This window comes from Nostoc sp. FACHB-888, from assembly GCF_014696655.1.
In the GTDB taxonomy this organism is placed as follows: Bacteria; Cyanobacteriota; Cyanobacteriia; order Cyanobacteriales; family Nostocaceae; genus Nostoc.
The window spans coordinates 1-57,671 of sequence record NZ_JACJQM010000005.1; the positions used below are offsets into that span (position 1 = coordinate 1).

The window sequence follows — 57,671 nt, forward strand, 5'->3', positions numbered from 1 at the left end:
TTCTGACAATACTATTGATTATCTACGCTATTTATTAGACCAGTCCCCGAACCAACGATTACTTCTTTTTTGGGATGGTGCTTCTTACCATCGTTCTCATGCCGTTCAAGGCTTTTTAGGCGAGGTAAATGAAGGTTTGCCACCAGAGCAATGGAAAATTCACTGCGTCCGTTTTGCTCCTAATTGCCCATCACAAAATCCAATTGAGGATATTTGGTTACAAGCTAAAACATGGGTGCGGCGTTTCTGTGCTTTGATTCCTTCCTTCTCTCGTGTGAAGTGGATGTTTGAGTGGTTTATCCGACACACTACCTTTGATTTTACCACTCTTCAAATGTACGGAGCTTTTTCAGAAATCAAATATTAGTCCTATAGTTCCCGTTCACGTTGGTGTTCGCGTTAGCGTCTCTGAAAGAGAAGCCTCTCGTAGAGAAGCGTAGAAAGAAATTTAATGTTACTGGTAGTGATCCAGGTAAGCTCACTAAGTTACAACAAGTTATCGAATTTGAATATCAAGCATCTTCACTGAATGAGAAACCTTGCACGGGGCAAATTGGGTCAGGTCAGTTGCCTTTAGTCCCGACGGTCAAACCCTGATTTGTGGTAGCCAAGATGAGACAATTAAGCTTTGGGATGTATTGACAGGTGAGTGTCGAAAAACACTGCGTAGGCGTAGTCCGTCGTAGACATCGCTACGACCCTATGAAGGAATGAATATCACCGGGGTAACAGGGTTAACCGTAGCGCAGTTAGTGACGCTGAAAGCTTTAGGTGCAGTGGAAAATGCAGAGTAAAAATAAAAGGTAAAAGGATAAACTTTACCTTTGTTTCACCCTTTTACCTTTTTTATATACCTGATGCTTATTTCATGTTAGCCCTTGCGTCCTTCACTGCGGCAAAGAAAAATAATCCTGTGAGTGGAATGCTCAATGCCAGGATAATCGCAGTGGCTGTGAAACCAAAATCTGGTCGTCCGTAGCTGAGTTCAAAAATCGAACCGACAGCTGCGATCGCACTTACACAAGAACCACCCAGAAATAAACCGCTTTTTGGAGTTAAATACACTACTAATCCCCTATGCTATTGGTTTCACCGCTTGATACGAGAAGCCATTCTTAGATAGCTCCTGGGCTAAAGTCAAGGAGTTTTCTACACGGTCTACAAATACCACGCCGTTAAGGTGATCCATCTCGTGCTGAATGCAGCGTCCTAGCAAGTCATTAGCCTTTAATGTCCGGGGACGACCATACTCGTCTTTATAGGCGATTTCCACGACTTCGGGGCGCTTTACGTTTAGATATACGTTGGGAATGCTCAAGCATCCTTCTTCGGCAACAGAGATGTCGCGGCTTACCTGTTTGATAGTGGGGTTAATCAACACCAAGGGCTGATTAGCTGCATTTTCTGGTTCCAGATCGATGACAATTAGTTGTTTGTGAATTCCTACTTGGGGTGCAGCCAAACCAATGCCATCTTTGCTGTACATGGTTTGCAGCATTTCGCGCACCATCTGGCGAAGTTCGTCATCTACTTTGGGAACTCGCTTTGCAGCTTGACGCAGCACGCGATCGCCTAAATAATGAAGCTCCAAAGGTGGATTTTTTAACTTTTTTTTCTCTACAGCAATTTCAGAGGGCATGAGTCTTGATGGCTATTGGTGAAAATTCTTACTACTCTAATTCTATCAAGCTGGGAATTGGGAATTAGGAATTGGGAATTATTAATTACGAATTACGAATTACGAATTATGTTTAAGTCTTTCACCAAACTTGACTACCTGCTCAAAGAAACTTTCCTCGGTTTATTGCGGGGAGGTTGGATGAATTGGGCAGCTGTAAGTACTGTTACGGTGTTACTGTTTTTATTTGGCTTGAGTTTGCAAACCTCTTGGCAAGTTGAAAAACTCCTCTATCAGTTCGGTAGCCAGCTAGAAGTTTCAGTTTATCTCGAACCAGATAGGCAAGCCGAAACCATTGAGCCACTGATCGCAAAAATGCCAGAGGTAGCGACGATGCAAACCATTACCAAAGAGCAGGCTTGGACTAAGTTAGTTAAGGAAATGAAAATTTCTGATATTGAAGGTGCTACCGAGCAGCTAGGTGAGAATCCTTTGGTTGATGAGATTAAGGTGAAAGCGCGTAATTCTCAAGTTGTACCAACTTTGGCAACGCAACTGGCCAAGTTAAGAGGAGTTGAAACGGTGCAGTATGTGGATGAAGCAGTCAAACGCATTGCTCAATTACACCAAGGTCTGAACTGGATTACTTTAACAATTACGATTATTCTGACTTTAACAGCGATCGCAGTGACTACTACGACAATTCGGCTGATTGTCATGGCGCGACGGCAAGAAATTGAAATTATGCAACTAGTGGGAGCAACCTCCGTTTGGATTTACCTGCCGTTTATTTTACAAGGAATTGCTTTTGGTTTAGTTGGTGGTGCGATCGCTTGGAGTTTTATTTCTGTAATTCAACAGTTTATCGGTAAGTTGCTAGCTAATCAACCTGAGTTTATTCAAGCTATCACCAACGGAGTGCAACTCACTCCAAGAGAAATATTACTATTGCCCCTGATTCTCTTAAGCTTTGGTGCAGCTGTAGGATTAATAGGAAGCTTATTCGCTGTCCGACGTTTTGCCAAGGGTTAATCGTTAATCATTGGGCATTGCAAAGGACAAATGACAAATGACAAAACCTTATGAAATCGCAATGGGAATGTTTTCTGCAAAATCTCGGTGTCTGGGAAGGTTCATTTACCAATTTTTCTCCTGAAGGTACACTTCTGAACGATACTCCTAGCCATCTTTCCCTAGAAGGTTTGAACAATAACCAAACAGTGCGCTTAACTTTGTGTCGTTCGGGACGAGATGATTTAGTCAAAGAATATAGTTCTGTGGGAGGGGGTCTACTGTTTTTTGAAAATGGTTCATTTTCTGAAGGTTTAATTCAACTAGGGCCATTTTCAGAATTCGGTGCAGAACTCGCTTTTGTTCATGGAAATCACCGCTTACGCCTGGTGCAACTGTTTGATAAGACTGGTAATCTAAGTAGACTAGTTTTGATTCGAGAACATCTAGCCAGAACCGCAGCAGCAAAACGTCCACCCTTGCAAGTAAATGACTTGTTGGGAGAATGGCTTGGCGAAGCAGTGACAATATATCGAGATTTGCGATCGCCTGATATTTACTCTACAACTTTGAAAATACAACTTGATGATACTGGGCGATTAATTCAAAGTACCTCTTTTGGGGAACGTACAATTACCTCAACTGCTACTATCAAAGGTTCCATCATTCTTTTTGACCAAGATCCCGAAAAGCAAGTACAAGTATTATTGTTACCTGATGGCGCTTCTGCAACTTCTCCCCTCAAGGTGCAATTACGTCAACCATTATTTTTGGAAGCGGGTTGGTTAATCCAGCCAAATATGCGTCAGAGGATGATTCGCAGCTATAACGATAAAGGCGAATGGGTTAGTCTGACATTAGTTACTGAAGAAAAAGTGTAAGGGATTTGAGAGTGCGATCGCTGTATCCTTCTTAGAAAGATTATATTGCTTACTCAACCTTCATTTACCATATCTAAAATCTGATTGTATAAGGCTGGAGAGACTCTAAACTCTGATGTAGTAATCAAGGTATCCATCAACGGTTTGACAGCAACGATAAGATTTTGGTGTTTCGCCTCATCAAAATACCCAGCAATCCAGTAATCCTCAACCCCAGGCGATTGGCTTCTGCTCGGCCTCGACGCTCATCAATCAATAGCAAATCAGCACTCAATTCTAAGGCGAGGGCGATCGCCTCACACTCTCCAGGATCTAATCTCACCTTATCTCGAAGGCGTTCAACAATCTCACGGCTTGCAACTTGTAGAACTTCCAGCCAAGAAGCAGTTTTAACTTCAGAGGTTCCCGGAACGGGAGGATCAATATCGGTAAGCTCACAATATACTGCTTCGGGAATGGTGACTTGAGTGTAGAGTTGAGGCAGAAGTTGCAAGTGTTGAATTGCTGCCAAATTTGTGATTGCCGACGTATCGCTGATAACAATCAAAGCCTTCCAAGCTCTCGCAGATTTTTCAAATCCAATTCAAAGTCTTCAACATCGTAGGAGTAGAGAGGGATGTTTCGCTGCTTGAGGAGTTGGCGAAAGGTATTAGGTTGCATATCCGCTAGCTGACTGGCATAGCCTATCGTTAAGCGTCCTGTCTGGAATAGGAACAGTGCAATTTCTTGACAAAACTCGCTTGGGGTAAGCTGAGATGCTTGTAGAATTTCGTCTGAGATTACAACACTCATAGCAAGGCTAGTTTACCGATTATATCTTTAGGGTAGCCCAAGAAACCTCAACACAACAGATTGACTACATTCCGGTGCAATGTATTTGTTAGACTGCGATCGCTTTTATTAGCCTGCACCGTTAATCCCCTCTGATTTCAACTAACGCTTCACCAGCTTGCAAAAGCTCTAATGCTTCTGGCAATGTTAAATTCAGAATCTCTTTCAATCGGGCATTTGAAGTATTACCACACGTCAACCAGATAACTTGTGGTGGACTTCCAAAACGATCAACTAAGTCAGCAAAGTCACTGTCTTTGGTGATGAATATGACTCCTCTAGCCCTCGCTACCTCGAAAATCTCTGGATCTTCGGCATCTCTCAGGCCAACATCACGCAAAGCTAATGCCGTTATGCCAAATGTGATGGTGATCCAACTTGCAATTGTCGGTGACAGATGTGCATCTACCCAGATTGTCATGCAACCAAAACGGGATGATTGAGCTTACGTGAAGCGTACACAAGTGCTGCTTTAAGATCATCCGCTTCTAAATCGGGCATTTCTTCTAAGATTTGTTCGGCACTCAGTCCAGCCGCAAACAAGTCGAGTACATCTGATACCCGAATTCTCATGCCCCGGATACAGGGACGACCACCACATTGTTTGGGATTAACTGTAATTCTTCCAAGTAAGTCTGACATACGGTTTCACTCGGAAATAGTCTTTAACTCACTATATGTGATGCTTCTTTGCATTATGAGCATAAAATTTGTTGGTTTTAGCTAGTAAATCTAACCTACAATATCTGTTATAAAATGGTGATCGCCCTCTCCAGAAAAGAATTAAGATATTGATTACGCGGCTGTATGCTCATCTAGCTCGTCGTCTTCTGTAGTGTGCTTTGACAGGTGATCCATTTCGATAATGTGCTTTTACGGGTATATAGTCATCCTTGTTATAGATTTTATCATACTCTTCGGGAGTTATTTTTTCCCTAGTTTCCTTAATAGGCTGTTGTAGTGTTCTATTGGTAGGGCTAGAGGATTCAGAACGACTAATTTGAGAAAGATTTTTTATCTGCTCCTTCAATTTAGCTATCTCATTTTGTTGCTGTTGATAGTTTTGATATAATACTTGGTATTGGTGTTGTAACTCTGATTTCTGAGAACTTAGCTGAGACTTTTCAATTTGCAAGTTTTCAACTTCGGATTTTTTACTTTGGCCATAGTCATTAATATCTTGAATTCTTTTCTCTAAATCTGATTTCTGTTGATTTAGTTGGGACAATTTGTTTTCTAAATAATTAATTTCTCTTTGTTTTATTTGCTCAATATCTGCTGAATTTTGAATATCTTTTTGTAACTTAGATATTAATTTTTCTAAGCTATCTATTTGAGATTGTTTTTTTAGATAACTCTATTATATGCCTTCTCCAAAGCGCCATCTGTAACCTTATCAATTGTATAAATCACAATATTTACTGTTTGTAAAGCCAGTACAGATAAATCCATGTCGGTAGTGATCCTGATATAATCTTTGATATTTATAACACATATATATTACTATGCTTCAAGTGTTACCCTATACCCTACAGACAGCATAAAAGTAACTTGACTTATCTTTATACACCTACACTAAGTTACAAGTACGTTGCAACGCTTGCTTAAGTAAAGTTTGATATTCTTCATCCTCAACCTGATAAGCCCCAAACCTCTCCAAATGCGGATTCATCATTTGGGCATCAAAAAACACAAATTTCCTCTGACGCAATCTTTCCACCAACTTTACCATCGCCACCTTAGAACCTTCGGGAATGCGGTAAAACATCGACTCGCCAATGAAAGCACCGCCAATAACAATCCCTAAAATTCCTCCAGCTAGCTCATCACCCTGCCAAGTTTCAAAACTAAAAGCATAACCACTCTGGTAAAGTAGCCAGTAAATCTTTTGCAATTCCGGTGAAATCCAAGTTGTCTCTCTGTCAGCACACCCAGCCACCACAGCTTGAAAGTCCCGATTAATCGCCACACTAAAACGCTCTTGATTCAGGACACGCTGCAAAGACTTAGGGTAACGAAACCGTTCATCCAAAGGAATAAAAGTCCGATCGCAACTTCCGTACCAACTCAGGCGATCGCACTCATCAGCCATGAGAAAATAGCCTTGTGCATAACCCTCAACAATAGCCGCGATATCATATTCCATAAATAAATATAAAAAAAAACACCAGAGAAACGCCATTTGATCCTATCAATCATCCTCCGCGTTCCTCTGCGTTTCCCTCCGCGTCCCTCTGCGTTTAAAATAAAAAAGATGACTCAACCAATTCCACCCATTACCTTACCACCGCCTGAAAACCCTCTACTCGAAGGTGAATGGTTACGAGAACGCTTACAACGATGGCTAGATACAGAATTTATCCCCGAAGCAGTCAACCAAAATATTGCCCAACGAGCAGCACAGATTTTTGTGCGTCAACGGATGGAAGGAGAAAATGACCTTGGTTCTCTGGTAATTGCCATTGTCACAGAGATGCAGTCGTATGATTTTTCCAATAGCTTCTATGGAGAGTTTGCGATCGCTAACGCCGTCAGCGATCTACTCTTAGAGAGTCTGGGAATTGATAAATGTTGTGGTCAATAATTTTTGTTATTTGTCATTAGTCCTTTGTTATTTACCAATGACTAATGACTCTTAACTACCAACTAGACTTAACAACTCCAGGCAAAAGACCTTCATGTGCCCATTCGCGCAGCACGTTCCGAGACAACCCAAAATCGCGGTAAACACCTCTAGAACGACCAGTCAACCAACAACGGTTGCGGTGGCGGGTGGGCGCACTATTCCGGGGTAGCTGTTGAATCTTGCGGTGGATTTCCAACTTATCTAGGGGAGATGCTGCACTTTTGAACTCTTCCAAAAGAGCTTCCCGCTTGTCAGCATACTTTTCTATCAACCTAGTGCGCTTTTTCTCGCGCTCAATCATGCTCTTTTTTGCCATTATTCTCGAACTTATTTAAAGACACCGTTCTCTATTCTACAGTTTCTCCATCAATTCTGGGGTTACTTGTGTCGCTTACCCTACAACCACTGGCTTATTAGCAGCAGGACATAAATCGGCAAGCTCACAAGCAATACAGACGGGAGAGCGTGCTTTACAAATAGCACGACCATGATAAATCAGCCGAATTGACCAATTTTCCCAATCAGGCTGCGGCAGTAAAACCATTAAATCTTGCTCAATCCGAACAGGGTCTTTATGCTCAGTTAAACCTAAGCGTTCGCATAGACGCTTGACATGAGTATCTACCGTTACGCCAACATTAATGCCGTAACCATGACCCAGAACTACATTTGCTGTCTTTCGCGCCACACCTGGAAGCTTTAACAACTGTTCCATTTGGTTGGGAACAACAGAGTCAAACTCGTTAACAATCATCCGACAGGCGGCTTGAATGTTCTTGGCTTTATTGCGATAAAACCCTATTGAACGCACCAAGTTTTCTAATTCTACCAAGTCAGCGATCGCTAAACTAGCAGCATCAGGAAACCGCTCAAATAAAGCTGGTGTAACTTTATTCACCCGCTCATCAGTACACTGAGCAGATAGAATAGTTGCCACCAACAATTGTACTGGCGTTGAGTAGTTCAAAGAGCAAGTAGCATCCGGATAAAGACGCTTCAGGCGAGCTAAAATTTCTATCGCCCGTTGCTTTTTAGATAACGATTTGCGGGTAATGCTCACTGGAACAATTTTTGTACCCACTCCAATTGGCTAGTTAATTGAGTAGTTTCTTTAACTATCAGAAAAATTCCTAACCCTAAGAGTAACACTAAACCAGTTTGCATTACACCTTCTTGAATGCGAGCCGGAACAGGCTTACCGCCGCGCAGACCTTCAATCAGCAGGAAAGCCAGTTGTCCGCCATCCAAGGCTGGTAAAGGCAAAATATTGATAATAGCCAAGTTAATGCTGATAATTGCGCCAAAAGACAACAGATTTACAGTATTGTCCTCAGCTAATTTTGCACCAATTTTGACAATATTAACTGGCCCAGAAACTTGTCCAGCAGTTTGTTGAAAGTTGGTAATCAACTGTCCAAAACCGCTCAGTGTCCCAACAAATAATTGTTGAAACCTGTTAGCAGCAAGACCGAAAATTTCAAAAGGGCTATTAGGACGGCGATAAATTGCTGTAGCATTGGGACTAAGCGCCACACCAACTACACCTTTGCCATCGGCTCCCTCTTTTGGCGTTAATTTTATGGATTGTTGTTGGTTTTCACGCTGAATTTTCAGTTCGATTTGCTGATTTGGATGAGTTTGAATTTCTTTTGTCAACAAAGGAGTTGACTTGTCAGAAGCCGGGAGTTCTTGACCGTTAACAGCCAGAATAATATCTCCTTCCCGAATTCCTGCTTGGTAGGCAACAGATTCTTGATTAACAGGCTGGACAACGACACCAGCTTTATAGTTGAATTCCTTGGGAATGCCAACGATACCTAATTGCAGAACCAGCACCAAATAGGCAAATATTAAATTTGCTATCACTCCAGCACTGATAACGATCGCTCGGTCTAAAATTGGACGATTACGCAGCAGATTTGGGTCATTGGGTGGAACATCGCTATCGGGGTCATCATCGGGAAAGCCCACAAAGCCGCCCAAGGGAAAGGCGCGGACAGCATATTCGGTTTGTGAACCTTGATACTTCAAAAGAACTGGGCCAAAACCCAAAGAAAAGCGGTTAACGAGAATGCCTTGAGAACGGGCTGCAACAAAATGTCCCAACTCGTGTACCAAGATTAAAACAGCCAAAACTGCGATCGCTGCTAAAACTGACATAGAGTAAATTAGTGAAAATATTAAGCTGTAGTTATCTCCATTCTAATTGGGCATTGGGCATTGGGCATTGGGCATTGGGCATGGGGCATTAATAAAAGACTAATGACCAATCATAATACTTCACGCCCCAAGTAAGGTTGCAACACTTCTGGTATCCTCACCGTCCCATCAGCCTGCTGATAATTCTCCAAAATTGCTGCCATTGTCCGTCCCACAGCTAAACCCGAACCATTCAGGGTATGTACAAACTGAGTGCCTTTCTTCCCTGTTTCTTTGAAGCGAATATCAGCTCGTCGCGCCTGGAAATCTATAGTATTGGAACAGCTAGAAATTTCGCGGTATTTGCCAGAAGAGGGCAACCAAACCTCTAAATCATAAGTTTTGGTAGAAGCAAATCCCAAATCCCCACTACTTAAATTTACTACTCGGTAAGGCAACTTCAACGCCTGTAAGATTGCTTCTGCATTCCCTACCAATTTCTCCAGTTCATCAAAAGATGTACTGGGTTCGACAAATTTCACCATTTCCACTTTATTGAATTGATGGAGGCGAATTAATCCCCGCATATCACGTCCATAGCTACCAGCTTCGCGGCGAAAACAGGGAGTAAAAGCACAGTGGTAGATAGGCAAGTTTTCAGCAGCGAGAATTTCGCCCCGATAAAGATTTGTAACTGGGACTTCAGCCGTAGGAATCAGCCACAAGTCATCATCAGCGCATTTAAAGCTTTCTTCAGCAAACTTGGGTAACTGACCGGTCGCCGTCAAAGACTCGGTATTCACTAACAACGGTGGACTGACTTCCACATAACCCGCTTGAGTATGGAGAGACAGCATAAATTGAATTAATGCCCTCTCTAATGCTGCACCAGCGCCTATCAATGTCACAAAGCGACTTTGGGCAACTTTAACAGCCCGTTCAATATTGAGAATACCTAGCTTTTCGCCGATTTCCCAGTGAGGGAGAATATTCGGATTTTGGGGAATGTATTCATCACCCCAACGGCGCACCTCTACGTTATCTTCCTCATTTTTACCAAGGGGTGTAGAGTCGCTTGGTAAATTGGGAAGTGCCAACACAAGTTGGGCAATTTCAGCTTTGAGGTCTTTTTCTTGGGGTTCCAGTTCGCTCAATGTAGCCTTGACAGAGTTACCTTCATCCCGCAAAGCTTGAATTTCTGGGTCTTGAGGATTAATTCCAGATTTAATCTTTTGCCCAACAATTTTACCAATTTCGTTGCTCCGAGCTTGAAGTTGACTGCGTGTCCCCTCTAGTTCTCGTTGCTGCCGATCTAACTGTAAAATCGGTTCAATGTCGTATTTACCATTACGACTATTCAGTCGTTCTTGAACTAATTGCGGATTTTCCCGTATTTGCTTAATATCCAGCACAGATTTTTCTCAGTTTTTAGCCTAAAATCTTCCTGTCAATACAGTTAACACATAAGCATTTAGCATATAGTAATTTTGGTTGGCTGTGACTGGAAAAACAAAGTTTATTAGAAAAATTCAGTCTTAATCTCTTAATCAAGATTTTACCCTAGCATCACTGCCAGGGCTAAGAAACCATATAATAATCTATTTAGCTAATCATAAACTCTTATTTTGAGTCACTGTCGTTTCAGAAAACTGACCAAGACTCTGACCATTACCATTACCATTATTATCAGTGGCTGCAAACGTCCTTTGAGTGATATTCGGTGGTTCCTTATCGTCTCTGGTTTGTCCAGGTGAAGGCAACCAGTAGGCAAGCACACCTGATAAACCACCCCAGTAGAGCGCAATATTTTTATCATCTGCTGGTGAGCCAAGCTTGAAAATGCACAGTCCCAATACGATGCTACTAAAGAAAACCTGTACGCCAAATCTCCATACGTCTTGATTAAATTTCTGTGCTGATTGATTTCTCATAGTGTCATACTTCCCAAAAAGGTACATATTATCCCAGTGCTAGTTTTGGCATCACCAATACAACTTGGCGGAATTCGTAATTATGCTCGTACCCTTACAGGTATCGTGCTTGACGCAGCGTGCCGCTTTTTTGACTCGCTAACGTAATTCGTAACTCCTATACCGCAAGCGTTCCATTGATTTGAATTACGCAGTGCTGTACTAGCAGTATGTTTTTCAAGGATTATGTAGTAGTCTTCACACCCAGTTTTGCCCGTTTCGGAAAAATATGATCAACTTCAGCACTTAATATTAGGGCCGGTTAATCCGATTCAGTAGCCATAATGATGCAATAAGCCCTGCAAAATGTGCTGAAACGGTGTTGGTGTTTGCCTGCACCACAAGCATATCTAGACCGCTAATAATCCGGGTAGGGTCAAAAAATTGGGTAGTTATGGCTTGGGGAGATATGGATCTTGCTACCAGTGTACCAACGATCGCTTGCGCCCCCAAAAGAGTTACCAGTGTTCCCCCTAAATTCAGCCACAGCCCTAAGCGTAATACTTGCACAGTCTCGCTTTTGCGAGGGCGGTTACTGGGATTGGAGGATTCCAATTGCTTGCCAATTCTAGTGTAACGGTAAGCTAAATAAATGCCCCCACCTAAAACAACCAGTCCACAAATTGCTAAAAATACACCAAAGCCAGTCCCAGGATTATTACTAGAACTGCCACTTCTTTGATTAAAGATGGCAAACAGCAACACAATTATGCTAGAAACAACGCCTAGCACTAGCTGAATCCAGAAGCTAATCCAACCTGTAAGGCGAAAAGTTTGGGCAATTGCCCGGAGAGTTGAGGAAGATGATGGAGCATCGGGAGTCTGTGACATACTGATCACTAATGTGCTGGGCGCTTGATTAAAGGACACGGGGACAAGGAGAACTTTGTTGAGAGGTATCACACTCCGCGTCTCTGGCTCTCCTAGAGCACCAATTCAGTAATCCTGGAAGAACCTCAGCTAGGGGGTTACGTTTTTGATTCCTGAATAGATGCTCTAGTCTTTGCGTCTTCTTTGATCAATTTACTATCACATATACCAAATAGGACAAGAGATTATCTTGTCCAGCAAATCAGCAATGGTTACTACTTAAATAAATATGTCCACAGGCATAGTGACTTTAACTCAGACATATTCCTTAGCTTAAGCTTTTGGAATCTGCATTGAGAAAATCACTCTAAAACAAAGTGTTTATTAAGTTCTACAGACAAAATAGCATTTTACCTGTAAAATTTCTTCGATGGCATTTTATTGCTTAAGCAGTTCTAACTAGCTCGGCATCACTTAACACCAAGACAGTGACTTTGCCACTGTCTGTTCGCTCCTCACCACACCGTATCGAGCTTAAGTAGGAGTACATTATTCTGTGCCCCTAAAACTCGCAAACTCGTCCCACAACTTCACAGGCGTGGGTAATTATTTCGTATTTACGCTTTGGAAATCTATTGTAAGTAGTTTTATATACATTGCTTACTTAGCGGTAGCACTGTATACTGACTACAAGGATTGTAGACCGACCCTAAGGCATTTTTTTAGCCATTCACTAACCATGAAACTTGAGGATATATATCAATTCTTTGAGAATCCTCCGCCAACTTACCTTTGTCAGGAAGTAGCAGTTTGTTACATACTGTCTGTTTTGTTACAAGGTGAATCCTACGGAACCGAGTTGATTGAGCAATTAGAAACTGAATATCCAACCTATAGGCTTTCGGATACCGTACTTTATAGTGCAATCAAATTTCTGGAAGACCAAAGGGCAATCACTGGATATTGGAAGAAACTGGAAGGACGAGGACGCCCTAGGCGGATGTACCAAGTTTCTCCAGAATGGCAAGTTCAAGCGCAAGAGTTAGCTTTTCAATGGCTTGACTACATCAACAGGAAGACAAAGTAACGAATGATTGATAATGAATAAGTCTCCTCCAGTCAAACAGTAACAATTTAGTTATGGATACTGCTATTCTGCCATCTACGTTCCTGCTAACCTTGTTGTTATCGGTTGGGCTGTTTTTCTTTATTCGTGCCTCGACTAAAGACCGCATAGAAACAGCGCAACTGGTATCTGAGCAAGACGAAGCTGCTTTAATGTCTCAATTACAAGAGTATTTTCGCTCACGGTCTTACCGAGTGGCAGAGGTAGACCGAGAACAAAACAAAGTGACTTTTGAAGGTAATGTTCGCCCCAGTTGGTTCTTAGCTATATTTTTAACTCTGCTGGCAGCGACTGGTATTGTTTGTCTATCACTAGTCGTGTATCTGCTTTTTCCTAACCTAAGTACCTTTGTTCTGGCTATGGTACTGCTGTCGCCTTTAAGTGGCCTATTTTATTGGAAAAAATCTGGGAGACTTGAGAAGGTGTCGCTCAAAGTAGAAACAACTCAGAGCAAACAAACCCCCTCAAGTAAAATCACTGTAGTTGCCCATCGAGATGAACTGGGCGAGTTACAGAGAACTCTACAGCTCAAGGCTGGGGAATAATTTTTGGTTTTTATGACGATCTATTAACTATGATATGCAGACTTCTGACCTGACCTACTCTTTAGGCAATGGAAAGTAGGAAGGAGGAAATCAAGACTTCTGCTTTGTCAGTTTTCCCCACGACAAAAGTTGTGGGGAAAAATTTAAATTCATTAACTTAAATTTGTTGACAGAGCTTGGTTAACAATTCACGGCATAAGAGCACAACTTCACTAGCGCTTTTGGACGCGCTTGGCTTTATACCCACTCCCTTCTGCTTCGTCAAAATAGCATCAATCCATGCAATATAGCGTGGTTTGAGATAAATTAACTTTCCAACTACCTGGACTAGCCTTAAAAAGCAAATCAACTCCAAACTAAAAAAAGATTAAATTCTGCATAAACTTAGCAATTTTGCCAGTTAATGATAGTCAGGAGCCATATTCAATGCGTAAGATGACCGTTTATGGTTCACCGACTAGCTAAAGCAAGAGGTTCTTGACCTGGCGAGGGTTCTAATACCCTTAAGCTAGGAAACAAGAAATGGTTCTCCTCTACGTATTGAGCACCAAACAGTCCTTTTTCTGCCCAGAAATAACGATCTGTAGTGTGTTCGTTTCGCTTTACGAGTAGCAACGCAGGTGGCAAAATACCTTCAGCTTGAATAAATCTTCTCGCTGCTGTCACAGGTTTTTCTTCGCCACTTTCGATGCTATATTGAGGCACATGTTCCAAAATTCGCCGTCCTTCCTGACGACGACGACTTTTCCTTTTGCGTCTCCTTGCCAATCTATTGTCCTCCTCTTTCAAGCTATAGATTGTAGTGATAGCTACAAAATCCGTCGCCATTATATAAGTTCTAGTTCAAAATATCAATAGGTTTTAGCCTTTTAATGTAAAAAAATTAATACCTTTGAAGATAGATAAAAAAATCCCCCAAGAATATAATCCCTTGGTACAAACCTTTCATGTAGAAGATTTTAGTTAAGCTTTATTAAATGAGTGAGGTAAACACTAAGTATCTTCTCTTAATCATGCCTCAAAATCTGTAATCTTGAGCAAAAGCTAAAAATGTTAATGTCTGCCAGTTCCGATTTTCTTACTCTGTGTCGAGAGCAAATAGCGTTGCTAACCCAAGGGCTGGGAGCAACTTTAAGTATTGTGTACCTGACACAAGAATTGGTAGAGACTCCTTCAGGTGAGGCCAAACTGATTCCTGTAGTGATTTATCCGGAAATAGCATTATTACCCCCAGGGGAGGAAACTGCTGAGGCGACAGCATATAAGCAACTTCAAGTTGGAAATGTGTTTATATTACCTAATCAACAAAGAAGGTTATTGACAGCAGGATTAGAATCTCCAACCTCGTCGCAGGAGTTTGAGGCGTCTCAACCCCATCTAAAAGAGGAATACCTTTTTAGTGGCAACCAAATTGTTTTACCTCTGGTTTATGAGGGTATGATGATGGGGTTACTGGTAACGGGTAGGCAAGACCGGGCATGGAATGAACAGGAGGAAAGTCAGATTCAACAGATAGCCCAAACATTAGCGATCGCTTGTATTTTAGATCAGCGACGAGCATGGTTTGAGCATGAGTTACATGAGCAACAAATTCTCCAAGAAAAACAGCGAGATTTGCTGGATAACCTGTTACATCAGTTTCGTAACCCATTAACAGCATTACGGACTTTTGGCAAACTGCTATTGAAACGGCTCAGGCCAGGAGATGCCAACCGAGATGTGGCAACTAGTATTGTGCGAGAAAGCGATCGCCTCCAAGAATTGTTGCAACAATTTGATCAAGTAATTGATTTGACAGAGGCAGATTTAGCACCACTACATCTGCCCGGACATGAAGTATTTGTGGAAGCAACTATCCAAAAAGACGCTAATCCACCGCTATTATTGCCGGGAACGGGAGATAAAGCAGTTGACTGCTCCTTAGCAGATATATTAGAACCATTATTAATATCAGCTAAAGCGATCGCCCAAGAGCGAAAGTTAAAACTAATAACTGAAATTCAACAGAATTTACCTTTAGTACGTGCCAACATCAAAGCATTACAAGAGGTTTTAACTAACATCATCGATAATGCATTAAAATATACCCCCACTGGGGGCAAAATTTTAATTCAAGCGGGGCAAAAAAAGTCTAATTTTCAGGGAATTGTCATCAGCGACAACGGGCCTGGCATTCCACCCGAAGATTTAGAGCATCTTGGAGAACGACATTATCGGGGTGTACAAGCGCAAACAGAAATCCCCGGCACTGGTTTGGGGTTAGCGATCGCAAAACAATTAATAGAGCAAATGCAGGGCGAAATCGAGGTTTTCAGCCCTGCAATCAACTCCAAACTAACTTCACCCGATACGCCGGGAACTACGTTTATTATTTGGTTACCGGAAGTTGGAAGTTAGTTTATTCAGAACAGGTTATCCCGTTTTCCTTTAATCTTTAACGCTGCTCAAAATTCTAACCTTAGATTATTATTTTTAACGATAAAATAGCTAAGTATTTATTCACATTATAGTTAGCATATCATCCAAGCGTATTGTCATATTACCTGACTGGACTTCAACCAGCGAAGAAGTTAACTTATCAAACTCTAGAGATACACCTATCTGGCTATTATTTATTAATTGAGACAGTGTTGGTATTTCTTTAAGCAACTCATCACTAAGATATGATCTAAGAAGGACAGTCTGCATTTCATTGCTATTGATAAAATCAGTAATATTACGCTTGAGTTTTTCAAGATCCTCAAGAAGTAAAGTAATTCGCTCCTTATCTTCTTTACGACTATTATAATAGGAATTCTCACTTTCCTTAATAGTCAGTTTTAGATACATATAAGCAACTCTTTCAAGAATTTCTTTAACTTTAGACATTTTTACATTTTTTGGCTGCTTGCTGAAAGCAAGGTTATCAAAAAAATTCTTTTTTTGGTCATTATTATATGGTTCTATTACATTTATCTTCTTATTCTTAAGAGAATTATTCATATTCAAAATACTATTAATTATATCATTTATTCCTGGTTTACTGTAAGTATTGTTTTCAATACCTACGAAAAATATATTATATATATAAATTCCGATCATGTTTAAATAATAAACACTAGGTTCAATATTTTGATAGTACACAACTTCCCTTACTATTTCAGGATTAGTAATATTGTTTATAATTGTCGATACTTCATCATTATTATCTTCCTCAAACGAGACGTGTTTATAAGTTAAATTAGAGCCTTCTGAAGATTCAACTTGCAACAATACATTTGTAGTATTATTTTGAGGCTTTATTATAATCCAATCTCCCTTTTCAATATTATTTTTATAAGAAGACGAATCTAAAAATTGATATTCATATTGTTTATTTTCTAATTCTTTAATTTTAATTTTTCGACGCAGAAACGCTAAATAATTTGGGACAAAAGGATTTCCCATATCACGAGTAATTTTTGTATATACAGAGTCACTTCTTAAATCCTTCCTATAATACTCTTCCGTCTTGTATGCCTGAAACCTTATAGTTAGATTTTCTGGCTCACCATTTGTCTCTCTAATAACCAAGTTTGTAGGATGTAACTCACTAAATGAGAATGAATTCTGCGAAGATGAAGATTGCACAGAGCGATTAACTAATTCAGATATTTTATCCAAGTACCAAAATCCTCTTACAAAACGAGCAGGTAATTTATCCTTATCCAAGTTCTGTAGTTCTTTGAGTGTTTCTAAAAAACTTGGAGTAGGTGAATTATTTTCCTTTTCCCAATTGCGGCGATAAAGGCTATTATTTGTTCTTCTAAATTCAAAATTTTTACTCTGCTCTAATCTCTAAGCTTTTATTATTAGAGTTTTTTGGAGTAATTATAGCTATAGGCTTATTTTTATTACCTATTGTACCGAAATTGAAATTAACAGAGATATTGATATTCTCTGCAATTTTTAAATCCTGAATTTCAATACCTGTAAACTTAACTCCAGGGACAAATCCTTTAAGTAATTCAATAAAATTTAATAAATCTTGATTCATAAGAATTATCTTCTTTCTTTACCACCTGATTAATTTGAGCGGTTGAACGAAAGTACTAAAATTGTATTTTTAATAAACCTTATAAAATTAGTCTCGTCTTACCTCTGGAGAGCGATTATGACTTTCATAAATTAAAAATAGCGTGAAAAAATACTTGCCTAAGTTAAATTTAGTTTAAGCAATTCTATAAAAATTTTGAGTTTGATAAAAAAACTAGCGTAAGTGCTGCATATGTACAATATACAGCAGTTACGCTAGTCTTACAATTCGACTTTAGACGTACTAATGACTACTTAAGCGAAACCAACAAATTTTGATTGATTGTCATTTGTAGATCGGTATCTGGGTCAATTGCTACTAAGTCAACACTATTTCTACCGAAGAACAAACCAATCAACGCACCGATACCAGCACCACCCAACACTTCTTCTGTGGCAATGGCGCGATCGCCTGTGACAGCAGATACCGCAGCGGCTGCACCTGCGCCCAATACAGTATTTTTAACAATTGACCCAGTACTAGTACCCTTGTTGACTCTTTCAGTTTTAGTAATCACTTCAGAGCTAGCGTTCAGTTGATACTCTTGGCCTGTAGTCAAAACCAGTTTTTCGGCAACGAATTGAGAACCACCTGTAGCAGGTTTTAGTTGACCAATAACCTGGCTACCAGCAGGAATCACTACAGATCCTTCTTGTGTAATTACGTTTTGGGATACTGTCAATGTCAAAGGCGCTGTTTCATCCTTTGTAACCAGAATTTTATCTGCCTTGTCATACTTCACGGGGATAGCAGTCCCTTGAGGAATTGTCACAGCTATAGGTGTTGGGGTAGTAGTAGACCCGACAGCGACGACATAGGGCGAGTTAATTGCTGAGGCTTGGTTAGAACTAACTAATGCTTGATAGATAAAAGCTGCTACCTGGGCGCGAGTGGCGGTTGCTGTTGGATTCAGGAACTTCACATTAGGATAGTTCACCACAATTTGCTTTTCAGTTGCTGCTGCGATCGGGCTACGGGCATAGCTAGCGATGTTAGAAGCATCGTTGAAGTATTGCAGAGTGCTTTCGGTATTACCGCTAGGAGCATATTCTAGACCGTTAGCGAGAGAAACCAAAACCTGCTGGCGGGGTATAGCTTGGTTAGGTTCAAAGCGATTACCAGGGTATCCCGATAAGAAACCAATGGTATAGGCTTGCCCAATGGCACTGGATGCCCAATAGTTGCTGGGCACATCAGCAAAATTGATTGCTTGCCGTTGCGGTGCTTTTTGGAAAGCTTTGTTGACCATAGCGGCAAATTGAGCGCGTGTCACAGGTTCTTCAGGACGGAAGCTACCATCAGGAAATCCGGCAATTACACCTCGCCTTGATAATTGTTGAATAAATTGTGCCGCCCAATAGTTAGATGAAACATCAGAAAAACTAGTTTGAGCAAAAGATGGCGAAGCTGTAATGAAAGGCGCTACAGTACCGACTGTGACGCTTAAAGCCATGAGTGCAGCTGTTCCAGATTGCAAACGATTTAAAGTAAACATTAAATTTCAACCTCGAAAAAATAATTTTTTTTACTGTTAATTAATTAGACCTTTATTGAAGTATTAAGTTCCCAATTAGTTCTTGCTTTTATAAAACAATTATTGTTAGTATCCAAAAAAAATAGATAGCAAAAATATAAAACACCTGTAAACATAGCTAGCAATAGCTAATAGCTAGAATCAGACTATTAGCGATGAACGCTATTAAAAAAGTATTTTAAAAAACATGAATACTGTATGAGACGATACAGAAATAGAATAGTTGCTGGAAAATGGATTTTTTAGGTTTAAAAATAAAGGCGATCGCACACTATAGTTGAAGTGGCGATCGCCTATTAGAGATGATTAAAGTCACAACAGACAATTAATTCCTAGGAGCTGACACGACATAGGGCGAGTTAATTGCTGGGGCTTGATTAGAACTAACTAATGCTTGGTAGATAAACGCTGCTACCTGGGCGCGAGTAGCAGTTGCGGTTGGATTCAGAGACTTCACATTAGGATAGTTCACCACAATTTGCTTCTTAGTTGCTGCTGCGATCGGGCTACGGGCATAGCTAGCAATCTTAGAGGCATCGTTGAAATACTTCAGAGTACTTTCGGTATTGCCACTGGGAGTATATCCCAGACCGTTAGCAAGAGAAACCAAAACCTGCTGGCGGGGAATAGCTTGGTTAGGCTGAAAGCGATTACCAGGATAACCTGATAAGAAACCAATCCTATAGGCTTGCCCAATGGCACTGGATGCCCAATAGTTGCTGGGCACATCAGAAAATTTGATCGCCTGCCGTTGCGGTGCTTTTTGGAAAGCTTTGTTGACCATAGCGGCAAATTGAGCGCGTGTCACAGGTTCTTCAGGACGGAAGCGACCATCAGGAAATCCGGCAATTACACCTCGCCTTGATAATTGTTGAATAAATTGTGCCGCCCAATAGTTAGATGAAACATCAGAAAAAGATGAAACATCAGAAGAAGCAGTTTGAGCCAAAGATTGCGGGGAGCATCCCACTCTGATGGGTTTGCTTTGGAAAGGAAAAGTCATTGGCTGACAAACAAAACCTGCCGACTTAGGCTCTACATAAGCTCGTTTTGGCGGATTTTGTTTGTCTAGCCGCGATTTCCAACCGCTAGATATTTTTTTTAAAGTAGGATACTTACTTAAAAACTCTGAGTCTGCAATAATATCGTTAGGGCCCTTAACACTTACCTTAGAAGCATTGATGTAGAGATTATAGTCATAAACAACGTTTTTAGTTTGATAATTACTGTTAATATTTTTCCCAGGAAAAGCATAGAGAATGTTTCTTAAAATTCTCACATCAGATGAATTATTAGCAAATATCTGCCCATCTTTAATTTCTGGACTCTGATTATTTAAAATAGCAGTGTTATTTACAATATCAACATGATCACTTAAAAACGCATGAATACCTGAGCCACCATTATTAAATGTAAGATTGTTTTGAACTAAAGTACGTCCTTTATATGCGCCCAATTTTGAGTTATTACGATTATTTTTTGTAGTATCGATAATAATCCCATTACCGTCAGTGATCTTTCCGACTTCAATCCAAGGGATGTACATGCGATTGTTGTAACTCTTGTTGTTGGTTACAAACATTTTGTATCCCCGTTTGTTGTCAAAATTCCAATTGCTCAACATCGAAATGCCACTGCAACCATAAACGCTGTACCAAGCATTATCGAATACCACGTTATTATCTATTGTCACATAGTCCGATTCAATAGTTGCAATGCCTACTCCTCCACACTTATGTACTTTGTTGTTGATAATGCGTATATGGTGAGTATGACCATTTTTTCGACCATCCACGCTGATGCAGTTTCCATTCGTCAACGGGTTTAATTTGTTATCCTTCTGACTCCTCGCATAATCAAGGCTTACATTGGCATTGTTCCCTATCACCTCAAGCCCGTTGATTTCGATATATGAAGCTCCATGTGAAATCAGGATACCATTCCATGTATTGTGCTGAATTTTGGGAAAATGCCCAGGATATGCTTTATACCTAATCCATGCATTTGCAGTACCAGAACGTTTAATACTTAATACAGTCGCAGCTTTGGCTATATTTTTGTATACTCCGTTCATAATCAATACTGTATCGCCAGGATTGGTCAGGTCTGCTGCCTTTTGAATTGTTCTAAAGGCAGATGAAGTAGAAAGTCCGTTATTTTTGTCATTTCCATTACCACTAACATAGTATGTTTTCGGTGTTGAATTTTGGCTAATTAGGTGGCGGCTGGATAGGCTCATTTCCTTGTTAGCCGATACCTGATGGGCATTTTCAAGCAAAGATATTTTTATCCTTTCTCCCTGAGCCAAAAGACTTAATACTACGGGAATTGCAAGATATGTGCTTACACTGAAACCTTGAATTACCACAAGTAAAATCTCCTTTTTTTGCCACTATTTAATAAAAATATCAGGATACTAGGTAATTTTGAATCCTCTTTTGGATTGAAAACAAAATAAAACCGATTTTCCTAGCTCCCCACATAGCTCAATTAAATAAGTATCCCAATAAGTATTGATACTGATTAAGACGATATAGAAGTAGAATGGTTGCTGTTAAATAGAATTTTTTACTGTCAAAAATGAAGGCGATCGCACTCTATAGTTGAAGTAGCGATCGCCTATCAGAGGTGATTAAAGTCACGACTTGAATTGAATTAAATTTAGTAGCGGGATTGCGGTACTAAATTCAAGTTAGAATTCAGTGTGAGCCTCAAATCTTGTGCGGGTCTAAGAACAAAGGCATTTCCTTGTTTTTTTCGCAACAACACACTTGCTCCCGCACCCGCAGCCCCACCGAGAACAGGTTTTAAATCGTCAATTTTGCGGTTCCCAGTAACTAGTGAACCTAAAAGACCAGCACCCGCACCGATAGCTGCATCAGTTAAAACCTGACCTGTGCTGGGGCCCTGTGAAACTCTTTGAGTTGTGGTGTATGTCCGAGAAGTTGCATTAATGGACTGACGCTGACCATTAGAAAATTCTAATTCTTGAGCTACAAACCGCACGCCTTTTCTTTGGTTATCATCTGTATCTCTTGAATAACTATCTAGGTCAACAGATTCTAGTCGTCCAATTACTTTAGTACCAGCAGGAATCAAGACATTTCTATTCCTGTCGATAATGTCATTCGCTATTCTCAGCGTTAAAGATTGACTTTCCCCAGGAGCAATAGTAATTGTCTCTTTCTCATAGGTAACAGGTAAAGCAACCCCAGAAGGAATGGTAACGTTTCCATATTGCCCAATTCTGTCTTGCCCAATTCTGTATTGTGCATTAGCAGGAGCTAAAGTTAATAGTGGGGCAGTGACGCTTGCGGTAACGGCTATTGCCATGAGCGCAGCTGTTCCAGATTTCCATTGATGTAAGCGTGTCATAAGAGGGTTGTCCTTTGTGTATGTGATGTATGTAATGACGAGGGTTTACTGAGTTTGTTTCTGGCTGTTTTGGAACCTGTCTATAAGCGTATTCCGAGGATAAAAGTACTTATTATGATGGGAAGTTTATGCGATCGCAATCGCTCTTTAGAATTTGTATTCTGCTAATGTGCCTTATTAGAATCAGAGGCAAGACAATTATAGGACGCAAAATGAGTATCATTTTGTTCCTAAATGCTGTTTTATTACTTATGTCCACATATCTAAGCCATTGATATAGAGGCGAATGGGCTAACTGCGAACTCTTACTTCCATTTTAGATTGACTTACTAGGACTTGGGAAATATTTTCACTTTCTTAACGAATGATTTAGCTGTGGGACTGAAAGAGCAACTAAGCTGATGCGCGCTTAAATTGTATAAACGTATAAACACTCTTTACGGTCGTTAACTGTTGACGGTTATCAGTCATCAGCCTTCATGTAAATGTTCAAGTTAAATGCGTAACAGCTTACTATTTTTACCAGTAACCTTGAAATAGTTAGCCCTATCAATTTTTGATGCGATCGCAGCAATTCTTGTGCTGGGTTAAAATTTATTCAATTGCCATCAAGAAAAATAAAATATGGAGGTTTATAACAGTTCTTAATTGCGGAAAATAATAGAACCAGTTGTGTGCAGGGTTTAACATACTTGAGTAAACTGGCGTACTGTTTGTAGAGCTTCCCTCAAGTATGAGAACCGCTATAAACTTCATATTGGAGCAGAAAAATTATCTAGTGTAATTACATCCTTAAGGGCAAACAGGAGCAGATGTTCTAAGACCCAAAGCTCTTATGATTTCTTCTCCAGTAATTTTTTACGAGATATCAGGTATATCCCTACCAAGGATAGACCCACCACTGTTGCAGGTTCGGGTATGGTTTTGGTTTTAATTTTGGCATAAATAGCTGTTGTAGTTGTGGCTGCTTCAAGAGCCTTAATATTTATCTGGTCAACATCTGGATTAAAGCCAGTTAGCTCAAGCGTGTATTCATTACCATCAAAACTAAAACTGCGATTGCTCAAATTTGTGTCTATAAATACAAAGTCTGCATTCTCTTCAGGATCTGTTGCGTTATTAGGTGTATTTACTAGACGCAAGTTAAAGCCAAAAAATTGGCTGGCTCCAACGGGAGGGCTAAAGGATAGATTGAGATTTAGAGGTACAGATTCAACGCTTGTACCTTCACCTACCGTTCCATTAAAGTAAGTTAAATCACCTACTTTGAATGCATAGTTGATCTCAGTTGAAAATGAATTTCCATTAAAGTTAAGTTGATTTGAGCCTGTTATCGTACACTCACTAGGGCCTGGTAGACACACATTAGGATCACCCCAAGTAAATGTGTTGCTTCCCACACCTGTGTATATGGGATTGGTATCGGTGCTTCCTGGAGTAGGTTCACCCCATGTACCACTAGAGATTCCAGAAAAAGTTAGAGCATATACTTGGTCAGAAAAACCAAGTGTTGTGGTTGCACCGACAAAAAAACTAGATATAGCAGTCGCAAAAACCAAACTTAATTTCATCATTTAAGTATCCAAATCTCAATACTGGAGCTTTTTTCAATTATGTATCTAGTCTAACTTAGTAAATTTACTTAAAATTGCCAATGGTTTATTGTATTCTTTATACATTTTTAGTATTTTTCATAAAATATTATTGAAAACTTTACATATTAAGCTAAGTTTATGTCATAGTAAAATACTTTACTAATTTGTTATTAGTAAAAGAGTAATTGCAATGGTTACCTTACTTGGTTCCCTGATTAATTGTCAAGCCAATATAAAGTTCCTCTTTTCGAGCGACAAAAACTCATGATACAGAGCAACTAATAATACTTTTGACTTTTGACTTTTGAACGCCAGTTGCTACCCTGCGGGTTCCGCGTTAGCGGTACAAGTGGGGAAACCCGCCCAACACACTGGCTCCTTTTGCCTTCCGCCTTGCGGTACTAGTGCCAATTGAGAAGTCCTTAATCAGGTTCATCCTCAAGGGTTATCGGCATATGTTTTATAACTTTGACAAAATCTCTGGCAACAACTGACTAGGAACTTTAGATAAAGCCAGATTTTGTCCCTGTATACCTAACTCATTATGAAAAGCACGAATAGTTTTTACCACATAAGTAAATGTTGTTTGATAAGCCTCTGGTTGTTTGCTCAATCCGTTTAAGGCTTGCAAATGGTTGTCTAAAGATGTTTCTAGGTGTTGAGAACGTGTTGCTTTGTCACCATTAAACGACTTATCTATTACTAGCTGATAATGTGCCAGTCCCAGGTTATTATAAGAGGCTAGCAAATCAAAACTTAAAAGAGTACCGCTAAGTGAGTGAGCCAAATCTATGGCCTCTTCGTAAGCGCTGATACATAGTTGCAGATACTTTTGCCGTGCCTCTTTAGTTGTCTGAGATAGGTTTGCTAGATGCCAGTAAGCAGTACCTAGATTATTTTGTGTAGCAGCGCAGGCGCTGGGAACATTAGCTGGAGTGCGATACTTGAGAGCTTCGCTATATACATCTATAGCTAGCTGAAGATTTTGGGCAGGTTGTTCGTATTGTGCCAGATTCCAACAGGCAGTACCAATGTTGTTTTGAATCATGCCATACTTAAGTGGTTCCTGTTCGGGGTTGTAGTATACAAGTGCTTGGTTGTAAGCTGCGATCGCTTTCTTTAAATGCACAATCGGTTGGTTGTATTGCCCTAGATGCCAGTAAGCAGTACCCAAATTGTTCTGGCAAGCCGCATACTTTAATGAGTCCATGTCGGCTGTACGGTAGCTAAGTGCTTGATTGTAAGCTAAAACTGCTTGCTGCCAGTTTTCAGATGGGTGAGAAAAACGAGCTAAATCACCATAAGCCGTCCCCAAATTATTTTGCACACGAGCATAAGTTTCCCGATGCGTCTGGGGTGAGATCATGTTTAACGCCAACTGATAAAATTCTATTGCCTGCTCTATATAAGTTTTTCCTTCCTCAGAATTGGGTGGTGTGCGGTATAGCATCCAGTAGAGTGTACCCAAATCATTCAAGATATCTGGGAGTTGTGGTGAGGTTTCGTCATAGCTAATTGCCTCCTGATAGGCAATAATTGCCACCATCAGATTTTCTAGGGTTGAATCTCCTTGCTCAATGCGAAGGCGGTATAAAGTACCCAAGCGATGATAAGCTTCTGCCAGTACCTCCACTGGAACTTGTTTTTCGTGTAATTCTTCAATCTCCAGCAAAATCTGCTGCGGTTGCAAATAATCCTCTGTATCTTGAGCAATATTTGTATTTATTGTTGCTATTACTAGCTCCGTTAACTCGCTACTAATATAAGATAAAGACGACAGCGATTGAGGATTACTCTTACTACCAGAACGATTAGGAGATTCCTGCTGTTGTAGCGCAGCCTTCAATAAATCCGCTATTGGCGGCGAAGCTTCCTGGATTTTGTGTACACCATTCCCTTGTGTTTCTGCCGGAAAATCGGAATTATTCTTAAACTTGAACTCGGTGACTGCGGTTGTGAGTTCTCCTGGGGTAACTGATTCATCTAAAATCGACTGCTCAAGATTCCCTAAATCCAAGCTTTTGGAACTAGAAAAACGTTCTGGATAGCCCGAATTGTGAGTTGCTGGTGTGGGTTCTCCAGCAAACACAAATACACCAGTCCGACAACGCCAAAACTGTGGCGCTGATTGCTTGATAGCAGATAACCAAGGGCGCGGTATCCACAACAGCAAGTTAGATTCTAGGAATCGGCTAGATTCTTGTATAGAGAAATATTGTTCGCTTAAGCGGAGATGGTGCAAAAATAACCGTTGTGTAGCAACTGGTTGTTTGGTGAGATGCTCCACGCCAACAATCTGAAATGCTGGTACTGCAAAAGGTCTTCCAGGGGTATCTTTTGATGCCCCAATAATTGGCGGTGGATAATTTGCCAACCATTGATTTATTTGAATTATGGGATTGGGATCGTTTAAATTTAAACGCAACGTAACTAATCGCGGATAGGCTGGAGTGCTATTTTCCTGGGCATTTGATGGCTGAGATAGCACTTGTCCAATAGGATAAGCCAATGTTGAATGCAAACGACCCGCTATTTGATTTCTTAAGTATAAATTATCACATACGGCTAAAAATAATTGTCGTCGTAAGCCAAGACTTAGGGCAAGTTTCAAGCGGTGATATACTTGCCGGTTCAAAGCAGAATTATCATTGTGTGCAGTATCATTTACGCTCATGGCAGCTAAAGAGCGAAAACACAGTACATATCACTTTTCTTGGCGTATTTAAGTGGGCTAAACTCATAATAGAAATGATTTTTAAACTAACGCTCTGCTGCTCAGGATAAACCAAGCTTTTCAGGTTTAGTAAAATAAGATAGTATATAATTATACTCTAATTAATCATTCAATTTTAACAAAAAATAAAAAACCAGGCCCCTTTTAAAATTGGAACCTGAAATATAAAAAAAATGAAATCTTATTAAAATGTTTTACGATCAACTGCTTTGAGAAACAAAGAAAGCGACTGAAATCAACCCGCCAACCAAAACTGTAGCAGCGATTCCTAGAAAGAGATAAGTTCGCTTTTGCCCTTCCGTGGGAGGTTCTGCTTGATAAATCTTTGGTTCGCGGGCAAAATTATTCAGAAGACCGCCTTCTTCGTTTGTATAGGGCATGAATTGATTCCTTTATCTTGATTGTTCATTTAATGTTACATAAATGCTAGATCCGCTCTTAAACTGCTAGACAAATCGTTACATTATTGGAGGTTGGGGATTGGGGATTAGATATTGGGTATTTTCCTTGTCTCCCTTGTCCGTATATCCCCCATGCCCCATGCCTCATTCCTTAACTAGTAATCGTCCCAGTCAGAGGAGAACTAGGACTGGCGTAGTCTTTGATAGGCATCCTGCCAGCAAGGTATGCCAAACGACCGGCAACTGTTGCTAAATTCATGGCACGAGCCATTGCTGCTGGGTTTGGAGAAAGAGCGATCGCACTATTAATCAACAAAACATCTGCTCCCAATTCCATTGCCTGAGCAGCTTCTGAGGGTGAACCAATACCAGCATCCACCACTACGGGCACATTCGCATTTTCGATGATGATTTGGATGTTGGCGGTTGTTTTTAGCCCTTGTCCAGAACCAATCGGCGATGCCAAAGGCATTACCGTAGCACAGCCTACTTCTTCTAAACGCTTGGCTAACATGGGGTCAGCATTAATATAGGGCAATACAGCAAAACCTTCTTTAACTAGTTGTTCTGCGGCTTGCAGCGTCCCAATCGGATCTGGGAGCAAATACTTAAGGTCAGGTATTACTTCTAACTTGACAAAGTTATTATCTTCCTGCCCTAGCAATTTCGCCATTTCTCGCCCCAAACGGGCCACCCGAATCGCCTCTTCAGCAGTTTGGCAACCTGCGGTATTGGGCAACATCCAAATTTTTGTCCAATCTAAGGCTTCAGCTAAACCTTCATGTCCGGGGGCCTTGGTTTGTACCCGTCGGACTGCCACGGTGACAATCTGGCAATCACTGGCGGCAACGCTTTGCTGCATTTCTTCGATGCTGCGATACTTACCAGTTCCAGTCATCAAGCGGGATTGAAAGGTTTTACCAGCAATAATTAGTGGTGAATCTTGAATGGCGAGTGGTGGCTGCTGTGGCGATATGGCAGGATGATGCCCGTTGGAGAAATTGGCAGAGTGAGTCAGCATTGGGGTAGAGGTAGATGGTTGGGACTGGAAGCGCGAATAGTGAAAATCAGCAAGTAGGGGGTCAGACTTTTGTTCCAAGATTAAATCAGCAATCAATGCAGCTGTTACGGGTGCAAGTAGAATTCCGTTACGGTAATGACCTGTAGCAAGAGTTAAATTTGGACAGTGGCTAGTGCCAAGGATGGGCAGCTCATCAGGGGTGGCTGGGCGAAATCCCCACCAGAATTCTTGGATGGGATAATACTTTAGCTGGGGATACAAGCGAATGGCAGCTTGTAATAGTTTTTGAATGCCTTCTGGGGTGTTGTTAGCGGTAAAGCCAACATCTTCGCTGGTTGCGCCAAGAACAAGGCGATCGCGTCTTGGTACGATGTAAATATCCTGCCCAAACAAAACCCGCTTCAAAGGCAATTCCGGCGCAAATTCTGGTATCCGCACACTCAGCATTTGTCCTTTTCTGGGACGCACGGGTACTGGTAACAACTCATTTGACCAAGCACCTGAAGCTAAAACATAGTGCGCGGCGCGAATCATTCCAGCATTGGTTTGCACGCCAACCACTTTTCCTTGCTGCTGTAAAAATGCTTCTACTGTAATGCTGTCTTTGAGTTCAACACCAACAGACTCAGCAACTGTCCACAATACGTGAGCTAGAGCTTTATTATCAACTAGTGCATCTTCAGGATACCACCAGCCACCAGCGACCTCTGCTCCCAATCCTGGCTGATATTGATGAATTGCCTCTTTGTTTAACCAGTAAGCAGGGGATGAGGCGGGGGGGCAGGGGGAACGGTGCAGAGGAGAGGAATTTTCCCCCTGCTCCCTGCTCCCTGCTCCCTGCTGCCTGCCCCCTGCTCCCTGCCCTGCCTCTTCAAAGACGGGTGCGAGGATACCGCAGGGCCGGTAGCCAGTATTTAACCCAGTTAATTCTTCTAGTTTGCGCGTCCATTCGGGATATAAAGCACGCGATCGCCAACACAAGGAACGCATTGCTCCATTAGTGATGTTTTCCGCATCTGGTGCCAACATCCCAGCAGCGGCATGGGTAGCGGCAGCCTGAAAGTCACGACAAAACACGGTGACACTTGTCCCGCGCAGTTTTAGTTCAATGGCGATCGCTAAACCAATAACGCCGCCACCAATAATTACAATCTCACTAGTCATTAGTCATTTATTATTAGCTATTTATCATTAGTACATAACTAATAACTCATAACTAAAACTCATAACTTATAACTTGTAACTAAACATGGATGTATCATTACCACAAAGCACGAATAGGTTCGTTGCCTTGATTTACATCAGTGGATGGTGTATCAGTTTGTGAAGTATCTGTATTAACGTCGGTTGTACTGTCAGTATTCTGGGCAACGCTACTTCTGTTGTCAGGTCTTGGGGCTACAATAGTGCGTCTAGGTTGGTTTGTTTCAGTTGTTTCATTTCCTTCAGTTGCAGCTTCATCATTCCTGCTGCCAGCACCGCTATTAACATTGATATTAGCTGGGAGGACTTGTGATTTTCTTTCACTGGGATTGTTAGCACTTTGTACGCCCATAGGAAAGTTGATGCCTAGTAATGTACCAAGCAGAATGGCTAAACCTCCAGCCATTAAAATTAAGGGTGTCCATCTACCCATCTTGTCTTACTCCTTTTTAACCTTTTGGTGTCCACACTATTCGAGAACCTTGTCCCCAAAATCCATCAAACTTTGTCACTTTCACGTCGCCTAAAACCTGAGTTTGACAGGCTAAACGCAAGTCTGTTGTAGGAGAATGGGGAGGAAGCGAACGTCGTGTTCGATCACGCCAATTCGCTGCTGATACTTCACCCTCTACCTTAACCGCGCAGGTTCCACAACTGCCAATGCCCCGACAGTTTATTACCTTAGCACCGTCATTGTAGAGGTTAATACTATTATTGCAGCAAAATTTTTCGGAGATTGCTTCCCTGCTCGCACTCAATTGTTTTACCTTGAGCTAGTATCTTAGGCATTTTTAAATTGCCAAACTGGCGTTTTGTTGTATATTGACACATTGCCTCGAAAGTTGTCTCCTCGGTCCCAGTTTTATGACCACAAATTCCTCACCTCAACTTTGGCTCTATGACACTACATTACGGGATGGCACTCAGCGCGAGGGGCTATCAGTATCCATAGAAGATAAGTTACGCATTGCCAAGAGACTCGATCAACTGGGAATTCCCTTTATTGAAGGCGGTTGGCCTGGCGCTAATCCCAAGGATGTACAATTCTTCTGGCAACTCCAAGAAGATCCGCTAAAACAAGCTGAAATTGTGGCTTTTTGTTCGACTCGACGCCCCAACACCACTGCTGCAACCGAACCGATGCTACAGGATATTTTGGCTGCGGGAACTCGCTGGGTAACGATTTTTGGCAAGTCTTGGGATTTACATGTCACAGCCAGCCTCAAGACGACATTAGAAGAAAATTTGGCGATGATTCGTGACACCATTGAGTACCTCCGTTCTCAAGGTCGTCGCATTATCTACGATGCCGAACATTGGTTTGATGGTTACAAGCATAATCCAGATTACGCTTTACAGACATTAGAGGCTGCGATCGCATCTGGTGCTGAATGGCTAGTCTTGTGTGATACTAATGGTGGCACTTTACCCCACGAAATTAGCCAAATTGTTCAAGATGTGGTAAGGGTGACTGGGGACTGGGGAATGGGGAAAGATTCTTCCCAATCCCCAATCCCTAATCCCCAATCCCCAATTCCCCAAATTGGAATTCATACTCATAACGATTCGGAAATGGCGGTTGCTAACGCTCTAGCCGCCGTGATGGCAGGGGCAAAGATGGTACAGGGCACAATTAATGGTTACGGTGAACGTTGTGGTAATGCTAACCTCTGTTCGTTAATTCCCAATTTACAACTGAAGGCGGGTTACAGTTGTATCACAGAAGACCAGCTAACACAACTTACAGAAGCTAGTCGTTTTGTGAGTGAGGTGGTCAACCTTGCACCAGATGAACACGCTCCCTTTGTGGGACTTTCGGCTTTTGCCCACAAAGGCGGTATTCATGTATCAGCCGTGGAACGTAATCCCCTGACTTACGAACACATTCAGCCGGAACAAGTCGGGAATCATCGCCGTATCGTGATTTCTGAACAGTCTGGACTTAGCAATGTTTTAGCCAAAGCCCGCAGTTTTGGAATTGACTTAGATCATCAAAAGGCAGAAGCCAAGCAAATTCTCCAGCGCCTCAAAGATTTAGAGAGTGAAGGATTTCAATTTGAAGCAGCAGAGGCTAGTTTTGCGCTGTTGATGCACGAAGCTTTGGGAGGCCGCCAGAAGTTTTTTGAAGTCAAAGGTTTTCAAGTCCACTGTGACTTGATTGAGGGGAAAGAAACTACCAATGCCCTAGCCACAGTCAAACTCGCTGTTGACGGGAAAAATATTCTGGAGGCGGCGGAAGGTAACGGGCCCGTTGCTGCTTTGGATGCGGCTTTACGAAAAGCTTTGGTAAACTTTTATCCCCAAATAGCAACCTTTGATTTGACAGATTATAAAGTGCGGATTCTCAACGGACATACGGGTACTGCGGCAAAAACTCGTGTGTTGGTAGAATCAGGCAATGGTCGTCAACGCTGGACAACAGTAGGGGTTTCTACCAATATTTTGGAGGCTTCCTATCAAGCTGTGGTGGAGGGCTTGGAATATGGTTTGTTATTGCACTCTCAAGCGGAAGCAGTGGTAAAAGCTTCTAGTTGACAAAAAATATGATGTAGTGTAATTTTGTGCGATTGCGGCTACTCTAGCTGTATAGACTTTGTAAACAGAAAGTATTTTATGTATTCCACATAACCAGTACTTACGCACTCAGATCCCCCAACCCCCTTAAAAAGGGGGCTTTAGAAGTTCCCCCCTTTTTTAGCTACGGTGTACACACAAGTCTTATAGAGTTGCCCCAGAGCCTTTTGATCCCCCCAACCCCCCTTAAGAAGGGGGGCAAAAGTCTCTTAAAGTCCCCCTTTTTAAGGGGGATTTAGGGGGATCTCCAACGATTTTGGGTCTGTACAGAGATGTGTGTACACCGTAGCCTTTTTAAGGGGGGCTAGGGGAGATCTAGGTTTCAGGCTTCAGTGCGTAAGTCCTAATAACATGGAATTTAGTGTAATGCCCGTCAGGTAGAAAAAATGAAGCTAGGCGGCAACGAACAAGGCAAAATATTAACCCAAGACGAATTAAGGCGATTATTCACCGAAGGGCCACTTAACCTTCCGCGATCACGCGCTCTGTTTGTCTTGTTAACTTTCCGTACGTCCCGTTCGTAGGTAGTTGAGGATTTGGTCGTTTTTCTCCCAAAAAGCAACTAGATTACCGTCCAGATCACGAAATGCTGTCACCTTTGTTCCCAAGTGAGGCAGAAAATTGCTCTCCCACATCAAATCCACGCCTTTTTCTTTCAGTTCGGCATCTGCGACTGCAATGTTGTCCACAAAGAATACCAGGTTGCGTAAACCTGTAATTTGCAGGTGAAAAGGTGGATCTTTGCGCTCAGGCTCTAAGTTAATGGGTTCAGGATAGTGAATCAGGTCGATGTAAAGTTCGTTTTTCTCCATCAGAGCTAACTCAATCCCTTCAATCGCAGGTGTTTGATATTTAAGTTTGAAACCCAATTTATCGGTATACCAAGCGATCGCTTCATCCAAATTCATCACTGATAGTGCAACGTTGACAAGCTGTAAGCTTTCAATTCCCTGGCTTTGCTGTTGATTCTGAATCACAGTATTCCTCCTCTCGTCAGTTTGGTAAACGATGCTTAAACTATCTATTGAATACATCGATTGATTACGAATCTTTTGGCTTCACGGCTGAGATGATTGAAAGTCCCTCTAAACCCATGTCAAATGAAAGTTCATCAATTACTTTTCGCTTGAGGGTTCGGGTAAACATCAGCCGGGTGTAGCGGCGTGTATATGGGTCAAGGCGAAGAAGTTGCTCGGCTAACTCATTGGCTCTAGCCAGCAGTTTGGCACGGGGATGAACCTCATTGACCATGCCAATTTGCAACGCTTCAGAAGCGGTCAGTTTCTGCATTGTTAACAGGAAATAATGCCCTCGAATATCACCTATTGCAGCCGTATAGAGAATCTGCACCCCGTCGGCTGGTACAACCCCGCCCCCGACAGATAAATGCTGGTTATCTTGAAAGTACGCCTCCTCAGCTGCCAAAATGATATCTGCCATTAACGCATACTCGCCATGAATGGGAGCAGGGCCGTTAACGGCTGATATCACAGGAACACCAATGTCAAGAAAATTGTAAAGAAGGTGGCGAGCTTCCGTAAGAATGGCATACCAGCCAGCGGGTTTTGTAATATCATCCACAGTGGAAAAGTCAATGTGGCTAATCCATTGGTCACCAGCACCCGTGAAGATGACAACTTCATTCTGGCGATCGCGGGCAATTTCACCAAACGCATCTGGAAACTCCCGATGTGCCTTACCTGTATGGATATGCGAACCGCCATTGGTATGCATTGTGACTGTCAAGATACCAGAGTCGGTGCGCTCCATTTGGAGATTTTCGTACTTATCTTTGTAGGTTTCAAAACTAGCCATGAGTATTCTCTCCTTCAAAATTCTGTTAGAGTAAGTGATTCACACCATTCAATGCCTACTCCAACTCTAGGAGGACTCAGGCGGTGCAGTCTTGGACGCTCTTGTCAATCCAAAGGACGTTCTTGCTGTTTTGCTGAATGACTTTAGGCGAAACCCCTAAAATCCGCTTGAAATAGCGACTGAGGTGACTTTGATCATAAAAACCAACATGGGTGGCAACATCAGCGATCGCCATTTCACCCTGTTGCAACAACTCCTTAGCACGTTCAACCCGACAACGAATTTGATACTGATGGGGTGCTGAACCTGTTGATTGTTTGAATAAACGAGCAAAATGATACGAACTCAGATTTACCTCAGTCGCAATTTCATCCAAACTTAAATCCTGGTCTAAATGTTCTTGAATGTAGCCGATCGCCCGTTGTAATTTAGACTTAGATAAACCACCAGAGTATTGCCTGACCGTTTTCTCAATGCTGCTATACTCTCTGATTAAATGAACAGCTAAAGCATTGGTTAATGATTCAGCGTAGAGACGATTGCCTAGTTTTTCAGACTCTAATTCTTTCTGAAGCAGATGACCTATATGCTGAATTTGGAGGTCAGCCCCAGCAAAACAATTGAGAACTTCAACACGAGCAGCATCCACTTCGACTGCTTCTAGTGCAACCTTCGCAACAAATGTTGGTTCAAAGCACAGGTGTAAAACATCCACTTTGCTATCCCAATACCATTGGGTCGCGTGGTTTGCAGGTGTCAGGATAATCTCTCCCTTTGCAACTTGTCCTTCATAAACTTGTCCATCAAGCTGTTGCACGAGGCGGTAGGGTGAACCACAGTTTAAGGTGATCAGGTGTTCAGAGAGCGGAGGACAAACTAATTCATTAGCGGGATGATGATGGTATTCAATCACGATGCCGTTCCAACCCTTCGATTTACTCGACAAAACTGGCTGATCTGGCAACTCATTCAGAAGGCTAACCATTTCGAGTGATTCATCCTTAGACTGGCTTTGACGCATCGGATTGAGTTTCTAGAAGCTATATGAGAAGTATACAGTGGTGGTTAAAGCGATCGCCTCACCACCAACCTCAAAATACTGCTCCACATTTTCCGACTAATACCCAGTGCTGATATGGTTAAATTAGTGGCTTCTGTGCCGTGAATGCAAAAATAGCAGGTCAATTCCCGATAGATAATCATTCTCACCTAACAGCGAAAGTGCGATCGCTCAACTGAGTTGTGTGCCAAAAACATTTATTCCACGTTCAAAGAGCATGAGGATTGATCCAAAAAAAAGACCCTTAGTTTGCACCAGAGGTCTTTCGCTTTAAGAACGTTGTAAAATTCATTAGCAACGTAAAACGCTGATATGGTTAAATTAGTGGCTTCTGTGCCATGAATGCAAAAATAGCAACCCAATTGCCAATTCCAGATATGTTACTCCTATACCTAAAATGCGTAGGCGCAGCCCGCCGCAGGCATCACCAACATTTAGGTGCAAACCTAGAAATCAATGCTGCGACAAAAACTTCATCATATACAAGATTTTAGGAGAACTTTTCCCAGGATTGGGCGACTAATTGGGTTAACCAGCGACGTTGTTGCTGATCCAACAGGGAATCATCTGCTAGCAACTGAGCGGTTAATTCTTCCAAAGATTGACCCTGAGCACGGACAATTTTAATTACTCCAGCGATCGCACTGGCAACCAGTTCTTCATCAATCGGCTGTTGTCGCAGGGCAACAATTTCCTGGGGACTGTCTGGAATGGGATAATTCATGGCGTGGGTTTACAGCAATACAAAATGTACAATAAATTTGAAAAATTATTAAAATTTCTTTACTTAATCTTTACGAAAGTAATAGGGCGGAGTGTACTTTACTTTGTGCCTTCATAAAATCTGTCTTAGTGAGTAGATTGATCGGAGATGTCAGGAAACGATGAGAGAAATCCTTTATTTAGAAGTACCAACTCCAGATATAGCAACTGTGCGTAACTGGTTACAAACAGATTTTGAACCCGGAAATGGAGAAAAAGTGCTTACCTCGGAAGGCTTTCGCCTCCAAATTCCCACTGCAACTACAACTGCTGGGGTAGCTATTTCCGAAAACTTGCCTGCGGAACTTTCGGTATTTGTCTGGTCGGTGCAACGAACTACCTATCTGAAAGTGTTTCGTTGGGCAGAACAGCCTTTTCCCAATGAAGGACAAATCTTGCAACACCTAACCAAGGAAATCAGAAGCCGTTTTCCGCATCATTACCCAGAACCGCCAGCGATTGATTTATCTAAGCAATCGATTTTTGCAGCGCTAGGCTCTGCTTATCCCCTTACCGTCAAGTATTTTCAGAAAATGCCCAACGGTGAATATGACTTAACACGTGCGTATTGGTGGGAACAACGATGGCGCGAAGGAGTACGGAATCCGCAGCAGCCTCGTCAAGTGGTGTTTTCCAGTCGAGGGGGCAGGGGAGCAGGGGGAGTAGGGGAAGATAAGAAAATAATATCTTCCTCATCTCCGACTTACGACATCATCTACATTGGTGGCGCACTAGGCGCGATTCATGCAGCATTGATGGCAAAACTGGGATATAAAGTCCTGCTGGTGGAACGAATGTCCTTTGGGCGAATGAACCGAGAGTGGAATATTTCCCGTGATGAGATTCAAAGTTTTGTTAACCTGGGTTTACTCACCCCCACTGAGTTAGAAACCATCATTGCCAGGGAATACAAAGACGGATTCAATAAGTTTTTTGATGCTAATAATCCATCCAAACTGCGATCGCCTGTCCTCCACACACCTACAGTCCTAAATTTAGGCTTAGATTCCGAAAAATGGCTCCAAATGTGTGGGCAAAAACTGCAAGCAGCAGGCGGTGAAATCTGGGATGAAACAGAGTTTATCCGTGCAGATATTGATATATCACAAGTTACTTTGAAAGTCAAGCACTTACCTAGTCAGGTTGAGAAGCAAGTAAGTGGACGACTGCTAATAGATGCGATGGGGACTGCATCTCCCATCGCTTGGCAATTAAATGGTGGCCGTGCTTTTGATAGTGTATGTCCGACAGTGGGAGCGGCAATTGAGAGCGGATTTGAGCCGCAAGTGTGGGATTCCCAATATGGGGACGTTCTCTACAGTCATGGGGATATCTCGCGGGGAAGGCAGTTAATTTGGGAATTGTTTCCCGGAGCAGGTGAGGAACTGACGATTTATTTATTTCATTACCACGAAGTCAATGCTAAAAATCCCGGTTCTTTGCTAGAGATGTACGAGGACTTTTTCACGATTTTGCCAGAGTATCGCAGGTGCGATATGGACAAATTAGTGTGGAAGAAGCCGACATTTGGATATATACCAGGGCATTTTAGTGTGGGAAGTAGCGATCGCACAGTTGCCTTTGATCGATTGATTGCGATCGGTGATGCGGCATCACTCCAGTCTCCCCTCGTTTTTACTGGTTTTGGTTCGCTAGTTCGCAACTTAGAGCGGTTAACTACGCTGTTGGATACTGCTCTCAAACATGACTTGTTGAGTTTCCGCCACTTGAACAAAATTCGCGCTTACCAAAGCAACGTTTCAGTGACTTGGCTATTTTCCAAAGGCATGATGGTACCCACTGGGAAATTTTTACCACCCCAACGGATTAACTCCATGCTCAACACCTTCTTTGGACTGTTAGCAGACGAACCCCAAGAAGTAGCAGATAACTTTATCAAAGATAGGTGTGATTGGTTAACCTTTAACCGCCTAGCACTTAAAGCAGCTACAAAAAATCCTGCCTTACTTTTATGGATTTGGGAACTTGCTGGGCCTAGAGATTTAGTGCGATGGCTTGGTAGTTATTTTAACTTCGGTCGTCATGCCCTAATTAGCTCTTTGCTGAGTCCGTGGTTCCCCCGCTTCTTGAACCGGGTAGGTTTTTGGCTAGAACCCCGAAATCCAGGCTTGTGGCTGTGGCTGCTGGCGATTAATTATGCGATCGCTACAGGCAAACCGCGATCGCGCTCTCAAGTAGTAAAAGCCAACCCAGAAGCTATAATACCGAAGTCAGAAGTAAGAATTAGTCATTAGTCATTAGTCATTGGTGATTAGTATTAGACAAATGACTAATGACAACTAACTATTGACTCTTGGGGCGAAAATTCGGCAGTTCCACAGATGCCAATGATTTACGCCCCTTGGGTGGACGCTGGGGATAAACCACAGGTGAAGGTGATGTATCATTGATGTTCTCATCTAATGACTCTGGAGGCAAATTTGTCGCCGACAATTCCAACTGTGTTAATTGTGAAACTTCTGACCAGTAATCTTCAGTTCCTTCACGAAGCGTCTCAATATCAGGTGAAGTAGAGGAAACAGGTAAGTTATTGGTTGGTGAAACCATAAAATCTGTTGTGCAAGAAGTAGAGATACTTATAGAAGAATTGATTTTTGGTTCCAACTGCTCCTCCTGTAGATTTTCTAATTTCTCATCGTCTTCTAGGATTGTTGCTATCTCCCGGATAGGCGCATCACCCTGATTGCTATCTACATCAGTTTTTGCAGCAGGTGATGATGATGCAGATGCAGATTGAGAAGTAAAAAACATTTGGATTAGACTATCTAATTGCTGATCTAAATTTAATGATTCAGAAGTTGAAACAACTTCCGGTGTATCTGGAGAATCATCAATCTTTGGAGATGGGCCGGGTTCTGCTGGTGTTGGGGTATTTTGCTTAACTGACCAGTTCCAAGAAGATGATGGCGGCGGAGTCGGTTCATTTCTTTGGAATGGGATTGGTGCTGACGGTTCGCCCCAAGAATTATCTAGATTATCCAAGGATTCTGGTTCTCCTGACCAAGGTTGAATCGGCTGAGCGTTAGGAAATAAAGACCGAGCTTTTCTAGAGAATCTTCCTTGTTTACTAGTTATGTCTTTGGGATGTTGTGCAGTATCTTCTAGGGAGTCGTAGCTAGGAACTGATGTATCTAAACATTTTTCTAGAGCTGCTTTAAATTGCAGCGTCTGGCGTTGTTGCCGCATCAATCTAGTACGTAACTCCCGACAAACAGTTTCTGATTGCAATAGCTGCTGAGACTGTTCGCTGTTGTTAGTGTGTAGTAACGTGCATTCTCGCTCTAACTGGGCAAGGCGTTGTTGGCTAATTTGTAGCTGTGCTTTATAAGTATCAGTGAAAATTTCCTGGCGTTGAACAGTTTGTACAGCAGTTTCTAATTGTTGAAATAAGGATTTTATCTGATCTTGAGCCGCAGCCAGTTCTTGAACGTGTTGGTTGAGCATCGACTCAGTAACGCTAGAACGGGTTTTCTGCCACTGCAAAACCTTTTCTGACTCAGCTAAATTGTCTTTTAGCTGTTCCACTTGTTCATACAAGTTATTGTTAGCTGCACGCAATTCTTCGTTCAATGCCAGCAGGTTCTGAAATTCTGAGTCAATAAGTGCTTGTTTGCCGCTTTCAGGCTCTGCAACCCAGTCCTGCTGGGTGGTATCTTTTGAAAATTGTGTATCTTCAGCTGGCATCAAAAGTGGCATTTTTTTTACTACCATATTGTCATTAGGCACAACTGAGTAAAAGGGACAACTCGCCTGCTCCGATTGTGGCGAATTAGCAGAATTTAGGGATTCCATCACAGCCCCCTTGTTTGAGGTGTCAGCTTCATTCATCACTCTTGACCCACCTGCTTAAAAATATTCAGCAGTGCTGGCATTAGCATTGCTTATCAATTGTGTCTAATCAGGGTTTGCTCTAGAAGCTAAGTTTAACTCTCTCCAAGCACCAGCAATTAATCATCAATTGGTGTTCCCCATTTTGTATTTAGACTGATGCCGTTATAACACTATGATGCTCTTCCCCGTCAAGAAGAGACCCAAACAAAGGGATTAGGGCCGCCTCTGGAGATGGTCACAGAGGGGAAATCCGATGCTTAAAAACTAAAATGTATTGGCTGAGGAAGTTTTTCATGTAGAAAAACTTCCTCACCACATAAATTATTGTCTATAATCGCATCTACCTTAATATTTAAATTGTAAATGTATTTACAGATACATTTACAATTCGGATCTTTTATTACTTAGGATAGATGTTGGTACAAGTATCTCCTGCTTGATGATAATTCTGTTATTTTGGGCGATCGCCATTTATATATCAGCAAACAACTAAGAGCTTCTGTTAGAAGCGCTGACTCCACAAAAATTTAAAGTATACTTTAATACTTATTGCTAGTGTCTATAAATGTAGATTAATTTATAATACCTTTATTATAATTAAGTATTATCACGGATACGTTTTTAATTGATTTATTAAAATAATTGGAGTAATCGAGTTTTCTAGTAGTAAAAAAGTAAATATAAAGACTATTTAACCACGTAGTAATGTGATTATTGCGTTAGATAAAGCGTTGTAGCAGTTAGGCTCGTCCCAAAATTCAAACTTTAAAATAGGGGTTCTTAAAGATGACTGATGTACTTGCAATGGGTGAAAGCATAAAGCGAGAAGGTTTCCAATTACCATTGATTGCAGAAAATTTTGACAGTTTTTGGGACAAAGAAATCAGACCGTTATTTACAGATGAGTCTCTATCTTTCAAGGTAAAAACTCTTAACGGAAAATATGTCAAATATATCAACTTGGATAATGGAGCTACAACCACTCCCTTTGCAAGCCTCAAGCAGTATGTGGACGAAATGCTTGACACCTATGGCAGTGTACATCGGGGTTCTGGGCAAAAATCCATCATCACTACACGAGAGTATGACGCTAGTCGGAACGTCATTCGGGAGTTTGTGGGGTCATCTTTAGACAACTATGTAATTTTTGCAAAGAATACAACAGAGGCAATTAATGGAGCCGCCACACTTTGGGCAAAAAAACCTGGAAAAATCTTAGTTTCTGATATTGAGCATTCATCCAACCTGCTGCCTTGGGTTACTAGAGACGAAGTTGTACAGTACAGAACCCAGCCGGACGGAAGTGTAAGTGTTGGAGAAATTGAGAATATCTTCAAGGCACATCAAAATCTTCCCAAAGCAGAGCAAATTAAGTTAGTAACTATTACAGGTGCTTCGACAATTACAGGTTACAGACCCCCGATTTACGAAATCGCAACTTTAGCACATCGGTATGGTGCTAAGATTTTTGCCGATGTGTGTCAATTAATTCAGCATGAGCGAGTAGATATGCGTGCTGATAATGACCCATGTCATTTAGATTTTGTAGCTTTCTCTGGACACAAGATGTATGCGCCCTATGGAACTGGGGTTTTGCTGGGACCAAAGGAATTTTTTGACAGTTCTTATCCTTATCAAATTGGCGGTGGAAACCTGCCCTATATTACTAGAAACCTAGAGATTAAGCGTTTTTATACAGAACGGGCCCATGATCCTGGAACACCAAACGCAATGGGTGCGATCGCCATTGCCAAGGCGATTCAAATTATCGAAGCCCTAGGACGCGATCGCATTGCTCAGTATGAACACTCTTTAGTTGAATTTACATATACACGGCTTCAAAGTATTCCTGGTGTCAAAGTCCATATTCTAGGAGATAATTTAGCCCATGTTATTCCCTTTGATATTGATGGGTTTGATGGACGCTTAGTAGCAGAGATTCTGGCACAAGAATACGGGATTGGGGTTAGGGCTGGGGCTTTCTGCACATACGAATACATTCGCAAACTTAAGAATATTTCAGACGAGCAAGACTGCGAGATTGCGAAAGAAGTAGACAGAGGAATTACGCGCAACATTCCTAGTATTATCCGAGCAAGCTTTGCTGTATATAATACATTGGAAGATTGCGATCGCTTTATTGATGCGATCGCTCAAATAGCTAGAAACGGATTTACTTACTATTTGCCCAACTACACACAAGATGAAATAACTGGTATTTGGACAGCGATAAACAGCTAGTATTACCTCTTTTTCTCGCTAAAAAATATATGGCAGTAGGGGCACGGCATATCGTGCCCCTATGCACTGAAAATTACAAATCATTACAAGGAGGTAATATAGCTTGAGCGATGAAAACCTCTTTGACCAGGAGGATTATCTACAGGCACGGGTTGATCAGTATATCTGGCAAAAAAGTACAGATGCAGGTATTTCGCGCCAGCGCTTTCTGCAAATACTAGCCACTATGGTTGGTGCAACAGCAATCGGAGGGTTAGCCAAACCTGCGCCTGCTTACAGTCAAGCAGCTGTTAAAACTAAAGGCAGTAAAATACTCAAGCCATTACCACCAGGGTATATCTCTCATAGCAAAGGCACATTAGAGATGAACTGGGAAGCAATGTATGGGCGTGGTTATTTGGTACCAAACGATTGGTTCTATGTTCATAACCGCAGTACACCTCCGCCGTTTGACCCTTCTACATGGCGTTTGCAAATTCATGGAACCGGCGTTTCTGCCCCCTGTGAGTTCACTTACGATGAAATCATTGCCATGCCGTCCATCTCGGTCACTTGTGCCATAGAGTGTGCTGCTAATGGTCGGCGCTTCTTTGAAGAGGCTTACAACACACCACTCTCTGGAACACGGTGGAGGCTTGGGGCTATTGGTGTGGCTGAGTGGACTGGTGTACCACTGAGCATATTATTAGAGCGGGCTAAATTAAAGTCCACAGCAAAAGATTTACTTGTTGAGGGTACAGATGTAGATTCGCTGGACTCTAAGGGGACGAATAAATCTAAGTTCAACAATGTAGTTCCGATTGCGAAGGCATTAGCAGATAACTCGCTCCTTGTCTATGCAATGAACGGAGAACCATTACCTCCAGATCATGGTCAGCCCTGCCGTGCCTTATTTCCTGGTTGGGGAGGAAACGCCAACGTTAAATGGATTGAGCGAATTGAGGTTTCTGAAACACCGATATATACTCAGTGGGTAACGGAGCAGATGGTGCTGGTTGGTGCAGATTACCCAGCGATCGCACCGTATAAAGGTAAGCTGATTACCTATCAAAATGTTAAAAGCGCTTTTGAGTTGGCTTGGCCCGCTACGCTTTCGGCTCGAACTCACTTACTGCGTGGGCGTTCTTGGTCTGGGAAAGGAAAGATTGTCCGTGTAGAAGTCAGCCTAGATGGTGGCAAAACTTGGCAATTTGCACGACTGCGAGAACCAAATTTTCCATTTGCATGGGTACGGTGGGACATCGAATGGAATCCAGTTCCGGGGGAATATTTTCTCCAGGCTCGTGCTACTGACAATTTAGGTAATACACAACCGAGTACAGTTCCGTGGAATGATTCTGGATTGCTCTACGGAGGTGTTGTTAGCCATCCGGTGACAGTAAGGGGATGAAGGAGTTAGGAGTTAGGAATCAAGTGAATGATTGATTTTAGTTGGTTGATTTTAGTAACTGGGGGCCTAATATCTGGAGTCATAGCTGGACTTTTAGGAATAGGTGGCGGTATTATCACAATTCCTCTTTTAGTCACACTAGGTTATACTCCCGTTCAGGCGATCGCTACTAGTAGCCTTGCGATTGTGATTACTTCAATTTCTGGAAGTTTGCAGAATTGGCGAATGGGCTACTTTGACTTTAAACGAGTAATTTATTTAGGAATTCCAGCTTTTTTAACTACTGGAATAGGTGTATATTTCGCTAATAAAATTCCATCATACATAATACTATTTACATTTGGTATCATACTGCTTGCTAATATCTATTTGATTGAACTTCGTAAGCAACTGGTCTTCAAGGGAAAAGAGAATACAGCCCCAGTATTTAACCCCTTAATTTCTAAAATTGGCACTGGAGGAGCAGCAGGAATTTTAGCAGGTTTATTTGGCTTAGGTGGCGGTACTATAATGGTTCCACTACAAATTTTGCTACTAAGAGAAGAAATTAAAGTAGCAATTCAGACTAGCTTAGGTGTGATTGTCATCACTGGTTTAGCTGCCTGCACAGGACACACGTTAGAGGGAAATATTCTGTTTATTCAAGGTATAGTTTTGGGATGTGGCGGTCTTTTAGGCGTTCAAATCAGTACTCGCACATTGCCAAAATTACCAGATTATACTGTGAGTTTAGTACTTCGTATCTTCTTAGGAATACTATCAATTTATATTTTTTGGGAAGCTTGGATAAATTATCAAGTGATACTTTAAAAATCTTCAGATAAATGACAATTTGTTACCTTGTTACCATCAAGATTCCCGACTTTTTAAAAAAGTTGGGAATCTAAGCTTTTTCAACGAAGAGGTGTTTCTTGAAGGGAGCATAAACCAATTCGCAATTCGCAATTCGCAATTCGCAATTACGTTTTATCACAGGGTTTTAATCCCGTGACAAAACTTTTCGCCTTCAAAGGCGTTAGCGTAGCGGGACGAAGTTCGGTTTTAGACCCGATTGTTTTGATAATGCTTAGAGAAATTATCACTTTCTTCTGCCGTGAAATGAAGGTGAGAACATGGTTTTGAATCCCCATATAAATTATTCCCCCTGCTCCCTGCTCCCTTGCCTCTATTTCAAGGTAGCCAGCGAGGACGAAATCCAGCTAAGGGGAGTTGTTCTGGTCTAATTTCAACGGTTGCAGCATCAGCAATGGGTAACAAAGGCATTAACCACAAGCTACTGGTTGCGATCGCATCTCCATCATCAGTTTTCAAAGTGTTTGGTGGTAATGATGCTGGGAGGTTTGCCTGTGGTACTACTTGGTCAAATAACAAGCCCAAACCGTCAGCAGATAAACTCATTTGCACATTCCGTTGAGCGGGAGGCAGTACTAACAATGGTTTCTGTTGCCCGGTTTTTAGATCAATTGCCACTACATAAGGCTGTTCTATGTATTGTTCCTTGGATACTAGCTGTGTCAGCAAGCAATAGATAGTGGGTGAGGCAATATCAAATTGGCAGCTGAGAATTGAGCCTGTAGTTTTTAATAGTTGTTTCTGCACACCTTGGTTTGTTACTAAAAACAAATCTCGCGTGTAATCTGTATTAAACTTTACCATCGCTGCTTGAGAGCCATCTTTAGAGAAAGCCTGTACCAAACCAAACTGCGGGAGAAAATCTAGGGGTTTACTGGCATCACCTTGCAGTGGTAGGATGGCTGCTCCCTGTCCTTGGGCAACTGCTACGGCTTGACTATCTGGTGTGATCATAAAGTCTCCCCCAGGTTGGCTTTCCAGACGTTTAGGGGTGGGTTTTTCTGCTGAACCGTCACTAGTTGCTGGCATAAACCATAGCCCAAAGTCACCGGGATTAGTTTTATTGCCCCGTTGGATGACAATAGTTTGCCCATCAGGTGATAAGTCAAATTTTAGGTTTTGATAATCTTTACTATCTAAAACCAAGTCAACTCTGCCTGCTGGTTCTACTTCTTGTTCAGATTTACCAGTAACGCCTGTTGTCACCGTGTACAGTTGGGCTGAAAGTAAGTCTTGGTTGTTAGCAGCCCGAGCAGAAAATAAAATTTTCTCTCCATCAGGAAAGGACTCAAAGTCCATTACTATCAAGTCTTTAGGGGTAAGTAGTCTTTTTTGCTCTTCGGTTAAGTTGTAAAGAACTAATCGTCCCTGTTCTTCTTTATCAGTTCCTATGTAAAGAATAATGCGATCGCGTGTGCGGAAGCTACCAACAAAGGGCTGTATTACCCGATTTTTGCCTTCTTGCTCCGCAAACTGATCTTTAGCTCCCTGCAACTGCACTTTATAATTTGTGCCATAGGGTGCTGGTGTCACCAGTGTATAAACCATCCGCCGCCCTGCCCAGCTGAATTTACCTGCTAGGGGTGGCTCAATTTTTAAGTTTTCCTCTACGCTTTTTATTTCCATTGGGCGGCTGAAGGTGAGCGTGAAGGAGGTATCTTCTGCCCCAATTTGTTGATTTTGCCAGGTAAAGTCCCGGACACGGGCAGTGATTACATCACCTTGCATTATGATTAACCCAATCAGCACACTCAGCAGTAACATCAGTGCGATCGCTATCCGATCCAGGGGTTGGATAAATGCTTTAGATTTAGTCATTTGTCATTGAGCATTAAGCATTGGGCATTGGGCATTGAGCATGGGGGGCATTGGGCATCAACAAATGACTAATAACTATAAGGATTCTCCGGTTGAGGAATCTTTTTCAGAGAGGTAGCGGCAATGGTAAGTTGGCGTTTATCTGCCAAATTTTCTGTCACCATTTGCCCTTCAACTTCCAGCCAGGTATCAGGGGAGTAACGCTCTTGATTTTCTTGTAGTTTGACGGGTAATCCTACAGGGTAAGCATCTGCTGCACAACAAGTTAAGACAAATCGGGCTAAAAATAAATATTCTTTTCCTATATCTGGCGGGTGGATCACAAATCCCTGCACCTTGACTTTTTGTCCCGTATATGCATCTGGCTCTGGATAGACATTGACAGTGCGTACCCAGTCTACAAGCGATCGCTCTTCTGGACGAACAGTTACCCGAAAGGCTTGGGGTTTGACACGTGTGCTTCCCAATAAATCAGCCGTTACACCCCTTTGGAGTGCTTTGTCACTAGCAAAAACTTGCGGTGTAATGATAAAACCTAGAATTGCTGTAGTCAACAACAAAGCGCTGCCCCAACCAGGGGGAAATAAACTAATATGCTGCATGTTTGACGTAACATCACGGCGACGCCGTTGCCAAAGTTCCTGCATCTTAAAGAAACCAATAATGATGAAGCCGATACCAGCCACAATCACCAACCCAAAGAAATTTGGGTGAATCAATAGGTTCAGCTTGTTAGTTAGCCAATATCTCAACATCAAAATGCCCCAAGCTGTAATTGCTAAGGCATCCAGCCAAGGGAGTAACAAATTTTGGATTTTAGATTTGGGATTTTTGTTAGCCATTAATCAAGAGTCAGGAGTCAACAGTCAAGAGTCAACATTTAAACATTCAATGGACTATTGACTAATGTTTTAAAAAACGTGTAAATTCAGGAAAAGGGTGAACAAAAATGTCAATTGTGCTGCTAAAGCAAATAAGTAAAAAATAGTTTTGGGTTTAAAAATAGATAACATCAAACCAACACTTTTGATGTCAATCATTGGCCCAAACACTAGAAATGCCAACAATGAACCACTGCTAAAGGTTGAGGCAAAAGATAAGGCAAAGAAAGAATCGACTGTAGAACAAATTGACACCACTACTGCTAATATCAGCATGACCACAATTGAGCTAATGGGGCCAGCTCCCAAACCGAGAATTAATTCGCGGGGAGCTAGGACTTGAATAGCAGCAGCGATCGCACTTCCTAAAATCATCACTCCGCCTAATTCTCGCAATTCTTGGATGCTATTATCCACAACTAGGCGCAGTTTATCTGTAAGCGGTTTATTCGGATTAGAAACTACGGTAGTAGCCTGTACCAAATTAGGATCTATCCGCATAGGTATACCTGCTTTTCCTCCTAAGATATAAGTCCCGGATTGTAACAGATTCGGTACTGTTGCTTCCTGTTGTACTTGGTAACGCTTACCACGGCGTTTGGTTTCAGGTTGTGCAGGTGGATTAAACTTCATATACCGAGCGATCGCAGGTTGGACTATGGGATTTAAGTCCTTTTGAAAACTAAAAACAAACCCGATAATTGTGGCAATTGCTAGGGAAAATACAACTCGTAAAACCACTATTTCTGGCTGATCTCGAAATGCTGTCCAAGTTGCCCAAATTACAATTGGGTTAATTGTTGGTGCTGCTAGCAAAAAACCAATTGCGACTGGTGTGGGTACTCCCTGCATTAGGAACCGCCGCGCTACCGGTACATTCCCGCACTCACACACCGGAAATAAAAAGCCGATCATGCTACCAACTAAAGCACCCAGCAACGGATTTTTGGGCATTTTTTCTACTAATTTGCGCTCATCAACAAAAAACAGCAGCAAACTGGAGAATAAAACCCCAAGAAGCAAAAAAGGCATCGCCTCGACTAGCAGACTTAGAAATATTGTAAAACCATTGTTCAGTTGATTCATGGGCGTCGCAGTCAAAAGCGGTTTTTAGTTTTAGGGTTCTGCCTAGTCATTCTATCGAAATGGGGATCAAAAGCAGTTCGGGAAAATTAAACATTATTTAAGTAGCAAGTTGTCTTCCGTTTCAAGTAGCGTTTAAGCCCTATAAACCTTTGCTTCAGCCAAGATAGTGATATTTACCTGAGTGCATTTACTGAAGATGACCATTTCTAAGATTGTCTAAGTTCAGAAATTGTTCCAATCTAGAGGGCAAGTAGCTGCATAGATGATTTAGAATAATCTATGTTTATACTTACAGTAATTTGCTCGATAAGATATTAACTCGGCTGTATTTTCATCAAGGATTCACAGTTCTTCAACAATTGGGGGTAGGCGCACCCCATCGTAGACATCGCTCTTAGTTGCTAGCAGCATTGATTTTAGCTAGTTTTGGCAAAATTTTATCTAAGCTCTGGTTGATTTTTTACTATAAAAACTCTAAAAATGCAAGATTAAAGTTTAGCAAAGACGGTAAATGATTGGGGAAATTTTCGGCGTTAGCGATCGCCTGACTTTCTAGATGGCATAAAAAGTCGAGCGATAACGAGTTACTAAACCTTGGAAGGAGCGTCAAAATCCCAGACAAGTATATCCCCGATTTCTTTAAGAAGTCGGGGATATAGTCTACCAGTTCAGGATTATTTTGTCCGATCGCTGTTAATTAGGTTTTGATGGAGTTCCCCAAATCTTGATTTGTTGATCAAATCCACCACTGGCAAGAATTTGACCATTTGGACTAAAAGCGATCGCACTCACCCAGTCTGTATGTCCACTTAGTGTATTTATTAACTCACCTGTAGTTAAATTCCACATTTTAATCCCATCTCTGCCGGCACTAGCAAGGGTTTGACCATCAGGGTTAATAGCGATCGCATTTACCCAGTTATTATGTCCTGTAAGGGTGCGGACTAATTCTCCAGTATTAATATTCCACAGCTTGACTGTGCGATCGCGGCTTGCACTAACTAATGTTTGTCCATCTGGTGTAAATATGACAGCGCTAACACCATTGGAATGAGCTGCCAATTCACTTATTAATTGACCAGTACTCAAACTCCACAGCTTGATTACACCCTTATTATCACCGCTAGCCAACGTCTGACCATCAGGACTAATGGCTAGAGTATAAATCAAATTATCAAAACGTACTAGAGTCCCTAAAGGGCGTTGCTGTAGCAAATCCCATATCCGAATTCCATCCAAAGCTCCACTGATGAGAACTTTGCTATCAGGAGACACCGCTAAAGATAACACGTTGCTGGTATGTCCTACAAAAGAGCGGGTAAATTTAAAATTTTTCAGGCTCCAGAGGTTAATCGTGTTGTCAGTACTACAGCTAGCGAGGGTTTGACCATCTGGCGAAATCACTAAAGATTCTACGGCTGTTTTGTGTGCTTTGTTAATATCCGCCAACTTTTTGCCGTTTGCTGGATTCCACAGGCGAATTACACCCTCGTTTTCTGCACCTCCACTCACAAGCATTCTGCTATCTGGACTGAAAGCGAGAGATTTAACAGTTCCTTTATGTCCTTTGAGTGTGTAAAGTAGTTGGGCATTAGCAAACCTGCTGTTAGTTTGATAGTTTGGTGTTACTTCAATAGCAGCATGAGCTTCATGAATATAAAACCCTTCCCAGGTAATCACTGGAAGGGCAACAGCTGCCATAAATGCCAGGATAATATCCGGGCGCAGAAAATTACCCCCACCTCTTCCCTGACTACTCACTCTTTTTCCTCACTTTTATAGATACGGTTACATCAATTTTGCAGAGTTATTACTTAACAAATCTGCACTTCCTAAAGAGGTGGTTTTTTCTTAGAAACGCTTAACATTGGTAAAGGCGCACTAGAAGAACGAGAAGGCAAATAATGTTGCACTATAGGCTCCTCTGGTAGAGGACGACGCTGCTGGAAACGCCACAACTTAAAAGCTAGCGCTATCCCTGTTGTTCCCAAACCAAAAGCGAACAACGACCAGCTATCATTCAATCCGCCAATTAGGGCATCTATAGCACCCATCGTCACCAATACACTGATTAGTGGCTCTTTTCGGTAGGTTGACTTCAAAAAACGAGGTAATACAGCATTCATCACAGCTTGGTTGGTTCCAGTTCAGCTTTTGTGTATATTTACCAAGAATACCTCACCCGTAATTTGCCTATCTCATTTAAGGCAGATACTAATTATAATTTTCTTTAGTAGGGGAGGAAGTGGACTCATTAATCGCCTTGTATAATAGTAGTAGACTGTGGCCGAAGTTCGCCTACCTTTATCTATGGGATTTTGCTACTTGCCAAGTTTTGTTAATTGACATAGTGGTTGCATTTCCGCCGTACTGTACTAGTTGCAAGTCTATAATATTTCTATAACTAATAAATATTTCGATTCCTCTCTTGCTTACATTCTAGGGCAATAATTTATGAATAAGTCTAATTGAAAGTATCTAGGGCGAAGTACTTCGCTATCAATTGTTAAAGTCGAAACCAACTGGATTGTTCCAGCTGGTTGAAACTCTTTTAACTACTAGCTTACAACTTCTACCTTATGCTTGTAGGTGGCACTACTTCAGACCCAGCCATGATAGCACCCCTTGATTGGTGACGGATTCAATCACCAGCAGCAAGGCAAAGCCAATCATTGCCGCTCGGCCATTTAAGCGTTCAGCATATTCGTTAAAGCCAAACTTAGGCTCCTCTAGTTTAGGTGTAATCGTTGGTTGTGTTTGTGTCATTTTTGTGAAACCTTTTTTCGGCAAACGGGACTTGATATTAGACTTCGCAGCAATTGTCTAAGAAGGTGGGGATAAACGCTAAAAGTTAAAGGAATTATTTGCCCTTAACTTTTACCTAGACTTGGTAGCTTATAAGCTGATTGCAGGCTTGAATACCAAGATGACTTGAAAAATTCAGCAAAAGCTTCCTAGTAGGAAGCTATACAATCGCTCTTTTAATAAATTGTTACTATTCTTTATATATTGTATAAATACTGGGGCAATAGTCAAGGGTAAGAGTTTGAGGCTACTCAGATTAAATTGAGAAACTTAGGACACAGATTAACTATCTCTAATACAGCTATCTGTAATAGATCAGTAGCAAGCTTGAAATTCGCAGGCTACAGTTAAACAAAAAAATTATCAGAGGCGATATATGGAAATTGGCGTTCCCAAGGAAAATAAAGATCAAGAATTTCGGGTAGGTTTAAGTCCTTCTAGTGTGCGGGTGCTGCGGGAAAATGGTCATAGCATCTTCGTACAGACGCAAGCAGGTAATGGTGCTGGATTTTCAGATGACGACTACAGAAGTGCTGGAGCCGAAATTGTCCCCACATCAGAAACGGCTTGGAATCGGGAATTGGTTGTTAAAGTTAAAGAGCCGCTAACATCTGAGTATAAATTTTTGCAGAAAGGGCAGATATTATTTACTTATTTACATTTAGCAGCCGATCGCAAATTGACAGACAATTTAATTGATTGTGGCACAACTGCGATCGCTTACGAAACTGTAGAACAACCTGGTGCTAATAGACTACCCTTGCTTACCCCCATGAGTGTGATTGCCGGTCGGCTTGCAGTACAATTTGGGGCGAGATTCTTAGAACGTCAGCAAGGTGGCAGAGGAGTTCTTTTGGGCGGTGTACCTGGAGTTAAACCAGGCACAGTAGTAATTTTAGGTGGTGGCGTTGTCGGCACAGAAGCAGCTAAAATTGCCGTGGGCATGGGTGCTAGCGTACAGATTTTAGATGTGAGTGTCGAGCGCTTATCTTATTTAGAAACCCTCTTTGGTTCTAGAGTCGAATTGCTATACAGCAACTCCGCCCATATTGAAGCCGCAGTCATTGAAGCCGATTTGCTCATCGGTGCAGTTTTAGTGTTAGGACGTAGGGCGCCAATACTAGTATCCCGTGAATTGGTTAAACAAATGCGTCCTGGTTCTGTAATAGTTGATGTAGCTGTTGATCAAGGCGGTTGTATAGAAACTTTACACCCCACATCCCACACAAATCCGGTATACCTTGAAGAAGGTGTGGTGCATTATGGTGTTCCTAATATGCCAGGAGCAGTACCTTGGACAGCAACTCAAGCACTCAACAACAGTACATTACCTTATGTCGTCCAGTTGGCGAATTTGGGAATTAAGGCACTGGAAGTTAACCCAGCATTAGCTAAGGGTGTGAATGTGCAGAACCATCGCTTAGTGCATCCTGCTGTGCAAGAGGTATTCCCTGATTTGGTAAATTAAGGCGTGCAAGGATTAGGCGATCGCTTATTTTAATACAGGTAGCGATTGGTAATTAGACTAATTTTCTTGCCAAATGCGCGGATGGGTAGGTGTACAAAATGAGAAGGGGCAAAAATTGCTGTACGCTCCATCTATACAAGACTTTGAAGGCAATGGCACTTTCAAACCATCCGCGCACCTTATGGGAACTGGGTTTCAGCGATTTGCATATTGTTGTATAACTATTCTTTGTGCTATGATTCGTTCATTCGCGCAACTGCACCTTGAAAACCAAATACAGTAGCGCTTTCAGATTCCAGCGATTGCAATTCAATAAAATCCCTATTAGGGATCGAAACAGTGTTCTTGATTCTAGTTGGGTAGCGCCGGGCCAAATTGCAATTCAATAAAATCCCTATTAGGGATCGAAACTTTTTGACTCTTTGAAGTGTAAGTTCTAATTCATTTTCAAGGCAATAATTCGTCTACAGCTACACTAAAACCCAGTAATACTTTTTGAGTACTAACCACATCACCAGCTTTAAACCCCAAAACCTGATTATCAGTTATTACAAAAACTAACCGACTTTCAGGAAATACTAGCCAAACTTCCTCGCAACCAGACTGCAAATACTCCTGTGCTTTGAGAAATAATTCTTCAGCTAAATCGGTGGGTGAAACTATTTCAGCAATCAACGGAAAACTCTGTGGCAAGGTGGCAACATCACCAAACTGAGCTACCAATTCAGGCGTAAGATAAGCTACATCAGGACGGCGACCCTGTTTATATGTGCGACAAGGTACTTCAGTATACACTTTCCCACCTTGCTGATTGGAATTGATGTAACTTCTCCAGTAAAAGTAGATGTTGCCTTGAATTTCGCTATGTTTTAAGGTCATCCCTATTTTTTCTACTAGTTGCTCATCTACCCACTCCATCCCCTCTGGAGGATTTGCCATGAAGTCTTCTAATGAGAGGATTTCAGGGACGGTTACAACATCATTTTGTTTAGAGACTAACATTGCGATCGCCCACTTTATTTACGTAGAAAATAATAATTTTAATTGTTCTATTTGACATAGATTTTGTGGTGAAATGCATTTTTTAAAGCATTACCAAACTACCTTGTGCTTCTTCTTCAAGTTCATAACCATTAGCCAATTTTTCAATTGCTTGATCAATCATTGCCAAACCTTGATCTACCTTTTCAACTAAACTTAGCTGTCCTCGAAGTTCGGCAGCACCAACGAAACCTTTAGCATACCAAGTCATGTGCTTACGGGCTTGACGCACACCGCGATCGCCTTTATATTCCCACAAGGCTTGTAAATGATCTCTTGCACATTCCAATCGCTGAATCGGGGTTGGTGACGGTAATATTTCCCCAGTTTTTAGGAAGTGATCAATTTCTCCCACCAAAAAGGGATAACCTAAAGTTCCACGGGAACACATCACACCATCAGCGCCAGTTTGTTCTAAACATTTCACTGCCGCCTCAACGGAAAAAATATCTCCATTCCCAATGACTGGGATAGAAAGCACTTCTTTCACACGGGCAATCCATTCCCAACGGGCATTGCCATTGTATCCTTGAGCGCGGGTGCGTCCGTGTACTGTAATCATTTTCGCCCCTGCATCTTCCATCCGCTTGGCAAAGTCGAGAATAGTAATTTCGTTGTCATTCCAGCCAATACGGGTTTTTACTGTCACAGGTACATCAACAGCTTTTACTACTTCCCGTACAATTGCCTCTGCTACTTCTGGTTGCCGCAACAACGAAGAACCACCACCATTTTTAGTGATTTTATTTACCGGACAACCCATATTAATATCAACAGTATCAGCACCTTCGGCAACTGCCTTTATTGCTGCTTCTGCCAGAAAATCTGGACGACAATCAAATAATTGAATGCTAATTGGGCGCTCATTTGGGTCTACCTCCATGATTATGGGTAGCTGCTTGACATAATGCAACCCTGTAGCATTCACCATTTCGGTATACATCATCGAATCTGGTGCATAGCGACGCACAATCCGACGAAATACCATATCTGTCACCCCAGATAGAGGCGACTGGAGAACCCGACTTTTTACCTCAAAGGAGCCAATTTTGAGGGGTTGGGAAAGTCTAGCTTGGAGAATGGGGGAAAGCGAAATCATACAAAACAATTAAAAATTATGGGAATGGAAAATAGTAGGAATATTTAGGGGTAACTGTGATGAGTGCTAATTGTAGGTTAGGTATCCTGACTTGGAGGCTGTTTTTGCATTTCTTGCTGAACTTCTTCTAAACTCAAACCTAACTCTTTCGCTGTTTCTTCATAACTCAATCCTAATCTCAACAATAAAGGTATCATTCTAAACTTTTCTTTCAGCGCTCCTTCTTCCTTGCCTTCTTGATAAACTCGTGTTTGTTTCAAATCACTTAACCCAAACATACCTTCAATCTCCTCTCGACTCATCGTCGGAAACTTATAAACCAAAATTGTCTCTATTAATTCTAGTAACTGCCGCCGTTGTGGTTCAATGTTAATTTCTTGCTGGGTTCTGTCTATTAACCGCCTAGCAGATGTAATTGCTGTATCCTCTTCATCGATAACTAATTTCATGGTAGCAATTCCAACTGGCAGTGATGCAGTTTCACCTAATTCATTAAGATAAATGCGACTGATGCGATTGCTAGTAAAAAATTCGCTGTAATTGTTGATATCTGCTGTATCTAGACTGCGATTCGGATAGATAACTACTCCTCGCCATGAATTTTTAGGTTTATTTTTACGTAAGTATAAACAAATTTCGGAAATTAGGCGCGAATAAATTTCTGTGTCGGGTTGAAACTGGACTTCAACAAAGTAAATCGGATTTTCTTGCCCTTGTGTTGGGAGAAAAACACCATCTATGCGAAATGCAGTTTGCTTGATTTCAATTGAGGAGAATTTATAACCCTCTGCCGTTTGGGGTGAATTACCAATTAATTCAAAAAAAATGCCAGGAAGTTCTTGAAAAAGGCGATAAAAAATGCTGTCAGTTTTCACGCTTGGTGTATTGCAGTGATTTAAACCGTTAGATTTTACCGTGAAATAGCTAGTAACAGATTATTTAATTAGACTTAATAAAATGAGGAGCAATTTGACTTATATATGTTATGTCAATTTGTAGATAGTTTACTACGTCACTCTTTCAATACAAGACTAGACCATAGCAAAAAACCTATCAGTAACAGTCCCATAAATCCATCTAGCCAAATTAGGCTATGCATTTTCAAAGACATGGGAGCAACCATCGGGAAAAGATAATGGACTGGACTGGAGATACTAGTGATTGAGTATAAGACTAATAAAAAGTACGCTAACCAAAACATACTTTTGGTGTAAAACCAATATCCCAACAGTCCTACTGGAGTCATCGCAATTACAGTGCTAATTACTCCAACAGAAGTGAACCACTGTGGGCCGGGATATCGGCTTAAAAATAGTGCATTGTCTATGTAGTGTAGCCAAGTAGAAATAAGGTTGAGTGTGATGACAGCTAGCAGAATCGTCTGGCGAAACCTAGAAGTATCAATCATCATGTAAATATGCAATTAAAATGCGTAATAGTTTATTAAGCCGACTACGAAAAGCAATCGGCATAACAAATTCTTGATAATTTAGTTGCAATTTAGCCGTTATTTGCACCTTGAGGGGGACGCGAAACAACTTTTTTGGCTAAACCCAAAGTCTGCAAAACTAGAATGCTCCACCAAGTAACATCAATCTCCCACCAAGACAACCCAGATTTCGCCATGTGGGGATAAGTATGATGGTTATTGTGCCATCCTTCTCCATAAGTTACGATGGATACCCACCAAAGATTACGAGCGCCATCATCAGCATCAAAGGTGCGATAACCCCACAGATGTGATGCTGAGTTCACAAACCAGGTTGAGTGCCAAAGCAAGACACACCTGAGAAACACTCCATAGAAAACAAAAGACCATCCCCCTAAGGCATAAAGCAGCAGCCCAAAGGGTATTTGCAACAGCAAGAAGTAGCGATCCAGCCAGCGATAAAAGGGTTGTCTTGCTAAGTCAGGAGCATATTTTTTATAGGTGTCATAGTCAAAAAATTCTGGACGCGGGTAGAAAATCCATAGTATATGGCTCCACCAAAATCCTTTTTGGGCAGAATAGGGATCTAGGTCAATATCTTCCGTGTGGGCGTGATGCTGGCGGTGTCCACCTACCCAAAAAATTGGCCCACCTTGCAAAGCCAGCGCTCCAATGAGGGCGATCGCATACTCTAACCACTTAGGAACTTGGAAACTCTTATGGCTCAGTAGTCGGTGATATCCCAAGCAAATACCAATGCTCCCGAATAACCAGTGCAGAAACACTAGCAAACCTAATGCTGGCCAGGAGAAAAACCAAGGAGCCAGAAGTGCTAAGGCATGAAATACACCAAAAAATACCACATTTATCCACCTGAGTTGAGGTGAATTTCCTCTCTCAGGAGCGATGGTTTCGCCAACGCCTTTAGCGATCGCCCCAAAATTTGCGGTCATAAAAATTCCTGTTGATGAATGATCAAGCGATTTGCTTTTTCTTAGGTATAATCCCACAGGGATTTCCCCGCCCTGTATACTAGTCCGTTACAGGAGAGTAAAGCAAGTATCACTTACATTTGTTATGCTAGCAGAAATCTGATACCGATGCAAGTGCCACTTGCATTATTTTATGTCATCTCAACTCATTTCGACTCGTCAACGCCTAATTCAAGCTGCACTTGAGTTGTTTTCTGCTCAGGGAGTTAGCGCTACCACAACCCGCCAAATTGCTGAAAAAGCCGAAGTTAATGAAGTGACTCTATTTCGGAATTTTGGCAATAAGCATGGACTGCTTTTGGCTGTGCTGGAAGAGTCCGCAGCTTTTAAGGATTTAGGTGAATCGCTGGTGCGGCGGGCAACGCCTCCCGGCAATGTCTACCAAGCTCTTAAAGATTATGCAAGTGACACTTTACATACATTAGAACGAGTGCCAGAGTTCGTCCGGTCTGTGGTAGGTGAAGCCGACCAATTTCCGGCAGAAAATCGCCGCGCACTAGGCAGGGGAGTAACAGAGGCAAACCGCTATGTAGCTCAGTATTTAGCTACTGTAATCCAGCAAGGACACCTAAACACCTACTTACCGGCAGAGAAATTAGCTAGTTTGCTGAATGGGATGATCTTGGGATATGCCGTCATTGAGTTTACCAGCGAATTTCACGAACTTTGGGAGGATCGCGATGATTTTCTGGAAAATTTGGTGGAGTTGTTTTTACATGGAGCCATGTCATCTTCAGCAGAATCAGCAACTACCTGCTTCCAAGGAGGATTTAACACCACAGAAGTAGCTGATTTACCAGCTAGTTTAGTTAACGAAATTCTGCAACAAGCAAGGAAATCGGGAATCCGAGATTATGCTTTGGCTTATGTGTTATTTGGGGCTGGATTATCCACTACAGAAGTAATTCGCTTGGAACGATCGCACCAAATCAACGATCCTCAAGGGCACTTTTTACAAATCACAATCCCCGGATTTGTCCGTCAAGTACCTGTGAATCAGTGGATTTTGGGCAAACGCTACGGTTCTTTTAC

At 41.7% G+C, this 57,671-nt stretch carries 55 protein-coding genes and 3 pseudogenes (1 of these 58 running past the window's edge); 15 read left to right on the top strand and 43 right to left on the bottom strand.

The features are described 5' to 3' along the window. Positions 1-367, top strand: a 367-nt coding sequence (locus H6G26_RS04740) for a transposase (RefSeq protein ID WP_190728160.1), incomplete at its 5' end; no start/stop codon positions are given. A 166-nt stretch (positions 368-533) separates the two neighbouring features. Further along, positions 534-794: pseudogene (locus tag H6G26_RS04745) on the top strand (hypothetical protein); the annotation flags it as partial. Between the two features lie 67 nt (positions 795-861). On the opposite strand, the gene H6G26_RS04750 reads toward H6G26_RS04745, so the two are convergent. Together H6G26_RS04750 and def are read right to left on the bottom strand one after the other, a co-directional pair. Beyond that, positions 862-1,065, bottom strand: a complete 204-nt coding sequence (locus H6G26_RS04750) for a hypothetical protein (protein ID WP_109011114.1) — start codon at positions 1,063-1,065, stop codon at positions 862-864. Positions 1,066-1,075: 10 nt separating this feature from the next. Further along, a complete protein-coding gene (def, locus tag H6G26_RS04755) occupies positions 1,076-1,639 on the bottom strand; it encodes a peptide deformylase (protein WP_190728161.1) in 564 nt (187 codons plus the stop codon). Positions 1,640-1,747: 108 nt separating this feature from the next. Here def and H6G26_RS04760 point away from each other — a divergent pair, with 108 nt between their 5' ends. Continuing rightward, positions 1,748-2,650 (top strand): ABC transporter permease, encoded by a 903-nt coding sequence (locus H6G26_RS04760; RefSeq protein WP_190728162.1) that lies wholly within the window; start codon positions 1,748-1,750, stop codon positions 2,648-2,650. Positions 2,651-2,700: 50 nt separating this feature from the next. Beyond that, positions 2,701-3,510: a DUF3598 family protein gene (locus H6G26_RS04765; protein ID WP_190728163.1), complete on the top strand. Its 810-nt coding sequence runs from the start codon at positions 2,701-2,703 to the stop codon at positions 3,508-3,510. 53 nt (positions 3,511-3,563) lie between these two features. On the opposite strand, the gene H6G26_RS42350 is transcribed toward H6G26_RS04765, so the two are convergent. The 7 genes from H6G26_RS42350 to aat form a co-directional block, all read right to left on the bottom strand. Continuing rightward, complete coding sequence (locus H6G26_RS42350; protein WP_242053592.1) at positions 3,564-3,647, bottom strand: hypothetical protein; 84 nt, start codon at positions 3,645-3,647, stop codon at positions 3,564-3,566. Next, positions 3,647-4,057: a DUF3368 domain-containing protein gene (locus H6G26_RS04770; RefSeq protein ID WP_242053587.1), complete on the bottom strand. Its 411-nt coding sequence runs from the start codon at positions 4,055-4,057 to the stop codon at positions 3,647-3,649. The genes H6G26_RS42350 and H6G26_RS04770 overlap by 1 nt, the downstream gene beginning before the upstream one ends. Further along, entirely contained in the window at positions 4,054-4,302 is a 249-nt protein-coding gene (locus tag H6G26_RS04775; RefSeq protein WP_190728164.1) for a UPF0175 family protein, read from the bottom strand. Before H6G26_RS04775 ends, H6G26_RS04770 begins: the two co-directional genes overlap by 4 nt. A 121-nt stretch (positions 4,303-4,423) precedes the next feature. Then, entirely contained in the window at positions 4,424-4,762 is a 339-nt protein-coding gene (locus tag H6G26_RS04780; protein ID WP_190728165.1) for a DUF5615 family PIN-like protein, read from the bottom strand. Continuing rightward, on the bottom strand, positions 4,759-4,983 hold the full coding sequence (locus tag H6G26_RS04785; RefSeq protein WP_174712394.1) for a DUF433 domain-containing protein: 225 nt from the start codon (positions 4,981-4,983) through the stop codon (positions 4,759-4,761). The genes H6G26_RS04780 and H6G26_RS04785 overlap by 4 nt, the downstream gene beginning before the upstream one ends. Before the next feature lie 169 nt (positions 4,984-5,152). Continuing rightward, positions 5,153-5,569, bottom strand: coding sequence for a hypothetical protein (locus H6G26_RS04790; RefSeq protein WP_190728166.1), 417 nt, complete (start codon positions 5,567-5,569; stop codon positions 5,153-5,155). Between the two features lie 342 nt (positions 5,570-5,911). Continuing rightward, positions 5,912-6,487, bottom strand: a complete 576-nt coding sequence (gene aat, locus H6G26_RS04795) for a leucyl/phenylalanyl-tRNA--protein transferase (RefSeq protein ID WP_190728167.1) — start codon at positions 6,485-6,487, stop codon at positions 5,912-5,914. Positions 6,488-6,595: 108 nt separating this feature from the next. On the opposite strand from aat, the gene H6G26_RS04800 reads away from it, so the two are divergent. Further along, positions 6,596-6,925, top strand: coding sequence for a hypothetical protein (locus H6G26_RS04800; protein WP_012410384.1), 330 nt, complete (start codon positions 6,596-6,598; stop codon positions 6,923-6,925). Between the two features lie 55 nt (positions 6,926-6,980). Here the strand turns inward: H6G26_RS04800 and rpsN are convergent, their stop codons facing one another. From rpsN to H6G26_RS04830, 6 genes are all read right to left on the bottom strand, one after another. Beyond that, entirely contained in the window at positions 6,981-7,283 is a 303-nt protein-coding gene (gene rpsN, locus H6G26_RS04805; RefSeq protein WP_190728168.1) for a 30S ribosomal protein S14, read from the bottom strand. A 75-nt stretch (positions 7,284-7,358) separates the two neighbouring features. Further along, positions 7,359-8,048: an endonuclease III gene (gene nth, locus H6G26_RS04810; protein WP_190728169.1), complete on the bottom strand. Its 690-nt coding sequence runs from the start codon at positions 8,046-8,048 to the stop codon at positions 7,359-7,361. Further along, positions 8,024-9,127 carry an RIP metalloprotease RseP gene (rseP, locus tag H6G26_RS04815; protein ID WP_190728170.1) on the bottom strand — a complete coding sequence of 368 codons (1,104 nt, stop codon included), beginning with the start codon at positions 9,125-9,127 and terminating at the stop codon, positions 8,024-8,026. The genes nth and rseP overlap by 25 nt, the downstream gene beginning before the upstream one ends. Before the next feature lie 110 nt (positions 9,128-9,237). Further along, the gene (gene serS / locus H6G26_RS04820) at positions 9,238-10,518 is read right to left on the bottom strand and encodes a serine--tRNA ligase (protein ID WP_190728171.1); all 1,281 of its coding nucleotides are present in this window, start codon (positions 10,516-10,518) and stop codon (positions 9,238-9,240) included. A 198-nt stretch (positions 10,519-10,716) separates the two neighbouring features. Further along, entirely contained in the window at positions 10,717-11,037 is a 321-nt protein-coding gene (locus H6G26_RS04825; RefSeq protein ID WP_190728172.1) for a hypothetical protein, read from the bottom strand. A gap of 291 nt (positions 11,038-11,328) precedes the next feature. Then, the gene (locus H6G26_RS04830) at positions 11,329-11,907 is read right to left on the bottom strand and encodes a DUF3611 family protein (RefSeq protein WP_190728173.1); all 579 of its coding nucleotides are present in this window, start codon (positions 11,905-11,907) and stop codon (positions 11,329-11,331) included. Positions 11,908-12,625: 718 nt separating this feature from the next. On the opposite strand from H6G26_RS04830, the gene H6G26_RS04835 reads away from it, so the two are divergent. Then, positions 12,626-12,973: a PadR family transcriptional regulator gene (locus H6G26_RS04835; RefSeq protein ID WP_190728174.1), complete on the top strand. Its 348-nt coding sequence runs from the start codon at positions 12,626-12,628 to the stop codon at positions 12,971-12,973. A gap of 53 nt (positions 12,974-13,026) precedes the next feature. After that, positions 13,027-13,557: a cofactor assembly of complex C subunit B gene (locus tag H6G26_RS04840; protein WP_190728175.1), complete on the top strand. Its 531-nt coding sequence runs from the start codon at positions 13,027-13,029 to the stop codon at positions 13,555-13,557. A 450-nt stretch (positions 13,558-14,007) separates the two neighbouring features. Here H6G26_RS04840 and H6G26_RS04845 read toward each other — a convergent pair whose 3' ends face one another. Beyond that, positions 14,008-14,325 carry a DUF3155 domain-containing protein gene (locus tag H6G26_RS04845; protein ID WP_041566316.1) on the bottom strand — a complete coding sequence of 106 codons (318 nt, stop codon included), beginning with the start codon at positions 14,323-14,325 and terminating at the stop codon, positions 14,008-14,010. Positions 14,326-14,607: 282 nt separating this feature from the next. Between H6G26_RS04845 and H6G26_RS04850 the strand changes: the two genes are divergently transcribed. Beyond that, complete coding sequence (locus H6G26_RS04850) at positions 14,608-15,954, top strand: ATP-binding protein (protein ID WP_190728176.1); 1,347 nt, start codon at positions 14,608-14,610, stop codon at positions 15,952-15,954. A gap of 102 nt (positions 15,955-16,056) precedes the next feature. On the opposite strand, the gene H6G26_RS04855 is transcribed toward H6G26_RS04850, so the two are convergent. From H6G26_RS04855 to H6G26_RS04905, 11 genes and pseudogenes are all read right to left on the bottom strand, one after another. Continuing rightward, complete coding sequence (locus H6G26_RS04855) at positions 16,057-17,247, bottom strand: hypothetical protein (protein ID WP_190728177.1); 1,191 nt, start codon at positions 17,245-17,247, stop codon at positions 16,057-16,059. 109 nt (positions 17,248-17,356) lie between these two features. Beyond that, positions 17,357-17,572, bottom strand: a complete 216-nt coding sequence (locus H6G26_RS04860) for a hypothetical protein (RefSeq protein WP_190728178.1) — start codon at positions 17,570-17,572, stop codon at positions 17,357-17,359. Positions 17,573-17,861: 289 nt separating this feature from the next. Beyond that, a complete protein-coding gene (locus H6G26_RS04865; RefSeq protein WP_190728179.1) occupies positions 17,862-19,106 on the bottom strand; it encodes an S-layer homology domain-containing protein in 1,245 nt (414 codons plus the stop codon). Between the two features lie 379 nt (positions 19,107-19,485). Further along, a pseudogene (locus H6G26_RS04870) lies at positions 19,486-20,148 on the bottom strand (S-layer homology domain-containing protein); the annotation flags it as partial. Positions 20,149-21,806: 1,658 nt separating this feature from the next. After that, positions 21,807-22,520: a conjugal transfer protein TrbI gene (locus H6G26_RS04875; RefSeq protein ID WP_190728180.1), complete on the bottom strand. Its 714-nt coding sequence runs from the start codon at positions 22,518-22,520 to the stop codon at positions 21,807-21,809. Positions 22,521-23,353: 833 nt separating this feature from the next. After that, entirely contained in the window at positions 23,354-24,094 is a 741-nt protein-coding gene (locus tag H6G26_RS04880) for a choice-of-anchor K domain-containing protein (protein ID WP_242053588.1), read from the bottom strand. A 481-nt stretch (positions 24,095-24,575) separates the two neighbouring features. Beyond that, positions 24,576-26,789: a tetratricopeptide repeat protein gene (locus H6G26_RS04885; RefSeq protein ID WP_190728181.1), complete on the bottom strand. Its 2,214-nt coding sequence runs from the start codon at positions 26,787-26,789 to the stop codon at positions 24,576-24,578. A gap of 260 nt (positions 26,790-27,049) precedes the next feature. Continuing rightward, on the bottom strand, positions 27,050-27,229 hold the full coding sequence (locus H6G26_RS04890; RefSeq protein ID WP_190728182.1) for a ssl1498 family light-harvesting-like protein: 180 nt from the start codon (positions 27,227-27,229) through the stop codon (positions 27,050-27,052). Between the two features lie 172 nt (positions 27,230-27,401). Continuing rightward, positions 27,402-29,435 (bottom strand): glycine oxidase ThiO, encoded by a 2,034-nt coding sequence (thiO, locus tag H6G26_RS04895; protein WP_190728183.1) that lies wholly within the window; start codon positions 29,433-29,435, stop codon positions 27,402-27,404. 97 nt (positions 29,436-29,532) lie between these two features. After that, positions 29,533-29,907 carry a hypothetical protein gene (locus tag H6G26_RS04900; RefSeq protein ID WP_190728184.1) on the bottom strand — a complete coding sequence of 125 codons (375 nt, stop codon included), beginning with the start codon at positions 29,905-29,907 and terminating at the stop codon, positions 29,533-29,535. Positions 29,908-29,923: 16 nt separating this feature from the next. Next, positions 29,924-30,263: pseudogene (locus H6G26_RS04905) on the bottom strand (2Fe-2S iron-sulfur cluster-binding protein). Positions 30,264-30,338: 75 nt separating this feature from the next. On the opposite strand from H6G26_RS04905, the gene cimA reads away from it, so the two are divergent. Next, positions 30,339-32,009: a citramalate synthase gene (cimA, locus tag H6G26_RS04910; RefSeq protein ID WP_190728185.1), complete on the top strand. Its 1,671-nt coding sequence runs from the start codon at positions 30,339-30,341 to the stop codon at positions 32,007-32,009. A 536-nt stretch (positions 32,010-32,545) separates the two neighbouring features. Here the strand turns inward: cimA and H6G26_RS04915 are convergent. From H6G26_RS04915 to H6G26_RS04930, 4 genes are all read right to left on the bottom strand, one after another. Beyond that, a complete protein-coding gene (locus H6G26_RS04915) occupies positions 32,546-33,025 on the bottom strand; it encodes a VOC family protein (protein WP_190728186.1) in 480 nt (159 codons plus the stop codon). Between the two features lie 64 nt (positions 33,026-33,089). Then, a complete protein-coding gene (locus H6G26_RS04920; protein WP_190728187.1) occupies positions 33,090-33,863 on the bottom strand; it encodes an enoyl-CoA hydratase/isomerase family protein in 774 nt (257 codons plus the stop codon). 76 nt (positions 33,864-33,939) lie between these two features. Further along, on the bottom strand, positions 33,940-34,884 hold the full coding sequence (locus tag H6G26_RS04925; protein WP_190728188.1) for an AraC family transcriptional regulator: 945 nt from the start codon (positions 34,882-34,884) through the stop codon (positions 33,940-33,942). 529 nt (positions 34,885-35,413) lie between these two features. Continuing rightward, a complete protein-coding gene (locus H6G26_RS04930; protein ID WP_190728189.1) occupies positions 35,414-35,647 on the bottom strand; it encodes a hypothetical protein in 234 nt (77 codons plus the stop codon). A gap of 160 nt (positions 35,648-35,807) precedes the next feature. On the opposite strand from H6G26_RS04930, the gene H6G26_RS04935 reads away from it, so the two are divergent. Further along, complete coding sequence (locus H6G26_RS04935) at positions 35,808-37,940, top strand: flavin-dependent dehydrogenase (RefSeq protein WP_190728190.1); 2,133 nt, start codon at positions 35,808-35,810, stop codon at positions 37,938-37,940. 49 nt (positions 37,941-37,989) lie between these two features. Here H6G26_RS04935 and H6G26_RS04940 read toward each other — a convergent pair whose 3' ends face one another. Then, positions 37,990-39,534, bottom strand: a complete 1,545-nt coding sequence (locus tag H6G26_RS04940) for a hypothetical protein (RefSeq protein WP_190728303.1) — start codon at positions 39,532-39,534, stop codon at positions 37,990-37,992. 789 nt (positions 39,535-40,323) lie between these two features. Here H6G26_RS04940 and H6G26_RS04945 point away from each other — a divergent pair. The 3 genes from H6G26_RS04945 (at position 40,324) to H6G26_RS04955 (ending at position 43,978) form a co-directional block, all read left to right on the top strand. Further along, positions 40,324-41,778: an aminotransferase class V-fold PLP-dependent enzyme gene (locus H6G26_RS04945; protein WP_190728191.1), complete on the top strand. Its 1,455-nt coding sequence runs from the start codon at positions 40,324-40,326 to the stop codon at positions 41,776-41,778. Positions 41,779-41,881: 103 nt separating this feature from the next. After that, the gene (locus H6G26_RS04950; RefSeq protein WP_190728192.1) at positions 41,882-43,168 is read left to right on the top strand and encodes a sulfite oxidase; all 1,287 of its coding nucleotides are present in this window, start codon (positions 41,882-41,884) and stop codon (positions 43,166-43,168) included. A gap of 27 nt (positions 43,169-43,195) precedes the next feature. Then, positions 43,196-43,978, top strand: a complete 783-nt coding sequence (locus H6G26_RS04955; protein ID WP_190728193.1) for a sulfite exporter TauE/SafE family protein — start codon at positions 43,196-43,198, stop codon at positions 43,976-43,978. 360 nt (positions 43,979-44,338) lie between these two features. Here H6G26_RS04955 and H6G26_RS04960 read toward each other — a convergent pair whose 3' ends face one another. From H6G26_RS04960 to H6G26_RS04985, 6 genes are all read right to left on the bottom strand, one after another. Beyond that, entirely contained in the window at positions 44,339-45,838 is a 1,500-nt protein-coding gene (locus tag H6G26_RS04960) for an Ig-like domain-containing protein (protein WP_190728194.1), read from the bottom strand. Between the two features lie 68 nt (positions 45,839-45,906). After that, complete coding sequence (locus tag H6G26_RS04965) at positions 45,907-46,680, bottom strand: TIGR03943 family protein (protein WP_190728195.1); 774 nt, start codon at positions 46,678-46,680, stop codon at positions 45,907-45,909. A 69-nt stretch (positions 46,681-46,749) separates the two neighbouring features. Then, the gene (locus H6G26_RS04970; RefSeq protein WP_190728196.1) at positions 46,750-47,805 is read right to left on the bottom strand and encodes a permease; all 1,056 of its coding nucleotides are present in this window, start codon (positions 47,803-47,805) and stop codon (positions 46,750-46,752) included. Positions 47,806-48,498: 693 nt separating this feature from the next. Continuing rightward, the gene (locus tag H6G26_RS04975; RefSeq protein ID WP_347242433.1) at positions 48,499-49,566 is read right to left on the bottom strand and encodes a WD40 repeat domain-containing protein; all 1,068 of its coding nucleotides are present in this window, start codon (positions 49,564-49,566) and stop codon (positions 48,499-48,501) included. Between the two features lie 71 nt (positions 49,567-49,637). Then, positions 49,638-49,931: a hypothetical protein gene (locus H6G26_RS04980; RefSeq protein WP_190728197.1), complete on the bottom strand. Its 294-nt coding sequence runs from the start codon at positions 49,929-49,931 to the stop codon at positions 49,638-49,640. A 469-nt stretch (positions 49,932-50,400) separates the two neighbouring features. Further along, positions 50,401-50,571 carry a hypothetical protein gene (locus H6G26_RS04985; protein WP_190728198.1) on the bottom strand — a complete coding sequence of 57 codons (171 nt, stop codon included), beginning with the start codon at positions 50,569-50,571 and terminating at the stop codon, positions 50,401-50,403. Between the two features lie 415 nt (positions 50,572-50,986). Here H6G26_RS04985 and ald point away from each other — a divergent pair, with 415 nt between their 5' ends. Beyond that, a complete protein-coding gene (gene ald / locus H6G26_RS04990; RefSeq protein WP_190728199.1) occupies positions 50,987-52,078 on the top strand; it encodes an alanine dehydrogenase in 1,092 nt (363 codons plus the stop codon). Between the two features lie 447 nt (positions 52,079-52,525). Here ald and H6G26_RS04995 read toward each other — a convergent pair whose 3' ends face one another. The 5 genes from H6G26_RS04995 to H6G26_RS05015 all read right to left on the bottom strand — a co-directional run bounded on the left by H6G26_RS04995 (position 52,526) and on the right by H6G26_RS05015 (position 56,600). Next, complete coding sequence (locus H6G26_RS04995) at positions 52,526-53,080, bottom strand: Uma2 family endonuclease (RefSeq protein WP_190728200.1); 555 nt, start codon at positions 53,078-53,080, stop codon at positions 52,526-52,528. Between the two features lie 82 nt (positions 53,081-53,162). Next, positions 53,163-54,218, bottom strand: coding sequence for a tRNA dihydrouridine synthase DusB (gene dusB / locus H6G26_RS05000; RefSeq protein ID WP_190728201.1), 1,056 nt, complete (start codon positions 54,216-54,218; stop codon positions 53,163-53,165). A gap of 77 nt (positions 54,219-54,295) precedes the next feature. Next, a complete protein-coding gene (locus H6G26_RS05005; protein ID WP_190728202.1) occupies positions 54,296-55,093 on the bottom strand; it encodes an Rpn family recombination-promoting nuclease/putative transposase in 798 nt (265 codons plus the stop codon). A gap of 137 nt (positions 55,094-55,230) precedes the next feature. After that, complete coding sequence (locus tag H6G26_RS05010; RefSeq protein WP_190728203.1) at positions 55,231-55,629, bottom strand: hypothetical protein; 399 nt, start codon at positions 55,627-55,629, stop codon at positions 55,231-55,233. Positions 55,630-55,718: 89 nt separating this feature from the next. Continuing rightward, entirely contained in the window at positions 55,719-56,600 is an 882-nt protein-coding gene (locus H6G26_RS05015) for an acyl-CoA desaturase (RefSeq protein ID WP_190728204.1), read from the bottom strand. A 172-nt stretch (positions 56,601-56,772) separates the two neighbouring features. Between H6G26_RS05015 and H6G26_RS05020 the strand changes: the two genes are divergently transcribed. Beyond that, on the top strand, positions 56,773-57,671 hold the 5' portion of the coding sequence (locus H6G26_RS05020; protein WP_190728205.1) for a TetR/AcrR family transcriptional regulator. It continues 331 nt past the right edge of the window; 899 of the gene's 1,230 nt are visible here — the first part of the coding sequence; it begins with the start codon at positions 56,773-56,775; the stop codon falls past the right edge of the window.

Excerpts from the sequence above, each read along its gene's own strand:
- def (WP_190728161.1), bottom strand. The coding sequence starts at position 1,639 with ATGCCCTCTGAAATTGCTGTAGAGAAAAAAAAGTTAAAAAATCCACCT.
- H6G26_RS04760 (WP_190728162.1), top strand. The coding sequence starts at position 1,748 with ATGTTTAAGTCTTTCACCAAACTTGACTACCTGCTCAAAGAAACTTTC.
- H6G26_RS04765 (WP_190728163.1), top strand. The coding sequence starts at position 2,701 with ATGAAATCGCAATGGGAATGTTTTCTGCAAAATCTCGGTGTCTGGGAA.
- H6G26_RS42350 (WP_242053592.1), bottom strand. The coding sequence starts at position 3,647 with ATGGATACCTTGATTACTACATCAGAGTTTAGAGTCTCTCCAGCCTTA.
- H6G26_RS04775 (WP_190728164.1), bottom strand. The coding sequence starts at position 4,302 with ATGAGTGTTGTAATCTCAGACGAAATTCTACAAGCATCTCAGCTTACC.
- H6G26_RS04780 (WP_190728165.1), bottom strand. The coding sequence starts at position 4,762 with ATGACAATCTGGGTAGATGCACATCTGTCACCGACAATTGCAAGTTGG.
- H6G26_RS04785 (WP_174712394.1), bottom strand. The coding sequence starts at position 4,983 with ATGTCAGACTTACTTGGAAGAATTACAGTTAATCCCAAACAATGTGGT.
- aat (WP_190728167.1), bottom strand. The coding sequence starts at position 6,487 with ATGGAATATGATATCGCGGCTATTGTTGAGGGTTATGCACAAGGCTAT.
- H6G26_RS04800 (WP_012410384.1), top strand. The coding sequence starts at position 6,596 with ATGACTCAACCAATTCCACCCATTACCTTACCACCGCCTGAAAACCCT.
- rpsN (WP_190728168.1), bottom strand. The coding sequence starts at position 7,283 with ATGGCAAAAAAGAGCATGATTGAGCGCGAGAAAAAGCGCACTAGGTTG.
- rseP (WP_190728170.1), bottom strand. The coding sequence starts at position 9,127 with ATGTCAGTTTTAGCAGCGATCGCAGTTTTGGCTGTTTTAATCTTGGTA.
- H6G26_RS04825 (WP_190728172.1), bottom strand. The coding sequence starts at position 11,037 with ATGAGAAATCAATCAGCACAGAAATTTAATCAAGACGTATGGAGATTT.
- H6G26_RS04830 (WP_190728173.1), bottom strand. The coding sequence starts at position 11,907 with ATGTCACAGACTCCCGATGCTCCATCATCTTCCTCAACTCTCCGGGCA.
- H6G26_RS04835 (WP_190728174.1), top strand. The coding sequence starts at position 12,626 with ATGAAACTTGAGGATATATATCAATTCTTTGAGAATCCTCCGCCAACT.
- H6G26_RS04840 (WP_190728175.1), top strand. The coding sequence starts at position 13,027 with ATGGATACTGCTATTCTGCCATCTACGTTCCTGCTAACCTTGTTGTTA.
- H6G26_RS04850 (WP_190728176.1), top strand. The coding sequence starts at position 14,608 with ATGTTAATGTCTGCCAGTTCCGATTTTCTTACTCTGTGTCGAGAGCAA.
- H6G26_RS04860 (WP_190728178.1), bottom strand. The coding sequence starts at position 17,572 with ATGAATCAAGATTTATTAAATTTTATTGAATTACTTAAAGGATTTGTC.
- H6G26_RS04865 (WP_190728179.1), bottom strand. The coding sequence starts at position 19,106 with ATGTTTACTTTAAATCGTTTGCAATCTGGAACAGCTGCACTCATGGCT.
- H6G26_RS04875 (WP_190728180.1), bottom strand. The coding sequence starts at position 22,520 with ATGACACGCTTACATCAATGGAAATCTGGAACAGCTGCGCTCATGGCA.
- H6G26_RS04880 (WP_242053588.1), bottom strand. The coding sequence starts at position 24,094 with ATGATGAAATTAAGTTTGGTTTTTGCGACTGCTATATCTAGTTTTTTT.
- H6G26_RS04885 (WP_190728181.1), bottom strand. The coding sequence starts at position 26,789 with ATGAGCGTAAATGATACTGCACACAATGATAATTCTGCTTTGAACCGG.
- H6G26_RS04890 (WP_190728182.1), bottom strand. The coding sequence starts at position 27,229 with ATGCCCTATACAAACGAAGAAGGCGGTCTTCTGAATAATTTTGCCCGC.
- thiO (WP_190728183.1), bottom strand. The coding sequence starts at position 29,435 with ATGACTAGTGAGATTGTAATTATTGGTGGCGGCGTTATTGGTTTAGCG.
- H6G26_RS04900 (WP_190728184.1), bottom strand. The coding sequence starts at position 29,907 with ATGGGTAGATGGACACCCTTAATTTTAATGGCTGGAGGTTTAGCCATT.
- cimA (WP_190728185.1), top strand. The coding sequence starts at position 30,339 with ATGACCACAAATTCCTCACCTCAACTTTGGCTCTATGACACTACATTA.
- H6G26_RS04920 (WP_190728187.1), bottom strand. The coding sequence starts at position 33,863 with ATGGCTAGTTTTGAAACCTACAAAGATAAGTACGAAAATCTCCAAATG.
- H6G26_RS04925 (WP_190728188.1), bottom strand. The coding sequence starts at position 34,884 with ATGCGTCAAAGCCAGTCTAAGGATGAATCACTCGAAATGGTTAGCCTT.
- H6G26_RS04930 (WP_190728189.1), bottom strand. The coding sequence starts at position 35,647 with ATGAATTATCCCATTCCAGACAGTCCCCAGGAAATTGTTGCCCTGCGA.
- H6G26_RS04935 (WP_190728190.1), top strand. The coding sequence starts at position 35,808 with ATGAGAGAAATCCTTTATTTAGAAGTACCAACTCCAGATATAGCAACT.
- H6G26_RS04940 (WP_190728303.1), bottom strand. The coding sequence starts at position 39,534 with ATGAATGAAGCTGACACCTCAAACAAGGGGGCTGTGATGGAATCCCTA.
- H6G26_RS04945 (WP_190728191.1), top strand. The coding sequence starts at position 40,324 with ATGACTGATGTACTTGCAATGGGTGAAAGCATAAAGCGAGAAGGTTTC.
- H6G26_RS04955 (WP_190728193.1), top strand. The coding sequence starts at position 43,196 with ATGATTGATTTTAGTTGGTTGATTTTAGTAACTGGGGGCCTAATATCT.
- H6G26_RS04960 (WP_190728194.1), bottom strand. The coding sequence starts at position 45,838 with ATGACTAAATCTAAAGCATTTATCCAACCCCTGGATCGGATAGCGATC.
- H6G26_RS04965 (WP_190728195.1), bottom strand. The coding sequence starts at position 46,680 with ATGGCTAACAAAAATCCCAAATCTAAAATCCAAAATTTGTTACTCCCT.
- H6G26_RS04970 (WP_190728196.1), bottom strand. The coding sequence starts at position 47,805 with ATGAATCAACTGAACAATGGTTTTACAATATTTCTAAGTCTGCTAGTC.
- H6G26_RS04980 (WP_190728197.1), bottom strand. The coding sequence starts at position 49,931 with ATGAATGCTGTATTACCTCGTTTTTTGAAGTCAACCTACCGAAAAGAG.
- H6G26_RS04985 (WP_190728198.1), bottom strand. The coding sequence starts at position 50,571 with ATGACACAAACACAACCAACGATTACACCTAAACTAGAGGAGCCTAAG.
- ald (WP_190728199.1), top strand. The coding sequence starts at position 50,987 with ATGGAAATTGGCGTTCCCAAGGAAAATAAAGATCAAGAATTTCGGGTA.
- H6G26_RS04995 (WP_190728200.1), bottom strand. The coding sequence starts at position 53,080 with ATGTTAGTCTCTAAACAAAATGATGTTGTAACCGTCCCTGAAATCCTC.
- dusB (WP_190728201.1), bottom strand. The coding sequence starts at position 54,218 with ATGATTTCGCTTTCCCCCATTCTCCAAGCTAGACTTTCCCAACCCCTC.
- H6G26_RS05010 (WP_190728203.1), bottom strand. The coding sequence starts at position 55,629 with ATGATGATTGATACTTCTAGGTTTCGCCAGACGATTCTGCTAGCTGTC.
- H6G26_RS05015 (WP_190728204.1), bottom strand. The coding sequence starts at position 56,600 with ATGACCGCAAATTTTGGGGCGATCGCTAAAGGCGTTGGCGAAACCATC.